The following is a 57,671-nucleotide window of genomic DNA, read 5'->3' on the forward strand; positions in this document are numbered from 1 at the left end:
CCTAAAGAAGAAGTAAAAGTCCAAGAAGTAGCAAAGCCTAAAGAAGAAGTAAAAGTCCAAGAAGTAGCAAAGCCTAAAGAAGAAGTAAAAGTCCAAGAAGTAGCAAAGCCTAAGGAAGAAACGAAAGTCCAAGAGGTAGTAAAGCCTAAGGAAGAAACGAAAGTCCAAGAGGTAGTAAAGCCTAAGGAAGAAACGAAAGTCCAAGAAGTAGTAAAGGCTAAAGAAGAAGAGAAAGCAAGAGAGATAGCAAAGGCTAAAGAAGAAGAGAAAGCAAGAGAGATAGCAAAGGCTAAAGAAGAAGAAAAAGTAAGAGAGATAACGAAGGCTAAGGAAGAGGCCAAAGCAAGAGAAATAGCCAAAGCTAAGGAAGAAGAGAAAGCAAGAGAAATAGCCAAAGCTAAGGAAGAAGAGAAAGCAAGAGAAATAGCAAAGGCTAAGGAAGAAGAGAAAGCAAGAGAAATAGCCAAAGCTAAAGAAGAAGCAAAAGTAAAAGAAGAGTCTAAAAATAACATACAGTCTGCTAAACGTGAATTAACGGTAGTAGCGACAGCATATACTGCTGATCCAAGTGAAAATGGTACTTATGGTGGACGCGTTTTAACTGCGATGGGGCATGATTTAACGGCTAATCCGAATATGAGAATTATCGCAGTAGATCCGAAAGTAATCCCATTAGGATCTAAAGTATGGGTAGAAGGTTATGGAGAAGCTATCGCTGGTGATACGGGAAGTGCTATTAAAGGAAATCGCATTGATGTTTTAATGGGCTCAAAAAGTAAAGCTATGAATTGGGGAAGACAAACAGTTAAAGTTAAAATTCTTTAATAAATATAGTTATCTAGATAGAAGTCAGTTCTCTTTATTGAGGCTGACTTTTATTTTTTTAGTAGAAGTAAAATAGTTTTTTTAAGGGCTTATCACTAAATCTGTAATAAAACATAAAACGTGAATTATGTTTACAAATTAAAACTATTAAGAATGAGGTGAGGAAGCAAGTTTATTGAGAAGTGTAGAAGAATAGTATGTTGACAACGAAGGGTTAACGTATAATGAAATATATAAATTGGATCAAATCATTTACTAAACACTTTCACTCATAATAGTGTAATTAAGTTTAAAGGATTGGTGTATTTCATGAAAGAAGTAAGGGAATATATTGAAACAAAGAAACAAGGTGTATTGGAGTTACATATAAAAGAAACTGAAGAAAAGTTAGGTGCTGCTTTCCCAATGCAATATAGAGACCTTATTAAATTAGTTAATAACGCTGAAGTAGGGGAATGGATACTATATCCGATTAAAGATAGTAGAAATGCAACGAAAACTTGGGATGATATAGTTAGACAAAATGTTGACATGAGAGATGAGTATATGACAGAAAACCTTATTATAATTGGTGACGATGGTTCAGGGGATAAATTGTGCTTTAAAAAAAATAATGGAAAAATGGATGATGAAATATATATTTGGTATCATGCGGATGATGAAATGGAAGAAATATCTCCCAGTTTAAAAGAATTTATTTTAGAAACTATTCACGGAGACGATGCTTTTTAGTATTAATTATTATCATTTTGTGAATCACTCTTATAAAAAGCGAGGATAGAATATGACAATGGGATTATATGGGGAACAGTACAATGACATGAAAGGGTATAGGGTAGTAGAAGGGACAGATTCTTATAATCATTACTTTGGTGGTGAAGATTGCAATTTGCCAGTATGTAAGTTATGCAGTGAGAAGATGCATCAAATTCTCTGTTTTGATTTAAAAGATGAGAGGATTGCTGGACTTAAAAGTAGTGAGCTAGACATTTTACCTTTAGTTTCATGCTTGAATTGCTCGATGGTGTGGGAACCGCAATATTTTCAGTTAAGTGATGGAGGTAAAACGGTTCAAATCATACAGCAGTACAATACAGAAGAATGGATAATGGAAGAGGAATATAAGTTACCCGTTTCATTACCCAAAACAGCGGTAAAGCTTATAAATATGAAAAATGATGATATACCTATAGATGAAGATAGTTACTGGGAAGCTTTTGACTGGTTCGGTTCTGAATATGTATGTAGATTATTAGGGGCACCATTATATGATGATCTTCCAGAGAATTTAGCGTGTCCAACTTGTTTTAAAGAGATGAAGTATGTTGCTACAATTACACAAGATATCGAAGAACGCGGACTTATTTCGGTAGTTGATTTCCAGTTTGGGGAAATGAATTTATATTTTTATATATGTAAAGATTGTTCAATTATAAAAACTGAAATACAAGGTACATAACGAAAATAAGACTGACATATTCTGTCGGTCTTATTTTTGTATCGCAACATCAGTAAGAATCGCATCAAATATATCTTTTTGCGTGAAGTTATCTGTAAAAATAGCTTCTCTGGTAACTTCAATTGTATCGTGCGGATTATACCATTTTTCTAGGGAATCCTCACCAAATTCATGTCGTTTGTCCCTTGTGTTATGTCGTCGAATCGTTTCTTTTAACGATAAATCAAAGTAATATGTATAGACGTTTCCTTCCAAAAAATGTATTAATTCTTTCAGCATATCACCGTATCTACGACTGTTTAAAATGCCTTCTAAAATAACAAATTCACATTTTCCTTTTCCGTACTTTGTAATTTCAAATAGTAAATTATGTGATAAATTCCCCATCGAATCGTGTACTCTAAGCATATCTCTACGTACAACATCCTGTGATACTAAAAGTGTACCTTGTCCGAAATGTTCTTGTAGTTGCTTTGCGATTGTTGTTTTACCACTTGCGGAGTTGCCTCTAAGAATGATTAAAGTTGATTTAAGTATAGGATTAGACATAATGTATTCCCCCAGCGCGAATGAGTATATAGAAAATTTTAACAAATAAAGTGCGGAAAGTGTATAATTAATAGGATTGAAATAAAAAGGTGGGAGTTAGATGGAACATGAATTAAATAAGGCGCAGCCGATTTGGAAACGGACATGGTTTCGCTATCTAGGGGCATTTATAATTGTTCAATTACTATTTATTATTTGTGAGATTACAGGATGGGCACCAAATTTTAAGCCAAGTGGAGAGTTTTTAAATAGAATTTTACATTCTGAATTTTTCACGGAATGGTTCACTCCATATGAAATTCCTCATTTTAATGTGTTTACAGCATTTTTTGCGATTACATTGTTACCATACGCATTAATTGGTGCAATGAAAGATTTCACAACAAGGAAAAATATAAATAATTAAGAAGAGGTATTATATGCTATTTCAAAAAGATTATGTATCGGTACGGTACGTAAAAGAAGAGGATGCACAGGTCATTTCAAAATGGTTAACAGACCCAGAAGTCTTGCAGTATTACGAAGGGCGAGATAATCCGCAATCTGTAGAAATGGTACTGGATCATTTCATACATAATCCCAATAGTCATGAAAAAAGGTGTGTGTAATAGAGTTTGATAATATGCCGATTGGTTATATTCAAATGTATTCAGTTGATTCTGAGTGGAAAGCGTTATATGGCTATGAAGAATCTCAAAATATATGGGGAATGGATCAATTTATCGGTGAGCCGACTTATTGGGAAAAAGGAATTGGAACGAAACTCGTTCAGGCAGCAATTACATATATTATGGAGAACACGGGAGCAGAAGCAATCGCAATGGACCCGAAAGTAAATAATGAACGCGCCATAAACTGTTATGAAAAATGCGGATTTAAAAAGGTGAAGATTTTAAAGGAACATGAGCTGCATGAGGGGGAATTAGAAGATTGTTGGATGATGGAGTATAAAACTATTGGGGGTAGATGATATAAATGAAGGCGCTACTTGTATTAGATATGCAAAAGGCGATTTTAGAGTGTAAAGATTTTTTTGTTGAAAAAGAGTTAATCACAAATCTTTTAAAACGATTTAAAGCAGAAAATGAATCTATTATTTTCTTAAAACACCGAGATAATAATCCAGAAAGTACGTTGTATTTTGAATCAGCCGGCAGCGAATTAGTAGAAGAATATGCCGAGTTTGCGGATTATGTAGTTGAGAAGACAACCCCTAGTGCTTTTAAAGGAACAAGTGTTGAAGAGATATTAACAAAACATAAAGTTGATCATGTTGTAATCGTTGGATTTAATACGGAATTTTGCTGTTTATTTACAAGTATCGCTACTTTTGAAAAAGGCTATAAAGTTACGCTCATTGAAGATGCGACAGGAACTGCTAACGATGAAGAAGTATATGAAATGCCTGGGCTTGATATAAAAGATTTTATCGGATCAGTCTTGAATTAGTCTAATGTAATTGAAGTTTTGTATTAGGATGAATATATAGAGACATATACAAAAAAGGGAGCTGCGCGAAATGAAAAAAGCTTTAATAGTAATTGATGTGCAAGCAGGTATGTATACAGCTGGAATGCCCGTACATAATGGAGTGAAGTTTTTAGAAATATTGCAAGAACTTATTGCGGAATGTCGGTCTAATGATATTCCAGTTATTTATGTACAACATAACGGACCAAAAGATCATCCGTTAGAAAAAGGTACAGAGGGCTGGAAAGTGCATGAGGCGATTACTCCGCAAAAAGGGGATTGTATTGTTGAAAAGACGACGCCAGATTCATTCCATAAGACAAACTTAAACGAAGTGTTAAAAGAAAAAGGGATTGAACACGTTATGATTTCAGGTATGCAAACAGAGTACTGTGTGGATACGACAACGAGAAGAGCGTTTAGTGAAGGCTATAAAGTAACGTTAGTGAGTGATGCACATAGTACGTTTCATACAGAAGTGTTACGTGCGGAAGACATTGTACAGCATCATAATGTAGTGTTTGGAGCGTTTGCTAATGTTATTGCGTTAAAAGATTTGAAAGCGACTGCCTTTAAATAAGAGGCAGTTTTTTTATTATAAGGTATATTTGAAACATTGTTCATATAATTTTACGTACCATATTGAATACATGAAAAAGGAGCACCACATAATTAAAAGGGCGCTCCTGCATCAAAAAGTTACTTCTTCTTATCTTTATCCAATATATTCTGCTCTTCAGCAAATTCCGTACCATATGCAAAGCGGCGATTAATATGAATGTTATCATTGTTGTGCCTTGTCTGTGAGTTAGAAAAGCGATGAACAATTACTTCAGATAATGTAAAGACAGTAGCGGAAAGGAAACTGCCCCATGCAATTTGCATGTAATTGTCTAATAAAATATTACCGAAAATCCATACGCTTAAATACGTTAGTAAAAAATCCGACATAATGGCGCCAGTATTGCCAATTCGGTTTAATATGATTTTATCGACGAACATATAGGATACGATTGTAACAAAGAGACTAAATGAAATAATTTGGACGAATGTTGCAGGGAAAAATAAAGCGAGTCCAATACTAAATGCGATAATGCACGATATAAACTTAATAAGAACTACAGTAAAACCATTCAATATTTACACCTCCGATTTATACATAGTTTTACAATAAATTTAGGAGTTCATACATTGTAACAAATATATTTACATAAAACTTTTTCACGTTCGTTTTTGTCTAAATATTAAAAAAACAAAGAAAAAATGTTATAGTAAAATGAGAGTATATGACATTTTTAGGTAAGGGGGAATCCATGGTGTGGATTACTTCAGAAGTAGAAATTCCAGATGAGTTAATTGATCATCTTGAACAAGGAAAGTTAGTACTATTTGTTGGAGCGGGAGTTTCTATGAAAGGGAAATCAAACTTACCGAATTTTGATGATCTAGTTGATGAAATTGCGAAAACGTTATATGTGGAAACACGTGAAATAACAGAACCACATGATTATTATCTTGGTAAAATTGCGAAAACAAAAGACGTACATCAAGTTGCAAGAGATTTAGTTCATACTGAAAAATCAAAGCCGAATCCGCTTCATTATGCGATTCCGAGGCTGTTTCCTTTAGATACAGAAGTCCGCATTGTAACGACAAATTTTGATCGGCATTTTACAACTGCGATGAAAGAAATGAATAGAGAATTAAACGTATATTACGCACCTGCGTTACCTACAGGTCGAGCGTTTAAAGGACTCGCTTACATACATGGCAATATAGAACAAGAGAAAGAAGCATTAATATTAACAGATGGTGATTTTGGAAGGGCTTACTTGACGGAAGGATGGGCAAGAAGATTTTTAGTTGATTTATTCTCGAATTATACCGTTTTATTCGTTGGATATAGCCATAATGACCCAGTAATGAAATATTTAGCGACGGGTTTACCGCCAAGTACAAGGCGTTATGCATTTGTTGCACAAGGGGAAAATACGTACCACTGGGAGCATTTAGGAATACGGCCGATTGTATATCCGAATAAAGGCAATAATCATCAATCGCTCGTTAAAGCAGTGAAGCGATGGGCGGAATTAATGGGAGATAATTATATTACAAAACGAATGCGGATTCGTGACATAGTAACAGTTCCACCATCAGTAGAGCAGGAACAATTATCATACATAAAGCAATCCATAAAAAAAATTGAAACAGTCCGCTACTTTGTTGAATTTGCTCATGATTATGAATGGGTGGAATGGCTTGAAGCAGAAGGGAAATTACAAAATTTATTTTTAGTTACATCAAATGATAATGAGGTAGATGAACTACTTGCAGAATGGTTAGTGGAACAATTTCTGTTTAGTCATCAAAAAGAATTATTTCAATTAATTTTTAAAAATCATTCTAAACTATCTCCGTTATTATGGAAAACAATTTGTAGCTACTTAAACGAGACGAAAATTGAGATGGACCCGTTGTTGTTTGCAAGATGGACACTTCTTTTATTAGAAACAGCTGAAAAAGATAGTAAATCAATTGAAAAAATTTCTTACTTACTGCAAAAATGTTCTTTTCCTGAGCATAAAGAGATTGCTTTATTGTTATTAACGTTTATTTTGGATGGAAAGCTTAAGTTGAAGCGGGAAAGAAAATGGGGAAATGATACACAAGAATCGATAGAACTTGAGGAATCGAGTCGTTTACCATTGTCTACATTTTCATATGTGGAGCAAATGTGGAATGAGAAGATGAAACCGTATATTTCCTATTATGCCGTACCAATTATGATGATGGGAATAGAAAAGATGCGACTGTTATCACTACGACAAACGGCTTTGAAAAAAAAGGATAAGGAAAATGTTGAAAAAGAGTTTCAGCAAAATGATCTTGCCTTTTTAATTCAAATTGTAAAAGAGTGTTTAGCTTATTTATGTGAAAACAATGAGAAAAAAGCAAATTATTATATTACAGAAATGATAGAAGCAAACAGCGTGCTTCAGACTCGAATTGCAATTGATGCAATGAATAAAAATATATTTGTTAGCGCTGATGACAAAATAAAATGGTTGTTACAGGAAGGACTTCTTTTAGATGTCACGTATAAACACGAAGTTTTTCAGTTTATAAAAAATCATTTCGCATCTTCTCTAGAAAAAACAAAGGAAGAAGTCATTCAAATTGTACTGAAAGACCTTGCAGAGGAGAGAGCATTTGATGTTTGTTTCGTATTAGATTTATTGTTTACTTGTGATTCAAATAGTCCATCTACAGCAAAAGGTTATGAGGTAATGAAGCAAAAACATCCTCACTTTCATTCTGAGCGATACAGTGTACAAAAGAAAGAAATCACAGAACAAAGTATTACTTGTAATGTAACTGCTGATGGATTATTACAGCTGAAAGACGATGAAATTATGAAACAAGTTCAGCAATTTTCTCAAGACGGAGTTTTTGAACAACGTCATTTTTTAGAGATGGTATCGAAAGCATGTAAATTGAATATAGAATGGAGTATTTCATTTGCTTATCAATTAGTTAGTATGCATGAAATAAGTAATGAAGTATGGTTTGTTTGTATTAGAGAGTGGCGAAATAACCGAGGACTGACAAATGAACAAATCCAAAAAGTTATTCCGCTATTGCAGAAATTTGTTAGAAATACTGCTTTTCATTGGTTAATAAGTAGTTTTCTATATGAAATTAGTAATCGATTAGAGGAGCTAGAGGAAAATAGCATACGCAATGTGAAACGGTTTGCTTTTTCGGTATTCCCTCAAGTAATGAAAAGTGATACAGATTTTAAGCTTGGAAAACAAGATTTTTACAATGAATCAATCCAGCATCCTGTTGGGAAAATGACAGCTGTATTATTAAAACTGTTATCATATGATCATTTATACGATCGAAACGTGTATGAATATTTATTTTTATTTGAAGAACAAGTAAGAGTTAGTTCAGAGCGGACAAATTATATGTTAGCTCGGTTAGTAGCAGATATAACATTTCTTTATCATATTGAGAAGCAATGGTGCCGAAAATATTTGTTACCGTACTTAGATTTAAAGAAGGAAAATGAGATTACGAAATATGCATGGGCAGGCTTATGTTACACGCAAATCAATTTGCCTTTATTTACAGAAATGAAGCGATTTATTAAGTATGCGGTAGAACATTTGGAAGTATTGCATCCGCATACGAGGGAAGCTTTCTTGAAATGGCTTAGTTTTGTATTTATTAAATGTGTACTGTATTGGGAGCAAAAAACAGATTGGTTATACCCGTTGCTTATACAAGAAAATGAAGAAAATAAAATTAAATTTATGCAGTTTTTATGCTATTACGTCAAAACGTTAAGTGTAAAAGAACAACAAAAATTTTGGACAGCTTGGCTCAGTATATTTTTGCGAGAGCGACCGAAAATGGGTGAAATCACAGCTAGAGAATATGTAATGCTTTTACGCATTATTTTATTTATGGATGAAATAGTAGAAAGAGGATTATCGATAATATGTAAATCATTTTCGGACATGGGTGGAAAAGGGAATCAAACGGAGATAAAACAGTTATTGAACGAAATACTTGAAAAGACAGAGCGTATAAAAATGTCCAAAGATTTGTATGCAAATGTATTTTTTACTTTACTGCAAACGCTTCAGGAAGCCGATTTACTTGAAACGGAAATCATTCGAATAAAAGAAGTATTAATCCGGTACGGAGTAGAAAAGTATGTATTAAATGCAATAGATAATGAGATAATTCGCATCGGAATTGTTATGGAGAATTTACAAGAAGAAATGTAGGACGAAAGTGGAATTTTAAAAAATATATAAAAAGTTGTTGACAGTGTTTTGAAAAGCGTTCTATAATACGAATCATACTTATTCAATTTCAAAAAACATTTGAATAAACAAAGTGCAATGAAGAGATCACAGTAGTGGTTAGTCTTACTGTAACAGAGAGCTGGTGGTTGGTGTGAACCAGTACAGGGATAATCATGAATTACAGTCTTGGAGCATCTTTTTCGTAGTAAAGATAGTTTTGTCTTTATGAAGAAAAAGCGGTCAATTGATCGTTAACAGTGAAGAGAGGTAGACGGAAATTTAGTCTACAACTAGGGTGGTACCGCGATAAATATCGTCCCTACTGATTTATTCAGTAGGGACTTTTTGTATTTTAGTGGCCCAACTTGAAAATTAAATATACATGCGTTGAAAGGAAAAGCAGTAGTTGTTGTTTCCCTGTAACAGAGAGCTGGTGGTTGGTGTGAACCAGTACAAAAACAAGAGCGAATTACAGTCCTAGAGCATCTTTTTCGTAGTAAAGATAATATTGTCTTTATGAAGGGAAAGACGGTCAGATGATCGTTAACAATGAAGAGAGGTAGACGAAAGAAGTCTACAACTAGGGTGGTACCGCGATAAATATCGTCCCTACTGATTGAATCAGTAGGGATTTTTTGTACAAAAAAGTGGGTTTTTATCTAGTAGATAGTGTCCTTATAGTAAGTATTCGTTTAAAATAAGAAGAGGTATCGATTCCACTTAAAATTTGTATAATTTATCAGTTCAGAAAATAGAGAATTTTTCATTCTCTTACTATACTTTTAAAACATTAGAGGAGGATTTCCAAATGGCAAATCATGAATTAGATCAATTACGTAAACAGGTAGATGAAATTAACTTACAACTATTACACCTTTTAAACAAACGTGGTGAAATCGTTCAAAAAATTGGGGAGCAAAAGCAAGTACAAGGTACGAAACGTTTTGATCCAGTACGTGAGCGTGAAGTGCTTGATATGATTGCAGAGCATAACGAAGGACCGTTCGAAACGTCAACAGTTCAACACATTTTCAAAACAATCTTCAAAGCTAGCTTAGAATTACAGGAAGATGATAACCGTAAAGCATTACTAGTATCACGTAAAAAGAAACAAGAAAACACAATCGTTAATGTAAAAGGTGAATTGATTGGAAACGGAACACAAACATTCATTATGGGACCTTGTGCGGTAGAAAGCTTAGAACAAGTTCGTCAAGTAGGGCAAGCGATGAAAGACCAAGGCCTAAAATTAATGCGCGGTGGTGCTTTCAAACCGAGAACATCTCCATACGATTTCCAAGGTTTAGGAGTAGAAGGATTACAAATTTTACGCCAAGTAGCAGATGAGTTCGACTTAGCGATCATTAGTGAAATTTTAAATCCGAACGATGTTGAAATGGCGCTAGACTACGTTGATGTCATTCAAGTTGGAGCACGTAACATGCAAAACTTCGATTTATTACGAGCTGTAGGTAAAGTTAACAAGCCAGTATTACTAAAACGTGGATTAGCAGCAACAATTGATGAGTTCATTAACGCAGCTGAATACATCATTGCACAAGGTAACGACCAAATTATTCTATGTGAGCGTGGTATCCGCACATACGAAAGAGCGACACGTAACACATTAGACATTTCAGCAGTACCGATTTTAAAGAAAGAAACACATTTACCAGTTATCGTTGACGTAACGCATTCAACTGGACGCAGAGATTTATTATTACCAACAGCGAAAGCAGCACTTGCAATTGGTGCAGATGCAGTTATGGCTGAAGTACATCCAGATCCAGCAGTTGCATTATCAGATTCTGCACAACAAATGGATATTCCAGAATTCCATAGATTCATGGATGAGTTAAAAGGATTCAAAAATAAATTATCTTAATCCCATATCATATATGCGCTGAAGAGGAAACAGTAGTGCTTATCTCCCTGTTAAAGAGAGCTGATGGTCGGTGAGAATCAGTACAAAGGTAAGCATGAATTACAGCCTTGGAGCATCTTTTCCGCCAACTGTTGGAGGGAAAGACGGTCAAATGATCGTTAAAGAAGAAGAGAGGTAGACGAAAGTTGTCTACAACTAGGGTGGTACCGCGATAAACATCGTCCCTACTGAGCGCTCAGTAGGGACTTTTTTGTACAAAAAAATAGTAAAGGGGCAAGAGAAATGAGATACATTACAGCTGGAGAATCACATGGGCCGCAGTTAACAGTTATTTTAGAAGGTGTACCAGCAGGTTTAACATTAACAGCGGAACATATTAATAAAGAATTATTAAGAAGACAAAAAGGGCACGGACGCGGAAGACGTATGCAAATTGAAACTGATACAGTTGAAATTGTAAGTGGTGTTCGTCATGGGATGACACTTGGCTCGCCGATAACGTTAATCGTAAAAAACGATGATTTCAAACATTGGACGAAAGTAATGGGTGCAGAGCCAATTTCGGAAAAAGAAAGTAAAGAAATGAAACGTACAATTACAAAACCACGTCCAGGACATGCGGATTTAAACGGAGCAATTAAATACGGTCACCGTGATATAAGAAATGTGCTAGAGCGCTCATCTGCAAGAGAAACGACAGTTCGTGTAGCTGCTGGTGCAGTTGCGAAACAAATTTTAAAAGAATTAGGCGTAGAAATTGCAGGGCATGTACTTGAAATTGGTGGAGTAAAAGCAAAACATATTTCAAAGTTATCAATTGAAGAGATTCAAACAATTACTGAAAACTCACCAGTTCGATGTTTGGATAAAGAAGTAGAACAAGAGATGATGGGTGCGATAGATAACGCTAAAAGTAGTGGAGATTCAATCGGTGGCATTGTTGAAGTCATTGCAGAAGGCATGCCAATAGGTGTCGGTAGTTACGTTCATTACGATCGTAAATTAGATGCAAAACTTGCTGGTGCAATTATGAGTATTAATGCATTTAAAGGTGCTGAAATTGGCATTGGTTTTGAAGCGGCAAGACAGCCAGGAAGTAAAGTGCATGATGAAATTTTATGGGATGAAGAACAAGGATACACGAGAAATACGAATAATGCCGGCGGTTTAGAAGGTGGTATGACAACAGGCATGCCAATTGTCGTAAGAGGTGTGATGAAGCCAATACCTACATTATACAAACCGTTAGCAAGTGTTGATATTGATACGAAAGAATCATTCCAAGCGAGTATTGAAAGATCTGATAGTTGTGCAGTACCAGCAGCAGGAGTAGTAGCTGAGTCTGTTGTAGCATGGGAACTTGCACATGCACTAGTCGAACAATTCGGAAAAGATCGTATAGAATTAATCCAGCAAAACATTACGCAACATAACAAATACGCAAAAGAATTTTAATAAAAGGTGGTTTTAACATGCAAGTAAAAGATCAACTCTCATCATTACAACCATATAAACCAGGTAAATCACCTGAACAAATGAAAGAAGTGTACGGAGATCATTCATTTGTGAAATTAGCATCGAATGAAAACCCATTCGGCTGCTCACCACGTGTTTTAGATGAGTTGCAAAAATCGTGGTTGGAACATGCTTTATATCCTGACGGAGGTGCTACAACGCTCCGTCAAACAATTGCAAATAAGTTACATGTACAAATGGAACAAGTACTTTGCGGTAGTGGATTAGATGAAGTCATTCAAATCATAAGTCGTGCAGTACTGAAAGCAGGAGATAACATCGTGACGGCTGGTACGACATTCCCGCAGTACCGTCATCATGCAATTATTGAAGGCTGTGAAGTGAAAGAAATTCCTTTAAATAACGGTGTATACGATTTAGACGAAATTTCGTCAGCGGTAAATAATAATACGAAAATCGTATGGATTTGTAATCCAAATAACCCGACAGGCACATATGTGAATGATCAAAAATTGTCTCAATTTATTGAAGGTATTAATGAAAATACGTTAATTGTCATTGATGAAGCGTACTATGAATACGTAACAGCAAAAGATTTCCCAGAGACATTACCGCTATTAGAAAAACATAAAAATATTTTTGTACTTAGAACGTTTTCTAAAGCATACGGATTAGCTTCTTTCCGCGTTGGATATGCGATTGGACATGAAGAGCTAATCGAGAAATTAAATGTCGTACGTTTGCCATTTAACGTATCTTCATTAGCGCAAAAAGCAGCGACGATTGCTTTTGGTGATGACGAGTTTATTGAAGAAATAGTTCGTGTGAATACAGAAGGATTACAACAATACGAAAGCTTTTGTAAGGAAAATGAAATTCCATTTTATCCATCGCAAACAAATTTCATCTTCTTGCCAGTTGAGAATGCTGGGGAGATTTATGAAGCTTGTGCACACGCAGGATTTATTATTCGTCCGTTCCCAAATGGTGTCCGTATTACAGTCGGAACAAGGGAGCAAAATGAAGGAGTGATTTCAGTGTTACAACAACACTTTGAAAATAAAAAAAGAAAGTCTCGAGATGAGGCAAATGCGTAAAAAGGTAGTTTTAATTGGAACTGGTTTAATAGGGGGCTCTCTTGCATTAGCAATTAAGAAAGAGCACGATGTAACGATAACAGGTTATGATATTTTTCAAGAACAAGTAGAGCGTGCAAAAGAATTACACGTAGTAGATGAAGTAGCGGTAGATTTACAGCATGCGTGTGAAGAGGCGCATTTAATTGTTTTTGCTTCTCCAGTTGAAGAAACGAAGAAGTTATTACACAAATTAGCGTCATTTCGATTACGAGAAGATGTTATTGTAACCGATGTTGGTAGTACAAAAGGGACGATTATGAATGAAGCAGAAGCTTTATTTTCAAAGGAAGTTTCTTTCATTGGTGGACATCCAATGGCAGGTTCTCATAAAACGGGCGTTGAAAGTGCAAAAGCACATTTATTTGAAAATGCATTTTACATTTTGACACCGATGAATCATGTGCCAAATGAACATGTAGAAGAACTAAAGCGTTGGTTACAAGGGACAGGATCTCATTTTCTCGTTTTAAATACGGAAGAACATGATTATGTAACAGGAATTGTAAGTCATTTTCCGCATCTTATTGCAGCAGGGTTAGTAAAGCAAGTGGAGAAACATGCAGGAGATAATCCACTTATTCATCAACTAGCTGCTGGAGGTTTTAAAGACATTACACGTATCGCATCTAGTAGCCCAAAAATGTGGAGTGATATTGTTAAGCAAAATCGTGAGCATTTAATGGTATTATTAAAAGAGTGGATCTCTGAAATGGAAGATTTATATGATACAGTTTCTACCGGAGATGCAGGCGAGATTCAAAACTATTTTGCAGGCGCGAAAGAATACCGTGACTCTTTACCAGTACGAAAAAGAGGGGCAATTCCTGCCTATCACGACTTATACGTCGATGTTTTAGATAAAGTAGGAGCATTGGCTCACATTACGAGCATTTTAGCACGCGAAGAAATTAGTATTACGAACTTGCAAATATTAGAAGCGCGTGAAGGATTGCTAGGGGTGTTACGTATTAGCTTCCAAAGAGAAGAAGATCGTATGAAAGCAAAGCTAGCGCTTAGAGAAGAAAAATACCAAACTTATGAAACAATTTAAATGAGAAGGTGAAAACGTGAAGGAAAGAACGATACAACCTGTTAATAACGGATTAAATGGCAACATTACAATTCCAGGAGATAAATCCATTTCACACCGTGCTGTCATGTTCGGTGCGATTGCAGAAGGAAAAACAACAATTAAAGGTTTCTTGCCCGGTGCAGACTGTTTAAGTACGATTTCTTGCTTTAAAGAAATGGGAGTAGACATCGTGCAAAATGGTGATGAAGTCACTGTAGTTGGTAAAGGATTAGAAGGTTTACAAGAACCGAAAGCTGTATTAGATGTTGGTAATTCTGGTACAACAATACGTTTAATGTCAGGGATCTTGGCAAATACACCATTTTTCTCTTGTGTACAAGGTGATGCATCTATCGCAAAAAGACCGATGAAACGTGTTACAAACCCATTAAAACAAATGGGTGCAAACCTTGATGGTCGTGAAGAAGGAACGTTCACACCGTTAACAATACGTGGCGGAGATTTAAAAGCAATTGAATACACTTCACCTGTAGCAAGTGCACAAGTAAAGTCAGCTATTTTACTTGCAGGACTTCGAGCAGAAGGTGTAACAGCTGTTACAGAACCACATATTTCACGCGATCATACGGAAAGAATGCTTGAAGCCTTTGGAGTTAAAGTAACGCGCGAAGGAAAAACAGTGAAACTTGCAGGTGGACAAAAGCTAACAGCAACAGACGTCCAAGTGCCAGGTGACGTATCATCAGCAGCATTTTTCCTAGTAGCGGGCGCAATCATTCCAAATAGTAAACTAGTATTACAAAATGTAGGGATGAATCCAACTCGTACTGGTATTATTGATGTATTAGAGAAAATGGGTGCTACGTTTACTGTAGAGCCAATTAACGAAGGAGCATCAGAACCAGCTGCAAACATTACAATTGAAACATCTTCATTAAAAGGAACTGAAATTGGCGGAGATATTATCCCAAGATTAATTGATGAAATTCCTGTAATTGCTTTAGCAGCAACACAAGCAGAAGGAATTACAGTTATTAAAGATGCACACGAATTAAAAGTTAAAGAAACGAACCGTATTGATACAGTCGTTGCAGAATTAACGAAGCTAGGAGCTCGCATAGAAGCAACTGACGACGGGATGATTATTTACGGGAAATCAGCTCTAAAAGGTAATACAGTAAATAGTTACGGTGACCACCGCATCGGAATGATGCTTGCGATCGCTGGATGTATCGCAGAAGGAAAAACAACAATTGAAGATGCAGAAGCGGTAGGCGTATCATATCCTACATTCTTCGACGAACTTCAAACGTTAGCTAAATAAAGTAATAAGAAGCAGATACAGGATGTATCTGCTTCTTATATTGGATTCGTTTCGTGAAGTTCATATAATTTCATTCACCACACTGTAATATTGAGAATTATGGTACAATTCAAACAAGGAATGGAGGAGAAGTATATGAACGTTATACGATTAAAAGAAGATAAATTTAAAGAAGCATTACGCTTATCAGAATACGCTTTTCAATATAAAGTTGAAGAGGAACGATTGCAGCAACAACTTACAAAGATGAAAGAAAGTCATGAAATATACGGTATTATGGAAGGGGAAGATTTAGCAGCAAAACTGCATCTCATTCCGTTTCATATATACATAGGCAAAGAAAAATTTAAAATGGGTGGCGTTGCAGGGGTAGCGACGTATCCAGAGTATAGAAGAAGCGGGTATGTAAAAGAATTGCTTCGACACTCACTACAAACGATGAAAAAAGAGGGATATACAGTATCGATGCTACATCCATTTGCCGTTTCATTTTACCGTAAATATGGATGGGAACTTTGTGCGAACCTCCTTGTATGTCAAATGACAAAGAGCGATTTCGTGATGAAAAAACAAGTAAACGGTACTGTGAAACGATTCAATAAAGAAAATCACCCTGAAGAGGTCGAGAAACTTTATGAAACATTTGCACAATGTTTTTCCGGTATGCTAGTTCGCGATGAAAAATGGTGGTTACAAGCTGTTTATGATGATTTAACATTAGCGATTTATTACGATAAAAATAAAACGGCAGCAGGCTACATGCTATATAAAATTGAAAACAGCAAAATGACAGTAGAAGAATTTGTTCCACTGCATAATGAGGCGCGAAATGGCCTGTGGAACTTTATTTGTCAGCATGATTCTATGATTAAAGAACTTGAAATGACTATAAGTGAAAACGAACCGCTATTATATACACTACAAGAGCCACGCGTGAAGGCAGAAATAAAGCCGTATTTTATGGGCAGAATTGTAGATGTGGAGCAGTTCCTAAAACAATATGAATTAAACTGGAACAATGTACAGCAAGAAGTGATTTTACAGATTACAGATTCGTTTGCACCGTGGAATAACGTTACAGTGAGGCTTGCAAATCATGAAATAACAATTGTAGAAGAAACAATGGAAAAAGGAATCAAGCTGGATATAAACGCATTATCTACAATAATGTTTGGATACAAACGTCCGTTAGAACTTAATGAACTAGAATTCATTACCGGAAGCGAAGAGGAAATACAAGCATTTGAGAATATAGTTCCAGTACGTAAAGCTTTTATTTATGATTTCTTTTAAGTTTTAAATAGGGAATTGGGCTGTCCCAAACAAAATTTTGGGACGCCTTTCTCTTTGATTGTCGTTTTTTTCGGTAAGTCGATATATTTTAAAAACCGCTGATATAAATTTATTCACAAACACGGGATTAAAATTGCAACTATACGTAGTCACGCACTTGACTTTTAGTCCCTGTAATTTATAATTAAAAACGGAATGAATTTTCATTCCTGAAAATAGAGGTGGAAAAAATGGCTAAAAACAAACAAGAGGATATTTTTGATGCTGCGATGCAACTTTTTGCAGAGCGTGGTTACGATGGTACGACAATTCCAATGATCGCTGAAAAAGCAAATGTCGGTGCGGGTACTATTTATCGCTATTTTGCAAATAAAGAGGCACTTGTTAACTCATTATTTTCAAAAAGTATGTTACAGCTTTCTGAAATGATAAAAACGGATTTTCCTGTTGAAGCAAATATTCGTGAACAGTTTAGTCATACGTATAACCGTTTATTTGAATTTGCGAGAAACAATGTGGATGCTTTTTTATTTACAAATTCTCACTGCGATAGTTATTTTCTTGACGAACAGAGTAAGAAAATATTTGACGATTTTATAGGCTTCTTTATGAATATTATTGAAGATGGAATTGCAAAAGGTTTTCTTCGTCCATTGCCTCCAGTTGCTTTAATTATTATTGTATATCAACCGTTAGAAAAATTAACGAAAGTAATTGCAACAGGGCAATTAGAATACTCAAAAGAGTTAGTAAAAGAATTGGAAGAAAGCTCTTGGAATGCTATTAGAATCATTTGATTCTATAGCTTTATAAGGATAGGAATGAATATTCATTCCTAAATAGATTAAAAAAATGAAAGTAGGAGAGGATATTTGTGTAACTAAGGGAATGAACATTCATTCCGGAAAGAGTAGTTTAATAGAGTTTATAAAATAAATTAATAAAACGATAGGAATGAACGTTCATTCCTGAAAAATAGTTTCGAAATGATAGGAATGAATATTCATTCCTAAACTAACGTGAAACTTTCAAAACGGGAGATGATTAATATGAGTAAGCTGAAAAATTGGAGAAGTTTATCTTTTCTATTATGGATAGTTATTACTATTACAATGATCGTAACGATGCCTAATATGGATAAATTAGTGAAAGAAAAAGGGCATATTACGATTCCTAATACAGAGCAAAGTAGTATCGCTGACAAAATGATAAGAGAGATGGATAAAGACGGGACAGAAAAATATGATGTTATAGCTGTTTTTAATAGTGGAAGTAAAGCAGCTTTAACAACTGAGCAAAAAGATGAAATAATAAAAACAATCAACGCCCTGCAAAATGAAAAAGAGCAATTAGGAATTAAGGAAGTTGTTTCACATTTAGATAATAAAGACTTGGAAAAGCAATTGATATCTAAAGACAATACGACCATTTTAACGCAAATCTCTGTGGATAAAAAACACGGTGAAATATCAAAAATTGCAAATGGGCTTCATAATAAAATTAAACCGAAGGGCGTTAAAACATACTTAACAGGAAGTGATTTAATTGCGGGTGATTTTCTTACATCCTCTCAAGAGGGAGTGAAAAAGACAGAAATTATTTCTATCATTTTCATTTTAGTTGTATTAATCATTGTATTTCGTTCACCAATTGTTCCAATCGTTTCTCTGCTTACAGTTGGTGTATCATACTTAGTTTCAATGGGGATTATTGCCCATCTAGTAGATCAATTTAATTTTCCGTTTTCTAACTTCACACAAGTGTTTGTAGTTGTTGTCCTGTTTGGGGTTGGAACAGACTATAACATTTTATTATATACAAGGTTTAAGGAAGAATTAAGTAAACAAGAAAATGCATTTTTAGCTACGAAAGAAACGTTTAAATTGGCAGGGAAAACCGTTTTATATAGCGGAATAGCAGTACTAATTGGTTTTGCATCTCTTGCTTTAGCGAGTTTTAAATTATATCAATCTACTTCAGCAGTAGCAATTGGTGTCGCAGTATTATTACTCGTATTAACTACGTTAAATCCATTTTTCATGGTGCTATTAGGAAAAGGAATGTTTTATCCAGTAAAAACATTTAAAGGCCATGAGGATAGTCGTTTATGGGGATTTCTTGCGAAAAACTCAGTAGTAAGACCATTCGCAGCTTTAATCATTGTATTTGTGATATCGATTCCTTTCGTAATGAAATACTCTAATACACTAAATTACAATGATTTATTTGAAGTAGATAATAAATATGAGTCGAAAATGGGGATTAACGTAATAGAAGCCCATTTTCCACCTGGTTTTTCTTCACCAAGTACGTTAGTCATTCAATCGGATAACAAGTTAGATGATGCGAGTTCTCTTCAAACTTTAGATGAACTAACTGATAAGATTTTGAAAGTGAAAGGTGTTTCAGAAGTATATTCACCGACGCGTCCAACTGGTGAAAGGATAAAAGAACTATATATAAATAAACAAGCGGGAGAACTAAATACAGGTTTAGGAGATGCCAATGGTGGTATAAAGGAAATTAATGATGGATTAACTACTGCGAAAGATAAAATGGGTAGTAAAGACTCAAATAGTCTTGCAAACGTTCAAAAGTTAATTGATGGAACAAACGAAGCGAAAAACGGTGTAACAGCATTAGGAACAGCTTTACATCAACTATCAACTGGTATAAATGACGGAGCACAAGGTGCGCAGAAAATTGAGAGTGGATTAACTTCAGTAAATGAAAATATAAATGTTTTATCTAATGCAACTTCACAAATTCATGCTGGTTATGCGCAGTTAGAAAAAGGATTAAGTTCATACGATCAATACTTCGGAAGTATTTCTCAAGCCATTGATGGTGCGAAAAAAGGTTATGAACAAATTGAAATGTTAATGACCAATTTCATTCAAACGAAACCAGAATTAGCAAATGATCCGAACATACTGCAAACGATAGGAATTGCTAAAGAGGCTCAAAAGCAATTAGGTGTGCTTTCAAATGAATTAAATCAATTAGCAACGCAGCATAAAGCGGCGATGGGCTCATTTAAAGAAGCGAATCAATCGTTATTGAAAGTGGATAACGGCTTAAAAGAAATGAACAATGGAGTTACTAAATTACGAAAAGGAGCAGCTGATCTTAAAAATGGATTAGATGAAGGTGCTTCAGGTTCTAAACAAATTGCGAACAAGTCATCTGAGTTACAAACCGGATTAACAAAAATAAATGATGGGCAAGGCCAGTTATTAACCGGGCTGAAAGACTTGCAAGAACAGATGGGGCAATTACAATCAGGATTATTTAAAAGTACAGAAGGGCTCGAAAAGGTAAGTAACGGACTAGGGGATGCTCAGAAATATTTAGGAGAATTGAATGAATCCAAAAGCTCTGAGAAATTTTATATTCCAAAAGAAGTTTTAGAGGGAGAAGATTTCCAAAAAGCATTGAATACGTACATGTCACATGATAGAAAGACTGCAAAAATGACAATCATTTTAGACGTAAATCCGTATTCGAAAGAAGCGATGCCAATCATTGAAGAAATTAATAAAACGATAGACGGTACGTTAAATGGTACAGAATTAAAATCAGCCAAAAAAGCGATCGGCGGTACAACAGCAAGAAACGTTGATTTAAAAGAAGTAACAGGCCAAGATTTCTTACGTACAGCTACGATTATGTTAATTGGAATTGCGGTTGTATTACTCGTTATTACACGGTCATTTTTAAATACAATCTTCATTATTGGCTCTTTAATATTAGCTTATTTTGCATCACTTGGTATAAGTGAACAAATTAGTACACACATACTAAACGTAGAGTCATTAAGCTGGAATGTACCATTCTTTAGTTTTATAATGATAGTCGCTTTAGGTGTGGATTATAGCATTTTCGTAATGATGCGATACAATGAGTTAGAAGGGGACCCTGCAACGAAAATTGTAAATGCATCTCGTCACATAGGAGGAGTCGTATTATCAGCTGCGCTTATTTTAGGTGGTACATTTGCTGCATTAATCCCTTCAGGTGTATTGACACTTATACAAGTAGCATCCGTTGTTGGTGTTGCACTGTTACTATTAGCTATCATTGTAATGCCAATATTGTTACCTGCTTTAATAGGGTTAACGAATAAAATGAAGAATTATACGAAAAAATTAAGTAAAAGAAAGTAAAAAAATCCCCTTTTAAAAGGGGATTTTTCTTATTTAATAAATTTGTCCATCACATCTTTATATTTTGCAAATTCCTCATTTATCATATCTCTATTCATTATAAAATTTGCTTCTATATAATATTGTTTCATTAAAAACATACATTTTATTCAAGGTAGAAAAGGGATGAATAGCAATCAACCGTTGCTATTCATCCATCTTCTACTATATAATAGCTATAGTCTACAATAATTGAGTTGTAATATGCGATTTTTTAAGACAATCGGTGAGAAAACGCTGAAATAAGCGGTATTAGTAGGAGGACACAAATGATTACAGTAAGTAACGTTAGTTTGCGTTTTGCGGATCGCAAATTATTTGAAGATGTTAACATAAAATTCACGCCAGGTAACTGCTACGGTTTAATCGGAGCAAACGGTGCTGGTAAATCGACATTTCTAAAGATTTTATCTGGAGAAATCGAACCATCAACAGGTGACATACATATTACGCCAGGTGAGCGTTTAGCAGTATTAAAACAGAACCACTTCGAATATGAAGAGTTCCCAGTATTAGAAACAGTAATTATGGGTCACACGCAACTTTATAAAGTAATGCAAGAGAAAAATGCCATTTACATGAAAGAAGACTTTAGTGATGAAGATGGTATGCGTGCTGCTGAACTTGAAGGTGAGTTCGCTGAGCTTAACGGTTGGGAAGCAGAATCAGAAGCTGCAATCCTTCTTAAAGGTTTAGGTATTGGTGAAGATGTTCATGATAAGAAATTGTCAGAATTAACTGGAGCAGAGAAAGTAAAAGTATTACTTGCTCAAGCTTTATTCGGTAAACCAGACATTCTATTACTAGATGAGCCTACCAACCACTTGGACTTAAAAGCGATTCAATGGTTAGAAAACTTCTTAATGAACTTTGAAAATACAGTAATCGTTGTATCCCATGACCGTCACTTCTTAAATAAAGTTTGTACGCACATGGCTGATCTTGATTTCGGTAAAATTCAACTTTATGTTGGTAACTATGACTTCTGGTATGAGTCAAGCCAATTAGCTTTAAAATTAACACAAGATGCTAATAAGAAAAAAGAAGAGAAAGTAAAAGAGTTACAAAACTTCATTGCACGCTTTAGCTCAAACGCATCTAAAGCGAAACAAGCAACTTCTCGTAAAAAATTATTAGATAAAATTACATTAGATGATATTAGACCATCATCACGTCGTTATCCATTCGTTGGCTTTACACCTGAGCGAGAAATAGGAAATGACTTATTAACTGTTGAAGGTCTTTCTAAAACAATTGATGGCGAAAAAGTGTTAGATAATGTGTACTTCACTTTAAATAAAGGTGATAAAGTTGCATTTATCGGTCGTAACGATATTGCGATGACAACATTATTTAAAATCCTTATGGGTGAAATGGAGCCAGATAGCGGTTCATTCAAATGGGGCGTTACAACATCTCAATCTTACTTCCCAAGAGATAACTCTAAATACTTTGAGAACAGTGACTCTAACTTAGTTGATTGGTTACGCCAATTCTCTCCACAAGATGAGTCAGAAAGCTTCTTACGTGGTTTCTTAGGCCGTATGTTATTCTCAGGTGAAGAAGTTAAGAAGAACGTTTCTGTATTATCTGGGGGCGAAAAAGTTCGTTGTATGCTATCTAAAATGATGTTAAGTGGTGCGAACGTAATCACACTTGACGATCCAACGAACCACTTAGACCTCGAGTCTATCACTGCATTAAACAATGGTTTAATCGCATTTAAAGGTACAATGCTATTCACATCTCATGACCATCAGTTCGTACAAACAATTGCAAACCGCATTATCGAAGTAACGCCAAACGGTGTAATTGATAAAGAGGCTACTTACGATGAGTTCTTAGAAAATGAAGAACTTCAAAAACAAGTAGATGCAATGTACAAAGGTCAATAATAAATGATGAAAAACCTCGCTCTCGTAATGAGAGTGAGGTTTTTTTATAATCATTGATTATATGAACTATGAATAATTATACAAAAATAACTTTGGAGGTTGAAAGATATTTTGATGTTACAAATATAGAAATGGCTGCATCATGAATAAACTTGAAATAAATGAAAGGGGTGTAATATACACCGGATAAAAACAAATGTTTTCTATTGTGAATTTCATTATATTACATGAATGTTCCAGAACTGGAGACATATTTATTTGCGAAGCAGTGAATAAAGGTTTATAGTATGTGGAGTCATAATTAGTGGATGAGACTTGGGAGAAAACAGAAAATGTTACAAAAGTATTTTGTTAAATAGAAACCAAGGTCAAAATATTTAAAAAGAAATAGTTGAATAAATAAAAGCTTCAAATTATAATTACTAATATTCTTCATATAGTTAAACAGATAAAATCTATTTGAAGATGAAAAATTGAATAGATAGACAGACTTATATCAAAATAAGCCTTGGATGATTAAAAGAGGTGGAGAGATGAAACAGTTCTTATTAAAGAGCAAAAGTGTGTTAAGCAATCACTTTGGATTTTTTGTGTTTGCCATTGTTTTATTCTGGTTAAAAACATATGCAGCATATGTGACAGAATTTAATTTAGGGATATCCAACACAATCCAAAAATTTTTACTGTTTTTCAACCCGTTAAGCTCAGCAGTTCTATTTTTAGGGCTCGCATTATTTGCAAAGGGGAAACGTGCTTACATTTGGTTAATTGTTATTAATTTGTTAATGTCTATACTTTTATACGCAAACGTAGTATATTATCGCTTTTTCAGCGACTTTATTACGTTCCCGACATTAACACAAACGAATAACTTTGGAGATTTAGGTGGTAGTATTTTTGCATTACTACACGCATATGATCCACTATATTTCTTAGATACAATCATTTTAATTGTTTTAGTAGCAACAAAATTTGCAAGTCCAAAACCTATCCGTGTTGCGAAGCATAAATTATCACTAGTATTTGTAGCAGGTATTTTATTATTCAGCATTAACTTAGGTCTTGCAGAATCCGATCGTCCTGAATTATTAACAAGAACATTTGACCGTAATTATATTGTGAAATATTTAGGGGCATACAACTATACGATTTATGATGGCATTCAAAGTGCGAAAGCATCAACAGAACGAGCGTTAGCTGATGGAGATAATATGACTGAGGTTAGAAATTATCTTGCATCAACATATGCAAGTCCAAATCCTGAGTACTTTGGTAAAGGTAAAGGAATGAACGTAATTTATATTCATTTAGAGTCATTCCAAAACTTTTTAATCGATTATAAATTAAATGGGCAAGAAGTTACACCGTTCTTAAATTCATTTACAAAAGATGCGAATACGTTATACTTTGATAACTTCTTCCATCAAACAGGACAAGGTAAAACATCTGATGCGGAGTTCATGCTAGAAAACTCAATGTTTGGATTACCACAAGGATCTGTTTTTACAAATAAAGCTCATAACACGTTTCAATCAGCACCAGCTATTTTAGGTCAACAAGGATACACATCAGCAGTGTTCCACGGTAACTATAAAACGTTCTGGAACCGTGACGAGATTTATAAATCATTTGGTTTTAATAAATTCTTTGATGCGTCATACTACGATATGAACGAAAAAGATGTAGTAAACTATGGATTAAAAGATAAACCGTTCTTTAACGAATCTATTCCATTATTACAAACATTGAAACAACCGTTCTATACGAAGTTCATTACGCTATCGAACCATTTCCCTTATCCGATTGATAAAGAAGAAGCGACGATTGAACCAGCTAAAACAGGTGATTCATCAGTAGATACGTATTTCCAAACAGCACGTTATTTAGATGAGTCTGTAAAAGGATTCTTGGATTACTTGAAACAATCTGGTTTATACGATAACTCAATTATCGTTATGTACGGTGATCATTACGGCATTTCCGATAATCATGGTGCAGCAATGTCTCAAATAATGGGTAAAGAAATGAACTCATTCGAAAATGCACAGCTGCAACGTGTACCATTAATCATTCGTGTTCCAGGAATGAAGGGTGGCGTACAGCATCAATACGGCGGAGAAATTGATGTTCTTCCGACACTATTACACTTATTAGGTACAGATACGAAAAATTATGTCCAGTTTGGATCAGATTTATTATCACCAGAGCATAAACAAGTTGTTCCATTCCGTAACGGTAACTTCGTAAGTCCAACAGTTACTGCATTGAATGGAAAATACTATGATACAGCTACTGGTAACTCTGTAGAATTAACAGACGAAATAAAAGAAAATGAACAAATGGTTCAAAAATCACTGAAATACTCTGACCAAGTCGTAAACGGTGACTTATTACGATTCTATACACCGGAAGGATTTACACCGGTAGATCGTTCGAAGTACAACTATAACCATCGTGATAAAAATAAAACGAAGGTAAAGACGACTGAAGACGGGGAAACGAAATAAATATGAAAGAGCGCTACTCATAAGAGTAGCGCTTTTGTTTGTAAATAGAACGTTGTCATTATATAGAGTTATCCTTATTTTTTTGTTTCATCTTTCCAAAGAATACTACACCAGCAATGATAATTATGATAAATGCCCATTTTATGAAAGGGTTACTTTCGAAAAATCCAGCGAACCATTTCTCATCTACAATCATTTTCGCGGCAGTATAAGCTAAAACAGCTGCTCCAATTGTAATGATGACAGGGAACCGGTCCACCCATTTTAAAATTAATGTACTGCCCCATACTACTACTGGAATAGATACTAATAGTCCAATGATGACTAAAGAAAAATTGCCATGGGCAGCTCCTGCAACAGCAAGTACATTGTCAATACCCATTAACGCATCAGCAATAATAATGGTTTTAATAGCAGACCAAAATCCTTCTTCGGCTTTAATATCATGGTCTTTGCCTTCAGCAATTAATTTGTAAGCAATCCATATAAGGAGTACACCACCAATTAGAAGTAGCCCTGGTATTTTTAATAACCAAACAACAACTAAAGTAGCCAGGGCTCTAATCGCGATTGCCCCGATAGTTCCCCATATAATCACTTTCTTTTGCTGATCTTTCGGTAATCGCCGTGCTGCTAATCCAATTACAATGGCATTATCACCGGCTAACACTAAATCAATTACAATGATGGCAAGTAAGGCAGACAAATATTCGGCTGAAAGAAAATCCATATACACATCACTCCTTAAGAGTAATATGTGCTAAAGTGTTGATAATATAAAAAATAGGATTGAATTTGTATATTCAATCCTAAATTTTTTACTGTATTTTGATATATGTTTTAATTTCGTACTAGTCGTTTTTAGAATAACATGTTATGTTTTTAAGTTAAATTAATGTAATTTTTACTTTCTATTGATATAAAGGAAGGAGGGGAATCGAATATAAGAGAAGTAATGCCCAATACGAAAAAAAGACTCAATAACCTACTAGAGGAAATAGAGTCTTTCATATTACATACGATTATCATGCCAGAAGTTTAATGGGAAGTGTTCGTTCTCATTATAGGCTTCTAATTCATATCCTTTTTCTTTCAGTCCTTTTATAATTCCAGGTACTGCTTTAACGGATTGAGGATGAATGTCGTGCATAAGAATAACTTCAGTTGGTTTGTTAGCAATGTTAAGAACGTTTTCTACAATTTTAGCTGATGCAGCGTCAACAGGCATTTTGTTATATTTCCAGTCTAAAGAATCAATTGTCCAATCCCAAACTTTTAAGCCATTTTCGACAACTTTGTTGCGAAGAGCTTCGTTTAATCCTGGCATTGAGCCGTATGATGGACGAGTTAATACAGGCGATTTACCTAGAACGCCGGCGATTAAGCCTTGATCTTCCTTCATTTCATCTACGTAATGACCTTCTGTGTAAAGTTTCTTGTAGTTATGAGTCATACTGTGCATCCCAACATAGTGGCCTTCAGCATCTTCACGTTTTACAAGATCCGGGAATGCTTTTACGTTTGAACCAATTAGGAAGAATGTTGCTTTTGCATTTTCTCTTTTTAACATATCTAAAAGCTCAGCTGTGTATTTTCCAGGACCATCATCAAATGTTAAGTAAGCGACTTTTCTAACTTGCCCGTTATATTGTTTTGGAGCTTCTTTCGGTGCAAGAGATGATTGAATTTCACTTACAAGTTGAACAGATTTTGCTTCATCCTCTGTACTTGCTAGAGCAGTATGTGCTGATCCTAAAGCTGCTTCGTATGTAAATAATACCCCCGCGCAAATCAACATAGCCCTTTTTACTAAAGTTGTCATTCGAATTCCATTGTGCATAATTTTCCTTCTCTCTATAAAAGTTCTACTCTACTATATTAGCAATTATAGGGCGGTAATTGCAAAAAAACTTTTTTACAAGCGCAAAAAAATTTGGTCAAAAGTATGCAAGATTTTGTATCAATTGTAGTCTTGAAAAAATAGGGTGATTTTAAACTTTATTATGAAAATTTTCAAGCATTAAATTTAATTCTTTTAATAATGAAGTATGTGCTTTTTTAGACGAACGGGTATCAAAACGAAAAGGGATTCATCATACTTTCGTATTACTTCATTTTCATTCCAATTATTGATTCGAATATTTTTGTTTTCTATTAAAATATTGGTATAAGAACAATTAAATTTAATAAGGGAGTGGGAATATGGTTAATTATATTTGCACTACATGTGGAGTACAGTATCCTGAAAATGAAGAAGTGCCTTCTAGTTGTAAAATTTGTAATGAGGAAAGGCAATATGTGAATCCAATTGGGCAGTCATGGACAACATTAGAAACTATGCAAAATAGCAATTTATACAAAAATGAAATAATAAAAGAAGAAAGTGGTTTGTATAGCATTAGTACAAAACCTAAATTTGCAATTGGACAAACAGCATTTTTAATACAAAGTAAAACTCTAAATGTTATGTGGGATTGCATTAGTTATTTAGATGATAAGACGATTCAGAGTATATATGATTTAGGTGGTATTCAGGCAATAGCACTTTCTCATCCACATTATTACTCTACACAAGTAAAATGGGCGGAAACATTCAATGTACCTATCTATATTCATGAAGATGATAAAGAGTGGGTGGTTTGCCCGAGTAAACAAATTAAATTTTGGTCTGGGGAACATTTGATATTATCGGAAGAACTTACATTGCATCGCTTAGGAGGCCATTTTAAGGGCGGAACTGTTATGCATTGGAAAGAAGGTAACGAAGGGAAAGGAATTTTGTTATCAGGTGATATTATACAAGTAGTTTCCGATCAAAAATGGGTAAGTTTTATGTATAGTTATCCAAATCTCATTCCATTACCAGCGAATAAAGTTAGAGATATGGCAGAGAAAGTAAAAGATATCCAATTTAGTCGACTATATAATGCATTTCATGGTGTGGTGGAAGATGCGAATAAGGCTGTACAAAGATCTGCTGATCGGTATATAAAGGCCCTACAAGGAGACCTTTTTCATACGTAATAAAATATAAGGAAGAACTATTTATTTCATCTCATTATTTATATAACTATTTTTATATAAATTTAATACTAAAGTCCTACTATTTATAAACTAATAGGTCTTTCAACTTAGGCAGTTCTCACACTAATGAGGGATATGAAAGGGAATATATGTAACCTATAATGATTACTATAAAGCTTTGGAAAATGAAAAGGAGGAGATTTGCATGAAGAATTGGGTTCAATTTAGAATTGCAAGACCAACAGATAAATTTGAAGAAGTTATAAGTTTTTATGAGACGGGGTTAGGATTAAAGCGTATAGGAGAATTTCACAATCATGAAGGATATGATGGGGTTATGTTTGGATTACCGGATGCCGAGTATCATTTGGAGTTTACAACGCACGTTAATGGAAGCCCATGTCCGGCACCGACAAAAGATAATTTACTAGTTTTTTATATGCCTAATAAAGATGAAATTGAAAAAATAGTGAATCGATTAAGTAATATGGGCTATCATGAGGTGGAACCAGAAAATCCGTATTGGATAGAGAAAGGAACCACAATAGAGGATCCAGATGGTTGGAGAATTGTGCTTATGAATGCATTTGAATAAAGAAGCTCTTTTCGTATGTAATGTAGTGTAACAAAATGATTTAGTCATAAATCCCTACAGTATTTGTAGGGATTTTTATATAAAAAGATTTAGTTAAGAGAGTTATGAAAATGTAGAAAGTATTTTAGCTAAAAATAAATATGATTTATGTAGGAGGAATAGAAGTATGACATTAAAGCATTTTAATGAGTTTGCTAAAAATGTTGGGAACACACCTCTCATTAAATTAGAATGCGAAGAAACGAAGGATTTTTCTATTTATGCTAAATGTGAATGGCACAACCCTACAGAATCGATTAAGGATAGAGCTGCACTTGGAATGATTAAAAAATATTTACAAGAAGCGGACAAAAAACAACCTATCTTAGAGTATAGTGGTGGAAGCTTAGCGAGATCAATTGGTTATATTTGTTATTATTTAGAGGTTGAATGCACGTTAGTTTTAAGTTCTGGAACTGGTAAATCATTACTAAATGAACTTGAGTGTTATGGAGCTAACGTGATTTTAGTTGATAAATGTATGGGTTTCTATGCAGTAATTGAAAAGGCAATTGAGATTAGCAAACAAAAACCAGAGTTATACTTTTTATTCCAACATTATAATAATGCAAATCTATTAAGTCATATAGAAGGTACAGGCAGAGAAATTATTACACAAATGAATGGAAAACCAATACACGCATGGGTAGCATCTGCTGGTACTGGTGGAACTCTAATGGGAGTCTATAAAGAAGTAAAGAATTATACCAAAAATGTTGAGCTACATTTAGTAATGCCTGCTGAATTGCCTTATGGTTCCGAACAACCACCGAATGATTTAAAGAAATATGCTGGATCAGGTGGGTTTGGCTTAGGAAGGAAACAACATTTCATAGAACAGGAAGACAATTTGATAGAAAAACAATGGACTTATTCATATGAAGAAACCTTGTATGAAATGGCACGTTTTTATAATGAAACTGGTATGAAAATAGGAACGTCTGCGGCAGCGAATTTATTAGCTGCTAAACAAATTGGAAAAGAAAAAGGTGCGAATTTTAATGTAGTTACAGTTTTTCCGGACGCAGGGTCTATAGAAGAGTGGTCAGATGTAAAGAGCTTACAAAAAATAAAGAGAGAATCAAACAAATAAAAGTTCTTTCAAATTCTATTTCTTACACTTTGGGAAATTGATGAAATGAAAACCTGTATATGTAAAATGTACAGGTTTTTCGTGGTTGTTTTAATTATATATAGCAACTGTAAAATTTCACATACCGTATTTTTAAAATACATATAGGAAAACCAAAAAGTAATGTAGAATATATCGTACATACATATATGAAATCAACATAAAAGAAAAAGAGGTGTGCATATGTTACTGGAAGAAGTAATGCAACAACTAGAGGAATATGGAACAGAACAAAATCGTAAAACGTATAAAAACCACGGAGCGAAAGAGCCACTCTTCGGAGTTAGTTTTGCCAATTTAAAATTGTTAAAAAAGAAGATAAAAAAAGATCATGATTTAGCAATTTTATTATGGGAAACAAAAAATTTGGATGCAATGACTTTAGCGACGATGATTTTAGATCCAAAGAAAGTTACGACAGAACAGCTAAATAAATGGGTACAAGAAGTTGATTATTATTGTTTAATGGACGTTTTGATGACCGCTATTTGTACATCGCCAATCGCGATAGAAAGAATGGAAGAATGGACAAATTCTGATGATGAATGGATTGGAAGAGCAGGTTGGTCATTATTAGCGAATATCGCGATTAAAAATAAAACGTTACATGATGATTTCTTTTCTCCTTATATAGAAGAGATTAAAGTAAATATACATAATGAAAAAAATAGAAAAAAAGAAGCGATGAATAGTGCTTTAATTGCGATAGGAATTCGTAATGAAGACTTAGAGAGAAAAGCGATTGAAATTGCACGTGAAATTGGAAAAGTACAGGTTGATCACGGGGCAACGTCATGCAAAACACCTGATGCAGAGCCATATATAAAAAAAGCGAGAGAAAGAGCTGAAAAAAAGAAAGTGAAATAAGAATAGGAGAACGGTTATGAAACCAATGGAAGCGGCACAAAGCATCATTACATCACAATTTCCGAATTGTGATGTAGCTTTACTGGGAGGAAGCGTTGTACGAGGGGAAGCGACAAAAACATCTGATCTGGACATTGTAATAATAGATTGTAGTTTGTCATTTTGTTATAGAGAATCTTTCTATAGAAATGGATGGCCCGTTGAGGTGTTTGTACATAATTTTGAAACGTATAAAACCTTTTTTAAAAGTGATTGTGATTGCGGAAGACCTTCGTTGCCACAATTAGTTTCAGAGGGAATTGTATTAAAAGGTGAAAATGAAATTGTTGAGGAATTAAAAAGAGAAGCAAATGATTTACTAAATCAAGGACCAGCTAAATGGAACGAAGAAATAATGAAGCAGAAGCGATATTTTATTACGGATACTTTGGATGACTTTATCGGGGCGACAAAAAGAGAAGAAGAATTGTTTATCGCGAATCTATTAGCTGATTTAGTACATGAATATGTATTAAGAGTAAATGGTAAATGGCTGGGAAATTCAAAATGGTTTATAAGGGTACTTAGAAAATATGATGAACAATATGCAGATCAATTTGTAGCGGCGTTTGATCATTTTTATACAACAGGAGAGAAAAGTAAATTAATTACTTTTGTAGAAAAAACGCTAGAACAGTATGGAGGAAGAATGTTCGAAGGATTTTCTATAGGAAAATAAAAAGGGGATAGCACAATGAATGTACCATTCGTTCAATTAAGAGAACTGACACTAGATGATGTAGAAGATCGCTATCAATGGTCATTAGATACAAAAGTAACAAAACATCTAGTTGTACCAGATCAATATCCACCGTTTACTCGTGAAGAAACGAAAAAATGGATTGAAGCATGTATAAATCGGAAAAATGGCTATGAACAAAGAGCTATCACTGCAGAGAATGGCATACATATTGGATGGGTAGATCTTAAAAATTTTGATAAAACAAATAATAATGCGGAACTGGGAATCGCGATTGGTAATAAAGAATACTGGGGTAAAGGGTATGGAATAGCGGCTCTATATAGTATGTTACATCTTGCATTCTATGAATTTGAATTAGAAAAAGTTTGGTTACGTGTAGATGAAGATAATTTTCAAGCTAGAAAGAGTTATGAAAAGGCTGGTTTTGTTTGTGAAGGGCTAATGAGAAATGATCGATTACGTCAAGGGAAGTTCATTCATCGTTATCGTTATAGTATGTTAAGAAAAGAATACGATTCTTTAAATAGTGGTTTATAAAAATATTATGTTAACTTAAGGGGCTGAAGAAATATGATCCGATTACTTATGAAAGAAGATGCGGAAAAATATTGGGACTTACGTTTACAAGCATTACAAGTAAATCCAGAGGCATTTGTAACAACTTATGAAGAGGCAATTCGCCAGGAAAATCCTATTAAACGAGTGGAAAGTAATTTAACAGCTACTACCAGCTGTACATTTGGTGCTTTTAATGAGGATCATCAATTAGTTGGAGTTGTCACTTTACTAACTGAAGAAAAAGAGGCATATAAACATAAAGGTCATATCGTTGCGATGTATGTAGATGCTAGTAATCGAAGAAGTGGTCTTGCACGTGAGTTAATACGTAAGGCAATTGAAAGAGCAGGAGAAATGAACTTGGAACAATTGAACTTAGGTGTTGTATCTACAAACGAACCAGCAAAAAAATTGTATGAATCAATAGGCTTTAAAACGTACGGAATTGAAAAAAGAGCTCTAAAGATGAACGGTGTATATAGTGACGATGAATATATGGTCTTGTTCCTTTAAGAGAGGGAGTTTAGTATGAAAGATCTCCATTTAGACAAAAATATGAACACGCAAGTAGCGATTCTGTATGCGACGGTTATTGATACATTTAAACGACTGCAAAAGTTAGTAGAAGGTATTGATGAGAAAGAACTGTCTTTTGAAGAGGCAGAAAATAATGAAAATAGTATCGGACAACTACTTCAACATTTAGCAGTTGTTGATTTACATTGGGTGTATCGCTTAAAAGGAGAAGTAGTTCCACTGGCACTTGAAAAAATATATGGACCTATGTTAAATGAAGTAGGAGAACTGCCAAGTTTAAGAAAACATACGCTGCAACAATTAATGCAAGATTATGAAGCTGTGCAACATATGTTATATGAGGAATGTATGAAACTAGCAGAAAATGATTTAACACGAGAAGTTTTTTACGAAAAGGGAGAAAGTGCGACTATAAGGTGGGGGATATGGCATATAGCCGATCATAATCGGTACCATCAAGCTCATATTAGTCAGTTAAGAAAACTATATAGAGCTAGAATAGATGCGAGATAAAGATTTCGAATTTTAATTATATTCATTTTGTTGTATAGTATTAAGAAGAAACTAAACAAGGGGTTTTATAATGAAAGCTATTGCAGTAGGGATATTGGCATCATTTTTCTTTGCCTTTACCTTCGTTTTAAACCGGGCAATGGACTTAGAAGGTGGAAGCTGGATTTGGAGTGCTTCATTACGGTACTACTTTATGGTTCCAATGCTTTTATTTATTGTCATGTATAGAGGTAATTTAAAGCAACTCTTTCAATATATGAAAAATAATCCGAAAGAATGGCTAGTGTGGAGTATCGTAGGATTTGGCCTCTTCTATGCACCACTTAGTTTTGCGGGAGCTTTTGGACCTGGTTGGCTTGTTGCATCAACATGGCAAATTACGATCGTCGCAGGAATTTTATTAACACCATTTTTTGCAGTAGATCCATTACATAAAAAACTTCCAATGAAGGAATTAGTTATGTCGGGTATTATTTTAAGCGGTGTTGTACTCATGCAAGTAGAACATGCTTCTTCATTAGGGATTCGTGAAACCGTTTTATGTGTAGTTCCTGTCCTTATTGCAGCGTTTGCGTATCCTCTTGGAAACCGGAAAATGATGCAAGTTTGTAAAGGGGAATTAGATGTATTCCAGCGAGTTCTCGGTATGACATTAGCAAGCTTACCATTTTGGTTTTTACTATCTGGTTATGAAGTATCAACAGGCGGGCTACCGTCAAGTAGTCAAGTTTTCCAATGTTTTATTGTAGCGGTTAGTTCAGGGTTAATTGCGACTGTATTATTCTTCTTTGCGACAGATCTTGTAAAAGATGATCCACAAAAACTAGCAACAGTGGAAGCAACTCAGTCTGGTGAAGTTTTATTTGCGCTAGCAGGAGAGCTCATCTTGCTATCCGCGCCAATTCCGTCATCTTTATCTTGGATCGGGATGAGTTTTGTTATTGTCGGAATGATACTACATAGTTATGTAGCGGTCGTTGTGAAAAAAGAAGCAAAAATAACGGCGTAATGAGATTAGCTCTTTATAGAAAGAGCTAATCTTTTTTCATGGAAAGGGATGTAGAAATGAATTTGCAACGAGTGGAACAAATTGAGAAAGATTCAATTTTAAATGTGTTACAGTATGCAGTCGGGCCAAGTGAAACTAGCTTAAAGAAAGCAGTTTTATATTATGAAAGGAATAAAGGGACTTTGTACAGATATGAAGAAGAGGCTTGTATAGGTATTGAAATAATTGGAGCAAATAAAGCGAGAATATGTCACATAGCAGTCGCTCCACAATATCGTAATAAAGGAATTGCGTTGCAAATGATAAAAGAAGTAGTAAAAATGCTTCAATTAACTTATATAGAAGCAGAGACAGATAAAGAGGCAGTAGAATTTTATAAAAAAATTGGTTTTCAGGTTAAAAGTTTAGGGGGAAAATATCCGGGGATTGAAAGATTTCATTTGTATTTTAAAAATAAAACATATTAAAATCATCTTAGAATATAATATCCGGAATAGAATTTGAAGAAGTAGTTCGTTTTATATGTATCCCGCTATTTGTGGACAGTAAAACTCCAACCTCAAAATTTGGGTGGAGTAAGGAAGCTAGGTGGAAGCCCTGAAGCTCGTAAACGCCAATTGGTACGGGGATAATAATCAGTGGGTGGATGAACAAAACCTTTACGGATTATAGTTTTACTTTATTTGTTCTAATTTTAATAGCAACTAGTTGTTTGTTTTTGATAAAAATGTAAGAAAGGTTGGAATGGTTAGTTGATGCTAAGGAAGGAAGTAAAATATGAGTAAGTCAATAAATAATGGAGCAATTGAGAAGAAGCGTGCAGTCGCATTAGATTTAGCAAGGGGTACTATGTTACTATTAATCGTACTTGCCCATGCACCGCTTTACTTGTATGCTGCAGATCCTGGAATTATGCATAGGGTGGAAAGCGGTAGTTTCTTTGATCAAATTGTAAACCTTTTTGGTATATTCATAATTGATAACCGTGCAAGAGCGATGTTTGCCGTATTATTAAGCTATGGTTTGGTTCTAGCATTTGAAGGACAAATATCAAAAGGGAAAAATGAAAATCATGCCGTAAACATAGTAAGAAGACGCTCTTGGTATTTAATACTGTTTGGGATTGTGTTAGCGGTCTTAATTGGAGGGCAAGATATACTTATGGCCTATGGTGTAGCGGGGCTTCTTGTTAGCCCGCTATTAAAGTGTAAAATGAAAACATTAATTCGAACATTTACGATTATCACTATATTGTATATCATTTTTATTCCAATAATATGGGGATTTAATATGCAAGCAATAGGCCATTACGGTTTTTCACCAGATGTTTCAGCAAAAGACACGTATCTAAGTACTACAATGTTACGATTACTCTTCTTTCCTGTTATACCTGTTCTCATCCATTTTATGTTCCCGATTATTCCTTCTGTAATTCTTGGTTTGTGGATTGCTAGGTATCAGTTATTAATAAAACCAGAGCAACATTTGAAAAAATTATATTTTATAACAATTATAGGATTAGCAATATCCTTAATAGGTGCTTTGCCTCTATCTTTTATAGGGATTATATGGTATCCAAGTGTATTTACAGCTGGAATGGTAAATGGAATTCATATTTTAACTGGAATTGTTGGAGGATTAGCATATGCAACGGGTTTCGGTATAATAGGGAGCAGATTGAAAAATCTAGGGTACTTTAGCCGTTCATTAATTGCACTAGGAAAGCGTTCATTAACATTTTTTGTTTTGAATGAGGCACTGCTTGTTATACTTTTATCACCTGTAGCATTTGATTTAGGAGGGCATGTAAGTAACGCTTTTGCTGCATTAATAGCTGTTAGTATTTGGATATTATCTGTCATATTAGCTACAATAATGGAAAAAAATAATCTGAATGGACCATTAGAGATGTTATTGAGACGTTTAATATATAAAAATAAAAAAAATGAAAGACGACCCGAATATTAGGTCGTCTTTCATTTTATTATAGTCTATACATAAAATTATAATCTAATGATAGTTTGTTTTTATTCATGGAATAAAAAGCATGAAATATGCAAATGTGCATATAGGGTTTAGTTTGAAAAAATTAACATATACATTATATAATAAAGTTATATAGGAAAATATAGATAAAAGAAATTAGGTGTATAACACATGAGAATGGATAAAAGTAAATTTATAAAAATTGCTACTTCAATTGGGGTGTCATCTTTTTTATTAACAGGCTGTGGCGATTATGAAGAAGAAACGGCCCAGAAAGAAAGTACTGCTGTTAAAACAGATGGTGGAAAACAAGGGAATGAACAAGAAACATTAAATTGTGACGATAAAACTCCTACTAATGAAAATGTAGAGAATGATGAGTTATGCAAGGAAAATAATCCGTCATTTTCATCGTATAATGAAAATTCACATTTACCAATACTTCCATTCGTAGCAGGATATTTACTAGCAAGCAGAACTACAAATATGAATTATACAGCAAAACCAAATATAATGAAGAAACCGTATGCAAATAATGTTATTCCATATCGTGAAAAAGACCAAAGTAGAACTGGTGGCAGCGGTGGTGGAGGTTATTACGGCGGAACTAACAGTAACAATAATAACTCTTCCAATAAAGTGGATTTAAATAAACAACAGCCAAATTCCTCAAATAAAGTGACGCCAGATACAAATACGCCGAAATCATCTACGACACAAACGCCGAAAGTGAATTCTGGTTCCAGTGGAATTGGGAATGCAAAAGCACCAGCCGGATCATAACACGAAAGGAAAATGGAGTCATGTATACAGAACAAGAGCAAAAAGAGTATATGAAAGTATGGTTTTCACTTGCGGAAGAGGCTGGTAGGAATGGATTTACGTGGCCGAGCCTTTTAGAGAAGGAAGAATGGAATCAATATATGGCAACGGGTATGTATCGTATGCCTGTAAACACGTATACTGCTATTTCAAAAGCGACAGAAGAAATTATGTACGTGTTATATAGAACGTATCAATATATTGTAAATACGACAGAAGATTTTCAAAAACTAGGATTTCCAGCTGAAACGTGGGAAATTGTGAGAATGAAACATATTGGTTTGTTTTCATATTTTACAAGGTTTGACTTTATCGTAAATGGTGAAGATATAAAATTAATAGAAGTAAATTGTGACACACCAACAGGTTATTTAGAGCCGTCTGTCGCAAATGAAGTGTTGTGCCGTTATCACGATGTGAATCATCCAAATCATATAGAAGAGCATATTGTGCAGGCGTGGGAACAAATTAAACATGACTATAATATAAGTCCTATCGAGACGATATATTTTACTAGTTATGATTGGCACGATGAAGATCATCAAACAGTTCAATTTTTAAGAAGCTATTGCTTAGATCAATCAACGGACTATATAGGCATACAAGATATCGTTGTTGCAGATGATGGTATATATACGCAAAATGGTGAACGAATCCATTATTTATATAGACTATATCCAATTGAATATTTAGTTTCAGATACTGATAAAAATGGGAAAAGAATTGGACTTCAGTTTTTAGATCATATAGCGCAAGGAAGAGTGAAAATCATTAATCCACCTGCAGCTTTTCTTATGCAAAATAAAAGTGTACTCGCATTAATTTGGCAACTGTTCGAAAAGGGAGTTTTCTTTGAGAAAGAAGAGAGAGAAATCATTCAGAACTACTTCATACCAACATATTTTACAAATAAGCCGTTTTTAGAAAGAAATGAACCATATGTTTCTAAGCCTTTATACGGACGTGAAGGTGGAGGGGTATCTATATACGATAATGATGAACTATTAGCTGAAGATAAAACGGAGTATTACTTTGAACAGCGAAAAATATACCAGCAATACATAGAAATGCCTGACTATACAATTGACACATGGGATGGTCCGTATACTGGTAAACTATTAATTGGTTCACACTGTATTAGCGGGAGAGCCGCAGGATTATTTTTACGTGTAGGTGAGAAAATAACAGGCAACTTATCGATGTTTACAGGGGTTACGATTGAAGGGTAAGAAATATATGAAAAAAAGCATTAATGGTAGAGCACTTTGAAATTAAAAGTGCTCTTTTTATTTTGAAAAAAATATTATTAAAGAGCGTATTAATTAAAGTGGGACAAATCATATAAATATTAGTATAATTCGATAGTGGTATATTTAATGGGAGATGCTATGATATTTAATTTTTTGAAATGGAGAGAAGCATATGAAGAGTGATAATATTTCAAAAACTATTTCACTTAGTACACAAGTATTAAATCAAGGGGAGGTACTTGCTGCATTAGAACGTTCACTAGCTATGATTGAGTTTGATCCCTATGGAAAAGTAATATGGGCAAATCATAATTTTGCATATGCAATGGGCTATGAAGTGGATGAACTATTAAACAGTCATCATCGTCAGTTTTGTACTTCACAGTTTGCTCAAAGTCCAGAATATGATATCTTTTGGAGAAATTTTCGGAATGGAGTCTCATTTCAAAGGAAAATACAGAGAATCACTAAACAAGGGAAAATTATATGGCTAGAAGCGACATATACCCCTGTTGTAGATAAGAATGGAAAAATTCAAGCGGTTATTAAAGTCGCTACAGATATTACTGCGCGTGAGAATGGAACGGCAAAGGTAACACTTGAATTGCAAGAGATGGCGGAAAATCTAAAGGAACGTGCGCAAGAAGGGATTAAGCGTAGTCATATGGTTTCCGCGGCCATTAAACAAATAGTCGAACAAACTAATGACAATATGAAGTTATTACAAGAGCTTAACGTACAAACTAATATGATACGCGACATGGTAAAAACGATTAATGAAATTGCCACACAAACTAATTTATTGGCCTTAAATGCTGGAATTCAGGCTGCCCATGCTGGTACCTATGGTAGTGGTTTTAATGTTGTTGCAAATGAAGTTCGTAATTTAGCAAATAAAGTTAAAACTGTAACTACAGATGTACACTTTAATGTGGAGAATATAACCAAACAGGTACAAAAGATTAGTGCAGGGACCCTTCAATCAGAAAAGAGAGTTACTGAAAGTTACTCATGTATAGAACAAGCAGTTCATGAATTCAATGGTATTGGTAAAGCGGCTCAGAGACTTGATACACAGGCGAAAACTATAGTAGAGCAACTACAAGGGCAAAAATAACTTCAAATGTTCCTGAAGTTCGAGGCTTAAATACATAAATTGAAAAATATTTATAAGAAACACATTTTAAAATTAAATATGCCATTTTTTTGTTGAAATGGTGCATCGTTATCTTATAGAAAAAGAATCACTAACATAATATGTGATTCTTTTTTTTGGTGTTATATTTGTAATTGATTTGAAAAATATTTTGTTAATTGATAAAAACTAAACGTTTTTAAGAGGTATTAAACGTTCTTTCTGTATATGTTAAAAATCAATTTGTTTTTATAGTTCGCTATTTTATAAGTATGAAAAATGATTAAGTTAAAAATTAAGAAAAATATGATAATATATGTATGTAGTAGTTTTAAAAAAATGGGGGAACAATCGTGAAAATGAATGATATAGTGGCAAGTACACCATTGCCAAATACAATCAAAACAATTTCAAATGATTTAAGAAAATTAGGGCTAGAAAAAGGAATGACGGTAATTGTACATTCTTCGCTAAGTTCGATTGGCTGGGTATCTGGCGGAGCGGTTGCGGTAGTAGAGGCGTTAATGAAAGTGATTACGGAAGAGGGAACAATTATTATGCCGACGCAATCTTCAGATTTATCTGATCCAAAACATTGGTCAAGACCACCTGTACCTGAAGAATGGTGGCAGATTATCAGGGATAATGTACCAGCATTTGAGCCACATATAACACCAACAAGAGCAATGGGAAAAGTAGTGGAATGTTTTCGTACATATCCGAATGTAGTACGTAGTAACCATCCGTTAGGAAGTTTTGCTGGATGGGGAAAGCATGCAGAAGAAATAACGATGAATCAGTCGCTATCAATGAGTTTAGGAGAGGAATCTCCATTAAGAAAAATATACGATTTAGACGGATACATATTATTAATTGGTGTTGGATATGATTCCAATACGTCTGTTCATTTATCTGAAGTACGTACTGGTGCATGTGAGTTAATAAAAGTAGGGGCACCAATTATAGAGAATGGGGAAAGAGTTTGTTGATATGGATTACGATTCTGATAAGTTTGTAGAAATCGGTGTAGAGTTTGAGCGAAAAGGAACTGTAACAAATGGAAAAATAGGAAATGCAACGTGCCGTCTTATGAAGCAACGAGATATCGTTGACTTTGGAACAGAATGGTTTCGTAAGAAAAATCAGTAAGGGATGGTTACAATGAAGGGGAAAAAGGTATTAATTACGAGTGGTGGTTGTTTAGAAAAATGGGACCAAGTACGTGGGCATACGAATATGGCAAAAGGTACAATTGGGAGAATAATCGCCGAAGAGCTTATAAATAAAGGGGCATATGTTATTTATTTACACGGTTATTTCGCTGAAAAACCTAACGATATAAATAATCAATTGGAATTACATCCATTTGAAGGAATTGTTGATTTACAAGATAAAATGAAAAGTATAATTACGCATGAAAAAGTAGATGCGGTTATTATGGCAGCCGCTGGATCAGATTGGATTGTAGGCAAAATTTGTGATCAAGAAGGTAATGTTCTTGATATGAATGGGAAAATTCCAAGTGATATAGCACCAATTATTCATTTTCAAAAGGCTCCAAAAGTATTAAAACAAATAAAAGAGTGGGATTCAGAAACGGTACTCGTTGGCTTTAAACTTGAAAGTGATATAAATGAAGAAGAACTGTTTAAAAGAGCAAAGAAAAGAATGGAAGAAGCGAAGGCAAGTGTAATGATTGCGAATTCACCACATTCTTTATATTCGCGCGGAGCAGTACACCACGTAATTGGACAAGACGGTAAAGGGAAGTTATGTAACGGCAAAGATGAAACAGCCAAAGAAATTGTCAAAAGGTTAGAAGTACTATGTAATCACATTACTGTTTTATAATTTTAAGTATTTGGATAAGAATGAATCTGCATAATATATATAGGTAAGCGAAACTTTAATTTATGGGAATTTTACTTTTACACAAACGTTAACCATTTAAGATGGATACATAGCATAATTGGTGAGGAGTGGATTCTATGGAACATTTATTAAAGCAAGCTATAAAACTAAGAAATGAAAAGAAATATGCACAATCGAGAGAGATACTTATTGGGTTAACAAACTTTACGCGGGATGCCGAAGTGCTGTTTCAATGCGCCTGGATACATGATGTAATGGGACTTGAAACGGAGGCTTTGCCGTATTATGAACAGGCAATTGCAAATGGTCTTGATGGTGAGTCACTTTGCGGCGCATATATCGGTCTTGGCAGTACATATCGTTGTATAGGTGAGTATGATAAAGCAATTACAGTTTTAGAAACAGCTTTGCAGCAGTTTCCGGATAATGATGTGATAAAAGTATTTTTGTCATTAGCAAAATATAACGTAAACGATCATGAATCCGCAATGAAATTATTACTTGAAACAGTTTTGAAAGTAGAGGAAGTAAAAGAATATGAACGTGCCATTTCATTTTATAAAGACCATTTAGACGAGGTTTTTAAATAGAGGGTGAATGTATGAATGTCGAACTATCACGAAGGCGAAAAGGTATTTGGTTTGGATTAATATCTTTCATCTTGTTATCAAACTATTTATTGTATGCTCTTCCAATTGTACCAGGTGCTCCGAAAGAAGTAGTGCTTGGCTCTTTGCTAGATTGTATGTTTGTAGTTCCAGTCGTTACGTATTTCTTTATTATTCGAAAAAGATATTCGTTAACGTATATAATACCTGTCGTAATAGCCGGGTATATATTTGCAAGGTTTATTATTCCAAATGACTATTTTCAAGCTTTTTCGTACGTTTCCTATATTATAGTTGCAGGAGAAATTGCGTTTGTATGCTTAGAGTTATTCCTTCTTTATAAAATCGTTAGAATGCTGCCTAACATAATAAAAAAATATAAAGAATATAAAAGAGAGTGTTCTCCATTTTCTTATGCGATTGATGCAGCGTTTGATGCTACTATGGAAAGAAATAAATTAGTAGATATCATTGTAACAGAGTGTAAGTTAATCTATTATGCATTTTTATCGTGGCGTGCAACAGTACCGGAAGGTGAATCTGTATACACCTATCACAAAAAGACTGGTGCAATAGGTGTATATATCATGATCATTCATGCTACCTTAATAGAAAGTATCGGTTTTCATTATTTGCTTCATCAATGGAATCCAGTAGTAGCATGGATTTTACTTGTCTTAAACGTATACGGAATGGTTTATTGTTTAGCTGAAATACAAGCAATGCGTAAAAATCCGATTATCATTACAGAAGAACAAATAATCATTCAAATCGGATTAGGAAAGAAAATTGTTATACCATTTACACAAATTGATAAAATTTCGTTTTATAAAGGAGAATCTTTAAAGAAAGAGAAAGAGGTCCTTGACGCAACTGTGATGGAATTTATAAAGGAACCTCCAACATTTGAAATAACACTAAAAGAGCCAGTGAAGGCGCGATTGTTATATGGATTTTCTAAAACTGTAAGTCGTGTTCACTTAAATGTTGATGAGGAACGGAAATTTTATGATATGGTTACGGAGAAGTTGAAACATGAATAATGCTATTGGAGTTCCTTCTAACTTAGAAGGAGCTTTTTTGTGAAGTAGAAAATGAAATCATATAAATTCTAACTTAAAAAACAATGAATGAATTGACTAAACGCTTTCTTAGTGGAAATATAAAGGGATATAATGAAAGAACTAAAATAAAAGAACTAAAATAAAAGGGGCATTTAAAACATGAGTTGCTTACGTCCGTCAGGGATTGAAATTATTGAAAGAAAAATTCGCTATGATGCTACAACTGTAGATCATGCTTGTTTATTAATAGAAACGCAGCCAGATAAAATTGTTTTATACCATGAAGTACAGTACTCTTTTACAATGGCAGCAAACGATACGAAGTTAACGATCCCGAAAGGAAGTTATACAGTTGCATATTACTGGAGGAATCGTCCATATAATTTATACGTTTGGAGAGATCAGGATGGGAGTTATCTAGGTTCTTATTTTAATATTGTAAAGAATACTGATATAACGGATGAAGTGGTATCCTTTGAAGATCTAATCCTTGATATTATGGTACTTCCAAGTGGAGAATTATTTATATTGGATGAGGATGAATTACCTGAGCCGTTAGAACATTTTGAAGATGGATATGTAGAAAAAGCTCTTCATACGGTGAAAAATACAATTCAAGAATCGCTTCCGAATATTATTTCAGAAACTGCTAACATTTTTATAAATAAATACCGGTTATTAAAACCTAGTTGACTTATCGGAAAAATTTGTATAATATGTAGTTAATTCTATAACGTATAGCTGATTGGAGAAACTAAAGGCATTTCATTACAAGATGAAATGCCTTTGGTTTTTTTATTATACAAATGTTGTATCTATTCATTTGAATGAATCATTTCAAGGAGGGAAAGAAGTGACTGTTTCAATTAATGGAGTATCAAAATATTTTTCGAAACAAACTGGTACGGTCCAAGTATTAGAAGATATTAATTTTCAATTAGAGAGAGGGGACCTTGTCACTGTAATCGGACCGAGTGGTTGCGGAAAAAGTACGCTTTTGAAAATTGTTGCTGGATTAGATGACGAATTTGAAGGTAAAGTTGTTATCGATGGGGAGCAAATCGTAAAACCGAGTAAGAAACAAGGATTTATTTTTCAAGAACACCGCTTGTTTCCATGGCTAACAGTTGAAGAAAATATTGCTGCAGATTTGTCGTTAAAGGATAAGTATGTAAAAGATAAAGTAAAAGAATGGGTTGAAATCGTTCGATTAGACGGTTTTGAAAAATCTTATCCGAAAGAAATTTCAGGCGGGATGTCACAACGTGTTGCGATTGCGAGAGCTTTATTAAGAGATCCGAATGTATTATTACTTGATGAGCCATTCGGGGCACTTGATGCTTTTACTAGAAGTCATTTGCAAGAAGTATTGTTGAATATTTGGGAGCAGAAGAAAATAACAATGATATTTGTTACTCATGATATAGACGAAGCGATATATCTTTCAAACCGAATAATCATCATGAGTGCAAAGCCTGGAAAAATACATAAAGTGATTGAAAATAATTTACCTTATCCACGTAGTAAAACTTCGGAATTATTCCAAGAAATTCGTACGAAAATATTGCAGCAGTTTGAACACGGGGGACTGATTCAAACGAGTATATAGGAAAGGATGGATTATATATGAATAAAAAAGGCAAAGTTCTTTCTTTTGCATTAGCTATATCTTTATTTTTATTAGGGTGTGAAAAAAGTACAGCAAGTAGTAAGAAAGAAGATGTAACCATTCAAATAGGTATACAACAAGGGTTAAGCCCGCTCTTACTGGCACAGAAAAAGGGATGGTTTGAAGAGGAGTTTAAAAAAGAAGGAGTTAAGGTGAAATGGACAGAGTTCCAAAGCGGACCTCCTTATTTTGAGGCAATCGCATCAAATCGATTAGACTTTGGCGAAGTTGGCAACTCTCCAGTTATTTCCGCGCAAGCAGCAGGTATTGAATTTACTGAAATTGCTAATACAAGTTATGCGAGAAAAGGAACAGGTATTCTTGTACAAAAAGATAGCAAGATTACGAGTGTAAAAGATTTAAAAGGTAAAAAAATCGCAGTAGCAAAAGGAAGTAGCGCATTTAATTTATTATATCGAGCATTAGATAAAGAAGGTATCAATACGAAAGATGTAAATGTCATTCAGTTGCAGCCAGATGAAGCACAGCCGGCATTTGAATCCGGATCAGTAGATGCATGGGCAATTTGGGATCCATTCATTTCGCTACATACATTAAATAAAGGTGCCAAGGTTATTACAGATGGTGAACAATTAAATGTTTCTTCTCCAGAATTCTTAATTGCGAGAACAAAATTTGCGAAAGAACATCCAGAATTAGTTGAGAAATTCCTTAAAGTTTATGAAAAGGCACGTGTATGGCAAGAGTCAAACTTAGATGAAGCGATAAAAATATATACTTCTGCAAAGAAAATAGATGCTGAAATTGTAAAAGAAGTATTTGATCACGACAAGCCAATTTTAGTTCCAGTAACGAAAGAAATAATAACTGAACAGCAAAAGACAGCGGATTTTCAATATAAGCTCGGTTCTATAAAGAAAGAAATAAAGACAGATAAAGTTGTAGACAATTCTTACGTAGAAAAAGCGTTAAAGGCAAAATGAAAAGAGGTTTTGTAAATTGGAGAATACGAAAGCTGTTATGAAACCAGCGGGTATAACGATTGCCAAAAAGAATGTAAAGAAAGTGCGAAAGACGAATATAAAAGTGCTAGTAAGAGCAATTACTATACCAATTATCGTATTAATTATTTGGCAGTTAGCCGGCGTATTCGATTTCGTTTCTAAAACAGTTTTACCGACGCCATTAGATATATTTCTAGCTTTTCAAGAACTTATAAAAACAGGAGAGTTATTCGGTCATTTAAGTATTAGTGTATTTAGGGCTGCGGCTGGTTTCTTTATCGGCGGGAGTTTAGGAATTATTTTAGGAACGATTGTTGGATTTTCAACGAGAAGTGAGCAATATTTAGATCCGTCTGTACAGATGTTAAGAACTGTGCCCCATTTAGCAGTGGCACCGCTTTTCGTACTATGGTTCGGTTTTGGAGAAACATCGAAAGTATTATTAATTGCGGACGGCGCATTTTTTCCTTTATACGTAAACGCGTTTTTAGGGATACGAGGTGTAGATTCAAAATTATTTGATGTTGCGAGAGTGTTAGAGTTTAGTAAAAGAAAATTAATTACGAAATTGATTTTACCTGCCGCATTGCCAAACCTATTACTTGGAGCAAGATTATCTTTAGGGGTTGCATGGGTGAGTTTAGTGGTAGCAGAACTTATGGGCTCTACAGAAGGTATTGGTTATATGATTATGGATGCAAGGCAATTTTCAAATACAGATATCGTATTTGTCGGTATTATTATCTTTGCATTTGTCGGGAAGTTTTCTGATTCACTCGTACGTTTACTAGAAGTAAAGTTTTTGAGATGGCGAGATAATTTTAAAGGGGAGACAGGGAATTAACATATAAATTATTAGGGGTAATTTATATAGATTATTTCAGTATACGTATTAATAAAAATAAGGGATGTGTAAAGATATGGATTTGTTATGGTTTATTCCAGCCTATGGAGATGGTCGATATTTAGGGACGACAAAACGAGGAAGGACAGCTGAATATGGTTATTATAAGCAAGTTGCACAGGCAGCTGATTATTTAGGATATACAGGTGTGTTGCTTCCAACTGGTCAAGGGTGTGAAGATCCATGGGTATTAGCATCGGCACTTGCAGCCGAAACAGAGAAATTAAAATTTTTAGTAGCAGTTAGACCAGGACTTATGTCACCGACAGTTGCAGCGAGGATGGCATCGACATTTGATAGAATTTCAGATGGGAGGTTACTTATTAATGTAGTAGCTGGAGGAGATCCTGTTGAATTGCATGGCGATGGATTATATCTTGAACATGATGAAAGGTATGAAGCAGCGGATGAATTTTTAAAAGTTTGGAAATCGACCTTACAAGGTGAAACGATCTCTTTAGAAGGGAAACATATTAAAGTTACGGATAGTAAAGTTGTATTTCCTCCTGTTCAAACACCGTATCCACCAATTTATTTTGGCGGATCGTCTGCTGCAGGTAAAGAAGTTGCAGCTGAACATAGTGATGTATATTTAACGTGGGGAGAGCCGCCAGAGCAAGTGAAAGAGAAAATAAAAGAAGTAAGAAGGCTTGCAGAAGAGAAGGAGCGTACGGTACGATTCGGCATCAGATTACATGTAATTGTAAGAGAAACAGAGGTAGAAGCATGGGAAGAGGCTGAAAAGTTAATTCGATATGTAGATAATGAAACAATTGAGCTTGCTCAAAAAACATTTGCCAGATATGATTCAGTCGGACAAAAACGAATGACTCATTTAAATAAAGGTACGAGAGAGTCGTTAGAGATAAGTCCTAACTTATGGGCTGGCATAGGGCTTGTAAGGGGTGGTGCAGGTACTGCTCTTGTAGGAGATCCGCATACAGTAGCAAATAGAATAAAAGAATATGAAGCTTTAGGAATTGATACGTTTGTTTTATCGGGATATCCGCATTTAGAAGAAGCGTATGAAGTAGCAGAATTATTATTCCCATTATTGAAAGACGAGAATAAACAAGAAAATAAAATTGTTGGTGAAATGATTGCGGATGCATATGCATTAAAAAAATAGTGAGGATTAAAGTTTCACCTATGTTTTGCTTTATTTTGTTTACTGCCTGTTAATACGGGATAATAAACCCGCAAGTATTTCACTTGCGGGTTTTCATCGTAAACTATTAGAAAATATGGTAAAATTAAATAGTAACTTAAGGTACGGTTGGTTGTTCAATTATCACTTCTCCAAAGTAGGAGGGGGGTGATAATACGTGAGTGAAATAGCGTTGCTACTGCAGGGTGGACTGTTTCTCGTTGCATTGTTAACGTTCGTCGTCGTTTTAATAGACAAGCTCAAAAAATAACAACCCACCTATGCCAATAGAATGTGGGTTGTTTTGTTTGTAAGAAACAAATAGGATAAATGAACAATCCAATCTGCTAAGTTACGTGGACTAGTGTGTAGCCGCACACTAGTCTTTTTTATTTATATACAATTAATAATTGGTTTATGTGATTGTATTGTTCTTTTCATACTTATTATAACACAGTGTCTTTTCATCAAGAAAGGAGACCGTATGTTCTGATTCTGATTAAATAGAAGGAGTTTTTTCTTTAAATAGCCCATCCATATACTGTTTTAAAGTTTGGACATAAAATTCCTGCTTACTTACATTATTTACGCCGACAATAGGCGATGAAAGTTCATATCTCTTTTCTGATAAATGAACGACAACGTCAAAAATATCAAATAGACGAATGAAACAGAACAGGCCATCTTTATCACTTAATAAAATAAAGTAATGGTTTTCGCTATTTGTATTTAATGTATTCCATAAAGAACTTTTGCTTAAATCGCGGACAATGCTCTTTTCTTTTAATTCGATGAAATCCGCATTTGCTAGAATGTTAGAAATATCAATCGCGTCTGGATCTTCAAAATAGCCATCAACAGCTTGGACAGCGAAAGTATAAGCCATTTTTAATACACTCATTTTGTATTTACGGTTATCTAAAAGTAATTCACGTTGGATAGAGCTAGCTACTTTCGTGACACGTTCTTCTTTCCAAATTTCATTATGTAGTGAAATATCGTGCTTTTTACATAGTTTCATAATTAATGCATTGGAATAAAGTATTTCATCACTTACTTCAACAACATCTGTCTCAGCAGCCGCAAGTTCCTCACCGTGTTTATTCGTATAGAGAGGAGAATCAATTTGTTTTTTCATTTGCTCAATCTTAAATTGACTTAATTTATGTCGAATTAAGGGACGGTCAATATTTGTTGTCATTTGTTCATGGCAAGTATCACAAATAGAGTTTGTGAAATAATATCCACATAATATTTCTGGGATGACATATTGTTCACTAAGTTCTTTCGTATCTTTTCTGCAAATGATGCATTGTGTCATTTTTATCACCTTTACCTGCAAATTTGTATGTAATCTCATTGTAGTGTATTTATTGGTATTTTGGAATATTGTAAAGGAAAATATTATGTGAAATTCTTGCTTATTTTGGTACAATGAAGAGAAGTGCTAGTTTAAAGGAGGACGTTTTTTTGAAATCGAAAGTGCACTTTTGGACATTAGAAGTGCTAATGGTTGTAGCGATCATATTTATTTGCACAAAAATATCGTTTTTATTTCAACCGATTGGTATCTTCATATCGACGTTGTTTTTCCCAATCTTAATCGCGTTATTTTTATACTTCATATTTAACCCATTGTTAGTCTTTTTGGAGAATAAAAAAGTACCTAGAAATTTAGCGATTTTACTGTTATATCTTTTTATCATAACATTAACTGCGGTTGGAGTTGGAGTTGTTGTTCCAACAATCTCACAACAGCTAATGGACTTAGTAAAAAATATGCCAGGTTATATTAAAGAGGGAAAACTATACATACAAGATTTATCCCATCACAGATTATTTGAATGGTTATCTACACAAAATTATGTTTCCATTGAAACAATTGAGAAAAATGCGATTGAATACTTAAAGGATATACCAAACACAATTACGTCGAGTGCAACGGCTTTATTTGGTATTATCACGAACGTTGCATTAGTTATCTTCACAGTACCATTCATTTTATTTTATATGTTTAAAGATGGACATGCCTTTCCAGGTAAAGCAGTAAGTCTATTACCAGAATCTTACCGTGAAGAAGGACTTCGCATCATTAAGGAAACGAATGAAACATTATCTGCATATATTCAAGGGCAAGCGCTCGTTTGTATATTTGTAGGTGCTTTTACTTTTATCGGTTATTTAATTATCGATTTACCGTACGCTTTTGTATTAGGAATTATAGCAGCATTTACAAATATCATTCCTAACTTAGGTCCATTTATCGGTGCAGCACCAGCTGTAATTGTGGGTCTGTTCGTATCTCCGATGCAAGCGTTGTACGTAATTATTATCGTAACAATTGTACAACAGTTTGAAAGTAACATCATTTCACCGCGTATTATGAGTTCAAAATTAAATATCCATCCGTTAACAATTATTATTTTAATTTTAGGGGTAGGTAATTTTGCGGGAATTATCGGAATGATTTTAGCAGTACCAGTTTATGCAGTAACGAAAACAGTTGTATCGAACTTAGTGAGACTGTTTAAGACGAAACGAAGTAATCGAAAATAGTATATGTTGAGAAAGATACACCGCTTTTTAAGTGGTGTATCTTTTGTTTGATTACTCGAAATTAAAAGTGCAAGGGTCTAATTTTATTATATATTTATTACACATCAAATATAACGATATACTTGTGTGATATTATGTCTATAAAACTATGTGGAATCCCTCTGAACTATCCAAATCATTTCTTTAGAACGTGCTATCAACATCATAATCGACTCCTTTCAATTTTTATATTTTAAAGGTTTATAGGTGAGAGTAGTATTTGCTTCTACGATCTCGAATTTCGTCTATAACCTGTTTGTATTGTTGTTCTTGTTTTAATTCAGCTTCAGAATAGTTTTTTTTCTGAATTGTAATTGTTAAAAAGAAAAGGTGAAACTTCATAATACATTCCTCCTTTCGAAAGGAATTATAGATGGCTACAGTAGTGACTTTGACGTTCTTTTACATCTTCCATAGCTTTATTGATTTGATGATCATGCAATATTTCACTGTCGGAGAACTTAGTTTTTTGAATCGTAATGGTTAAAAAGAATACTTTAAATTTCATTAGTTTTTTGCCCCTTTATAAATGATTTAGAAAAGACGATTGTAATAAGAAACTTGGCGCTCTTTTACTTCGTTCATAATCGATTGAATGTGTTGTTCACGCAAAATTTCTTTCTGTGAAAGCTTACGTTTTTGAATGGTGATAGTTAAAAAGAATGCTTTAAATTTCATGAAGGTATTGCTCCTCTAAAATATATTTTTAATACATATGCGTATAGTATGAACTTTTAATGTCAGTCATTTTATCAGTCAGTTGTTTTAATTGTTGTTTACAAATGATTTCATCTTCAGATAAAGTATTTTTCTGAAGTACAGTTGTAAAAAAGAAAATATGAAAAGTCATAAATGAATTCCTCCTTTCGAAAAGGAATTACAGGTGATCACAATAAAGCGCTTGGCGCTCCTTAACATCATTCATAGCTTTTTCAATTTGCTCATTATGAAACATTTCATCTTTGGAAATTGTATTTCTTTGAATCGTAATACTTAAAAACAATACGCTAATAGTCATCGAATGTTGCTCCTTTCTTAAAAAAATGATGTAAGAGGCTAAAAAATCGCACAAAAAAGCCACAGGAAGATATAGTTCTCCTATGGCAGGGCGTGAAAAAGCCACAGGAAAGTATACGACCTCCTGTGGCGAATTTATGAATTAATCGAAATAATGTACGATTTTCAATTCTCCATTAGGGTGGTCGAATTCATATTTAATTGTCCGAAAAACAAAGGTGCAGTTAACGCTAAAGTTAAAGCATGTAATTGTAATTTCATCATTTCCTTCGACCTCCTTTTAGAATATTTTTCTTACGTTAGTAAGTATATACAATTAATGGATAATTGTAAACAGAAAAATTGAAAATTTTTAATTTTGATTAAAATGCGTATGTTTTAAAGGATTTTGAGAAGATGTATTGTAATGAACGAAATATCGATAAAAATGGGGGATGTTAAATGAAATATATGCATCGTAATGTGGTTGTTATGCTAACAATTTTTTTATTTATTACTGCTTGTTCTAGCGGAGAAAGAATAAAAGAAATATCTGATGTTGAACCTGGTCCTTTTAAGAAATATGCTGGGACATATGTTGGTAATAATTCAGATGTAGTAGCAATTGTGAATCATTTACCCGGTGATGAAACATTTTAAAGTATTAGTTTGGAGAATGAAAGCATAAAAGTGAACTATGGTGCAAAGGGGAATGGCCCCTTTACTGAAGATATGGTTGCGACGTATTGGTTTGATAGTAAGGATACGATGAAGAAGAATTTTCTCTTTAACGTTATTTATTTAGCGATTTTAGTACCAAATGCGAAAAGCTACCAGTTTCAAGTAGAAAATAAAAATTTTAAGATAAAAAGAGAAGAAATACTATCAATCCTGTATGAAAAATTTGATGATTTTCCAAAAGAAAATGATATATGGGATAAAAAGAAAGTAGTAAAGTTCCTTAACGATAATAACGAAAAAATTACAATGCTTATAAATGATAAAGATTTCCGGAAATCTTTATTTGTTAAATATCCAGTGCAGTAGTTGAAATAAAATGAAAAGAATTTGAGAACGAGAGTTGAAACTTCGAAATTTTAAAAAGAGAGTCATTCGTATAAGAATGGCTCTCTTTTTTTGTAAAAGAAATTTATGGAAATAAATATTTTTATGTGATATGGTTAGTTACATAAGTAACGAACCTATGAACCTAAGGTGGTGAAGTTGTGAAACCTACTCTGGAGCAAAATAAATTAATATACTTGCAAATTGCAGAAACGATTGAATCTGATATTTTAAAAGACATATTACTTGAAGAAGAACAAGTTCCATCAACAAATCAATTTGCGAAGATGTTACAAATAAATCCAGCTACTGCAGCTAAAGGGGTAAATGTATTAGTGGACGAAGGGATTCTATATAAAAAGAGAGGGATCGGGATGTTTGTTGCAAAGGGAGCGAAAGAAGTTGTACTTAAAAAAAGACAAAATACTTTTATGACCGAATATTTACCTAAAGTATGGGAAGAAGCAAAAGTATTAGAAATATCTAAAGACGAATTGATGGATATGATTCAAAAAATTACGAAGGAGGGCAAAGAGGGATGATTGCACTTGAAACGACAGATGTAACGAAAAAATATAAAAAGAAAGTAGCAGTAAATGAAGTAACGATTTCATTGGAAGAGCATAAAATTTATGGTTTACTCGGTAGAAACGGAGCAGGAAAAACGACACTATTAAATTTACTTGCAGGCCAAATTACTTCAAGTAGTGGTAGCGTATCAATATTTGGTGAAAATGTTTTTGAAAATAGTAAAGCGATGCAAAATATTTGTTTTGTTAGAGTGAAAGAAGAAGCACATTTAAGTTTTAAAGTAAAAGAAATCTTTAAGATGTGCAGCATGTTTTATAAAAACTGGGATGGAAAGTACGCTGAAGAACTCGCTGATAAATTTCAGCTTAATATGACAGTGAAATATCATAAACTATCACACGGCATGCAAACAGTCGTCGGAATTATTCAAAGATTAGCAAGTAGGGCACCTATAACAATTTTTGATGAACCGACTACAGGTTTAGATGTAGCACATCGAGAGTTGTTTTATAGTTTACTACTAGAAGATTACGGTGAGTTTCCACGAACAATTATATTATCAACACATTTAGTAGAAGAAGTAACTCATGTGATTGAAGATGTAATCATTATAAAAGAAGGAAAACTATTTGTTCAATCATCCGTAGAAGATTTATTGCAACAAGCTCATATTATTTCAGGGAAAAAAGATAAAGTAGATGAATTTTCGATAAATAAGAAAGTAATAGGTCGAGAAGTCTATGGGAATAAAGGCATTACTGTTATATGGGCAGAACTTTCTAATGAAGATTATTACTCTTTTGAAATAGAAGGTTTAGTAATTGATAGAATTACATTACAAAAACTATTTATACACATAACTGGTGGTGAAGTGAAATGACGATGTTAATGAAGCAGTTGAAGTTACATATAAATTTTCATTATAAAGCAATTATAATGTTTTGGATTGTAGCTTTATTAATAAAAGGGGCTTTACATGCTGCTCATTTAAATGGAGCGAACATTGGTTATTTACCCGAAATTATAAATAACCCTTCAATAGCAATTATGCTATTTATAGTAGGGAGTGTTTTCATTATACAAGATGAGCTATTTCGTTTAGCAGTTTCATTCGGTGTAACGAGATTCCAATATTTTATCGGAGCCATTTGTTATATCGTATTGCAATCCGCCATGTTTTCGTTTCCTCAAGTAATGCTTTTGCAAGATATCAAATATAATTTAGTAAATGTTAGTTTTGGGGAGCAATTGGTACAACAATTTATTTTGCACTTTTTATTTTATGTTACAACAGCATGTTTCTTCCAAGTGGTAGTAGTTTTTAAACAACGATTTCAGTGGATTGGTCTTATGATTGGTGGATCCCTTTTTATATCAACAAATAGTGTGCTTTATGGGGAAGCAGGGATAACTGGTTTATTATTTACGAGTGATGGATCTTTAGTAGATATTCCATATTTTACTGTTATTTCAATTGGATTAACTGTTCTTTATATTGTAACGAGTGGTATATTTATTCGAAAAGTATCATTCGAAAAAACGATTTGAAATATTATTAGATTACTAAAGAGAGAAGGATAGCGAATGAGAGACATATCATCACTCATTACCGTCTTTTTATGCATTGCACTACTAATATTTTGGCGTCGTTATCGCTCAATGCATAAGCCAATAAAGGGATCAGGAAAACGTATTTTATGGCCATTATTATTTTTAACACCAGGTGCTTTATGGTTTTTTGGTCCTATGCATCCAGCTATTTTACAAGTTATTATAGCAGCATTCATTGGAGTTCTTTTCGCCGTACCACTTATAGTTTTAACAAATTATGAACGGAGAGATGATGGGAATATTCATACGAAAAAAAGTGCAGCCTTTTTAATTACTTTTATTGCACTTGTCGTTTTGAGATATGGTTCAAGACAATATATTGTTGACTTAGATCAGCAAACAATAGGTTTATTATTTTATGTTGTTGCAATATCGTATATTATTCCTTGGAGAATTGCCTGTTATATAAAGTTTAGGAAAGTTTGGCGGGAAAATAGTAATTATACAGTGTAAAAACAAAGACTTCTCAATTGAGAAGTCTTTGTTTTTATGAAATCATTATATGGTATGTAGCTAATATTTTCACTCAAAATCACCAATATATAGTAAAATTTTATAATGAAAGAAAGAAAGAAAGAAAGAAATGGGTGGTGATGGGAGTAAATCAAATACATGAAGTGAAAATAGTTCTTTTTGAGATGAGGTGATAAGTCGATATGAGCTACTTTATTTCGTTAGTACTTGCTGTTTTATTAGCTTTTTCATATAAAATTGTTGATATTACAGTTAGCGTTGTTATTGGAAAAAAGTTGTATCGTAAGATTGAAAATGAGATTATTTATATATGGGGAACATTACTGACGATAATTAGTTATTTTTATGAAGATAATTATGTATTCCGTTTACCGACTCACTATGAATCAATTGTTGTATTAATCTTGATTGCCGTGATAACGAATATTTTCATTTCACGATACTCAGGATATAATCCAAGTGGGAAAAAGAATATTTTAAACTTTGTAATTATGTATCCAATTTTTGAAGAAGTAATCTTTAGAGGGATGATTATACCAATACTTAACAACTCATTCTCAATACACCCTTATTTTGAAATAGCTTACATACCAGTTACGCTACCAATTCTAATATCTGCCTTTCTATTTGCTGTGTCTCACTTACAATATTACAGCTTTAATCAGACTAGTATAAAATTTATGCTGTTCGCATTTTTAGGGGGAATCATACATGGTATGATTACGGATTCCTCACTATCAATTATTTTTCCAATATTATTGCATGTAGAATTTAACTTACTTTCAGTATATTACTCAAAAAAACTGCAGTAAATTGATAACTAAGTTAGTGTATTTATAAATGAATTATTGAAATTTTATTAAAAAAAGCTAAGAAATGAGCTTTTTTACTACAGTTAACAAAATTTAAGTCAACAAGTACTTCTAACGGGGGAACTAGTTGTTTTTTACGGTAGCAAAGATATGATCCCATATTTAGAGACTGTTTTAGCGTATAAAATCCGCATTTTAAAAAGCTGACAAGTGTCAGCTTTTTTTATTCGTAACATGAAGTAGAGCACCAATCGCACCGCTATTACCACCATCCTGTAAAAAGATTGGTGTTTTATTTTGATATGTTGTGTAGTTACTAATAATATTTTGAAGGTGTACGTTATTACATAGAGTGGAACCAATATAAATAATATTGTCAATGTTTTTTGTTTCGGCGAATTGAAGGCTTAATGCAGTAACGACTTCACCAACAAGTCCTTGCACAGTAGCAAGTATGTCTGAGCTATTATATTTTGATTCTGAAATAGCGGCTTTCCCAAAATTGCTAGCAGTTAAGCTATTATCAATAGGAGAGAGAATGCCATCATAAATATCTCCAACCGTAATATCTAGTGCTTTTCTAGAACCTACTTTTGTTAAAGGAATCACATCTTCAAAATGATCTATATTTGTTAATAATTTTGAAAGCCCCATAATAGTACCACCGCCAACACCAGTTCCGCCAGCGCGAATATATTGGTCATTATAAACGTAATGAATGGAAGTACCTGTACCGATATTTGTTAATATAAAGTTATTTATATCATATTTTTCTTCTTTTAATATGTATTGGACACCTAATAGAGTAGCTTCAAATTCATTTCGTTCTACTATTTTATATGAGTCTGAAAGTAGTAGCTGTAATTGTTTCGCTTTACCACCTGTAATACATATTTGTTTTATACGAGTGTTTTTCTTAAGCCAATCTATTATTTTATCTTGTTCATTTGAATAAAATTTTTCAAAAGTTAATTGCTTTTGTTCGTTCAAATAAGCAATTTTCGTTAATGTTCCTCCAGCATCGATACCGATAGTACTTTCCATTTTCCTGCTCCTAACCAAGTAATTTGTTTACTCTGCTCATGTTGGTGAGACAAATTTGTAGGAATTAGATACCCCACGGATTAAATCGTCTCTAATCTGCTTGATATATTAATAGCTTTTCCACAGTTACAATCGGCTGATTATTAACAGTTGCAGTACCTTTACCGAGAATAAAACCTCGACGATTGCGAGTTAGCTCATAATGTAAATCAAGTTTATCACCGG

57 protein-coding genes, 4 pseudogenes and 3 other annotated features (1 of these 64 running past the window's edge) are annotated in these 57,671 nt (G+C 34.0%); of the genes and pseudogenes, 49 read left to right on the top strand and 12 right to left on the bottom strand.

Features of this window, described 5'->3' with window-relative positions; translation table 11 throughout:
• The 3 genes from PDL00_RS17150 to PDL00_RS17160 form a co-directional block, all read left to right on the top strand.
• The coding region (locus PDL00_RS17150) for a 3D domain-containing protein (RefSeq protein WP_270730369.1) at window positions 1-825 on the top strand (825 nt) is incomplete at its 5' end.
• A 309-nt stretch (window positions 826-1,134) separates the two neighbouring features.
• The gene (locus tag PDL00_RS17155) at window positions 1,135-1,557 is read left to right on the top strand and encodes an SMI1/KNR4 family protein (RefSeq protein ID WP_242257319.1); all 423 of its coding nucleotides are present in this window, start codon (window positions 1,135-1,137) and stop codon (window positions 1,555-1,557) included.
• Window positions 1,558-1,609: 52 nt separating this feature from the next.
• Entirely contained in the window at window positions 1,610-2,284 is a 675-nt protein-coding gene (locus PDL00_RS17160) for a hypothetical protein (RefSeq protein WP_242257318.1), read from the top strand.
• A gap of 30 nt (window positions 2,285-2,314) precedes the next feature.
• On the opposite strand, the gene PDL00_RS17165 is transcribed toward PDL00_RS17160, so the two are convergent.
• Window positions 2,315-2,833: a kinase gene (locus tag PDL00_RS17165; protein ID WP_270730370.1), complete on the bottom strand. Its 519-nt coding sequence runs from the start codon at window positions 2,831-2,833 to the stop codon at window positions 2,315-2,317.
• A 100-nt stretch (window positions 2,834-2,933) separates the two neighbouring features.
• Here PDL00_RS17165 and PDL00_RS17170 point away from each other — a divergent pair, with 100 nt between their 5' ends.
• From PDL00_RS17170 to PDL00_RS17185, 4 genes and pseudogenes are all read left to right on the top strand, one after another.
• A complete protein-coding gene (locus PDL00_RS17170) occupies window positions 2,934-3,239 on the top strand; it encodes a YfzA family protein (protein WP_063260555.1) in 306 nt (101 codons plus the stop codon).
• 13 nt (window positions 3,240-3,252) lie between these two features.
• Window positions 3,253-3,803 (top strand): annotated as a pseudogene (locus tag PDL00_RS17175) (GNAT family N-acetyltransferase).
• Window positions 3,804-3,808: 5 nt separating this feature from the next.
• Window positions 3,809-4,309, top strand: a pseudogene (locus tag PDL00_RS17180) (isochorismatase family protein).
• Window positions 4,310-4,352: 43 nt separating this feature from the next.
• Window positions 4,353-4,883, top strand: a complete 531-nt coding sequence (locus tag PDL00_RS17185) for a cysteine hydrolase family protein (protein WP_270730373.1) — start codon at window positions 4,353-4,355, stop codon at window positions 4,881-4,883.
• A 119-nt stretch (window positions 4,884-5,002) separates the two neighbouring features.
• Here PDL00_RS17185 and PDL00_RS17190 read toward each other — a convergent pair whose 3' ends face one another.
• A complete protein-coding gene (locus tag PDL00_RS17190; RefSeq protein WP_242257314.1) occupies window positions 5,003-5,440 on the bottom strand; it encodes a YndM family protein in 438 nt (145 codons plus the stop codon).
• A gap of 149 nt (window positions 5,441-5,589) precedes the next feature.
• Between PDL00_RS17190 and PDL00_RS17195 the strand changes: the two genes are divergently transcribed.
• The 11 genes from PDL00_RS17195 to PDL00_RS17245 all read left to right on the top strand — a co-directional run bounded on the left by PDL00_RS17195 (window position 5,590) and on the right by PDL00_RS17245 (window position 25,880).
• The gene (locus tag PDL00_RS17195) at window positions 5,590-9,102 is read left to right on the top strand and encodes a DUF4020 domain-containing protein (protein ID WP_270730375.1); all 3,513 of its coding nucleotides are present in this window, start codon (window positions 5,590-5,592) and stop codon (window positions 9,100-9,102) included.
• A 108-nt stretch (window positions 9,103-9,210) separates the two neighbouring features.
• Window positions 9,211-9,447: a binding site (T-box leader), on the top strand.
• A gap of 54 nt (window positions 9,448-9,501) precedes the next feature.
• Window positions 9,502-9,737, top strand: a binding site (T-box leader).
• A gap of 194 nt (window positions 9,738-9,931) precedes the next feature.
• Window positions 9,932-11,008 (top strand): bifunctional 3-deoxy-7-phosphoheptulonate synthase/chorismate mutase, encoded by a 1,077-nt coding sequence (locus PDL00_RS17200; protein ID WP_001273578.1) that lies wholly within the window; start codon window positions 9,932-9,934, stop codon window positions 11,006-11,008.
• A 9-nt stretch (window positions 11,009-11,017) separates the two neighbouring features.
• Window positions 11,018-11,237: a binding site (T-box leader), on the top strand.
• Between the two features lie 53 nt (window positions 11,238-11,290).
• On the top strand, window positions 11,291-12,463 hold the full coding sequence (gene aroC / locus PDL00_RS17205; RefSeq protein ID WP_270730378.1) for a chorismate synthase: 1,173 nt from the start codon (window positions 11,291-11,293) through the stop codon (window positions 12,461-12,463).
• A 17-nt stretch (window positions 12,464-12,480) separates the two neighbouring features.
• The gene (gene hisC, locus PDL00_RS17210) at window positions 12,481-13,581 is read left to right on the top strand and encodes a histidinol-phosphate transaminase (protein WP_270730380.1); all 1,101 of its coding nucleotides are present in this window, start codon (window positions 12,481-12,483) and stop codon (window positions 13,579-13,581) included.
• Complete coding sequence (gene tyrA, locus PDL00_RS17215) at window positions 13,574-14,674, top strand: prephenate dehydrogenase (protein ID WP_270730382.1); 1,101 nt, start codon at window positions 13,574-13,576, stop codon at window positions 14,672-14,674. The genes hisC and tyrA overlap by 8 nt, the downstream gene beginning before the upstream one ends.
• A 16-nt stretch (window positions 14,675-14,690) precedes the next feature.
• Window positions 14,691-15,980: a 3-phosphoshikimate 1-carboxyvinyltransferase gene (aroA, locus tag PDL00_RS17220; protein WP_270730384.1), complete on the top strand. Its 1,290-nt coding sequence runs from the start codon at window positions 14,691-14,693 to the stop codon at window positions 15,978-15,980.
• Between the two features lie 135 nt (window positions 15,981-16,115).
• Window positions 16,116-17,273, top strand: a complete 1,158-nt coding sequence (locus PDL00_RS17225) for a GNAT family N-acetyltransferase (protein ID WP_270730386.1) — start codon at window positions 16,116-16,118, stop codon at window positions 17,271-17,273.
• A gap of 230 nt (window positions 17,274-17,503) precedes the next feature.
• Window positions 17,504-18,070 (top strand): TetR/AcrR family transcriptional regulator, encoded by a 567-nt coding sequence (locus PDL00_RS17230; RefSeq protein ID WP_001107306.1) that lies wholly within the window; start codon window positions 17,504-17,506, stop codon window positions 18,068-18,070.
• Window positions 18,071-18,322: 252 nt separating this feature from the next.
• Window positions 18,323-21,439 carry an MMPL family transporter gene (locus PDL00_RS17235; RefSeq protein ID WP_242255776.1) on the top strand — a complete coding sequence of 1,039 codons (3,117 nt, stop codon included), beginning with the start codon at window positions 18,323-18,325 and terminating at the stop codon, window positions 21,437-21,439.
• Window positions 21,440-21,747: 308 nt separating this feature from the next.
• A complete protein-coding gene (locus PDL00_RS17240; protein ID WP_242255775.1) occupies window positions 21,748-23,373 on the top strand; it encodes an ABC-F family ATP-binding cassette domain-containing protein in 1,626 nt (541 codons plus the stop codon).
• Window positions 23,374-23,906: 533 nt separating this feature from the next.
• Complete coding sequence (locus PDL00_RS17245) at window positions 23,907-25,880, top strand: LTA synthase family protein (RefSeq protein ID WP_242255773.1); 1,974 nt, start codon at window positions 23,907-23,909, stop codon at window positions 25,878-25,880.
• A gap of 58 nt (window positions 25,881-25,938) precedes the next feature.
• Here PDL00_RS17245 and PDL00_RS17250 read toward each other — a convergent pair whose 3' ends face one another.
• Both PDL00_RS17250 and PDL00_RS17255 read right to left on the bottom strand, forming a co-directional pair.
• Window positions 25,939-26,610 carry a TerC family protein gene (locus PDL00_RS17250; protein ID WP_242255771.1) on the bottom strand — a complete coding sequence of 224 codons (672 nt, stop codon included), beginning with the start codon at window positions 26,608-26,610 and terminating at the stop codon, window positions 25,939-25,941.
• A 282-nt stretch (window positions 26,611-26,892) separates the two neighbouring features.
• A complete protein-coding gene (locus PDL00_RS17255; protein ID WP_242255769.1) occupies window positions 26,893-27,720 on the bottom strand; it encodes a peptidoglycan-N-acetylglucosamine deacetylase in 828 nt (275 codons plus the stop codon).
• A 362-nt stretch (window positions 27,721-28,082) separates the two neighbouring features.
• Between PDL00_RS17255 and PDL00_RS17260 the strand changes: the two genes are divergently transcribed.
• The 24 genes and pseudogenes from PDL00_RS17260 (at window position 28,083) to PDL00_RS17375 (ending at window position 48,589) form a co-directional block, all read left to right on the top strand.
• Entirely contained in the window at window positions 28,083-28,904 is an 822-nt protein-coding gene (locus tag PDL00_RS17260) for a hypothetical protein (RefSeq protein WP_242255767.1), read from the top strand.
• Window positions 28,905-29,109: 205 nt separating this feature from the next.
• Entirely contained in the window at window positions 29,110-29,499 is a 390-nt protein-coding gene (locus tag PDL00_RS17265) for a VOC family protein (protein ID WP_172553261.1), read from the top strand.
• Window positions 29,500-29,665: 166 nt separating this feature from the next.
• Window positions 29,666-30,631 (top strand): pyridoxal-phosphate dependent enzyme, encoded by a 966-nt coding sequence (locus PDL00_RS17270; protein WP_242255765.1) that lies wholly within the window; start codon window positions 29,666-29,668, stop codon window positions 30,629-30,631.
• A 222-nt stretch (window positions 30,632-30,853) separates the two neighbouring features.
• Complete coding sequence (locus PDL00_RS17275) at window positions 30,854-31,537, top strand: DNA alkylation repair protein (protein ID WP_242255763.1); 684 nt, start codon at window positions 30,854-30,856, stop codon at window positions 31,535-31,537.
• Between the two features lie 16 nt (window positions 31,538-31,553).
• Window positions 31,554-32,255, top strand: coding sequence for a nucleotidyltransferase domain-containing protein (locus tag PDL00_RS17280; protein WP_270730393.1), 702 nt, complete (start codon window positions 31,554-31,556; stop codon window positions 32,253-32,255).
• 15 nt (window positions 32,256-32,270) lie between these two features.
• Window positions 32,271-32,816 carry a GNAT family N-acetyltransferase gene (locus PDL00_RS17285; protein WP_242255760.1) on the top strand — a complete coding sequence of 182 codons (546 nt, stop codon included), beginning with the start codon at window positions 32,271-32,273 and terminating at the stop codon, window positions 32,814-32,816.
• A 33-nt stretch (window positions 32,817-32,849) separates the two neighbouring features.
• Window positions 32,850-33,350, top strand: a complete 501-nt coding sequence (locus PDL00_RS17290; protein ID WP_270730397.1) for a GNAT family N-acetyltransferase — start codon at window positions 32,850-32,852, stop codon at window positions 33,348-33,350.
• A gap of 15 nt (window positions 33,351-33,365) precedes the next feature.
• Window positions 33,366-33,887: a DinB family protein gene (locus tag PDL00_RS17295; RefSeq protein WP_270730399.1), complete on the top strand. Its 522-nt coding sequence runs from the start codon at window positions 33,366-33,368 to the stop codon at window positions 33,885-33,887.
• Between the two features lie 70 nt (window positions 33,888-33,957).
• Window positions 33,958-34,896: a DMT family transporter gene (locus PDL00_RS17300; RefSeq protein ID WP_270730401.1), complete on the top strand. Its 939-nt coding sequence runs from the start codon at window positions 33,958-33,960 to the stop codon at window positions 34,894-34,896.
• Between the two features lie 56 nt (window positions 34,897-34,952).
• Window positions 34,953-35,363 carry a GNAT family N-acetyltransferase gene (locus tag PDL00_RS17305; protein WP_270730403.1) on the top strand — a complete coding sequence of 137 codons (411 nt, stop codon included), beginning with the start codon at window positions 34,953-34,955 and terminating at the stop codon, window positions 35,361-35,363.
• 310 nt (window positions 35,364-35,673) lie between these two features.
• Entirely contained in the window at window positions 35,674-36,864 is a 1,191-nt protein-coding gene (locus PDL00_RS17310; RefSeq protein WP_270730405.1) for a DUF418 domain-containing protein, read from the top strand.
• Window positions 36,865-37,053: 189 nt separating this feature from the next.
• Window positions 37,054-37,665 carry a hypothetical protein gene (locus PDL00_RS17315; protein ID WP_242255757.1) on the top strand — a complete coding sequence of 204 codons (612 nt, stop codon included), beginning with the start codon at window positions 37,054-37,056 and terminating at the stop codon, window positions 37,663-37,665.
• Between the two features lie 20 nt (window positions 37,666-37,685).
• Complete coding sequence (locus PDL00_RS17320; RefSeq protein WP_242255756.1) at window positions 37,686-38,933, top strand: glutathionylspermidine synthase family protein; 1,248 nt, start codon at window positions 37,686-37,688, stop codon at window positions 38,931-38,933.
• 193 nt (window positions 38,934-39,126) lie between these two features.
• A complete protein-coding gene (locus tag PDL00_RS17325; RefSeq protein WP_242255755.1) occupies window positions 39,127-40,071 on the top strand; it encodes a methyl-accepting chemotaxis protein in 945 nt (314 codons plus the stop codon).
• 377 nt (window positions 40,072-40,448) lie between these two features.
• Window positions 40,449-41,238 (top strand): annotated as a pseudogene (locus PDL00_RS17330) (aminoglycoside N(3)-acetyltransferase).
• Window positions 41,239-41,250: 12 nt separating this feature from the next.
• Window positions 41,251-41,940, top strand: coding sequence for a phosphopantothenoylcysteine decarboxylase domain-containing protein (locus PDL00_RS17335; RefSeq protein ID WP_270730407.1), 690 nt, complete (start codon window positions 41,251-41,253; stop codon window positions 41,938-41,940).
• 137 nt (window positions 41,941-42,077) lie between these two features.
• Window positions 42,078-42,551 (top strand): tetratricopeptide repeat protein, encoded by a 474-nt coding sequence (locus PDL00_RS17340; protein ID WP_132132568.1) that lies wholly within the window; start codon window positions 42,078-42,080, stop codon window positions 42,549-42,551.
• A gap of 11 nt (window positions 42,552-42,562) precedes the next feature.
• Entirely contained in the window at window positions 42,563-43,612 is a 1,050-nt protein-coding gene (locus PDL00_RS17345) for a hypothetical protein (protein WP_242255752.1), read from the top strand.
• 180 nt (window positions 43,613-43,792) lie between these two features.
• Window positions 43,793-44,326, top strand: a complete 534-nt coding sequence (locus tag PDL00_RS17350; protein WP_242255751.1) for a DUF402 domain-containing protein — start codon at window positions 43,793-43,795, stop codon at window positions 44,324-44,326.
• A gap of 160 nt (window positions 44,327-44,486) precedes the next feature.
• The gene (locus PDL00_RS17355) at window positions 44,487-45,242 is read left to right on the top strand and encodes an ABC transporter ATP-binding protein (RefSeq protein WP_242255749.1); all 756 of its coding nucleotides are present in this window, start codon (window positions 44,487-44,489) and stop codon (window positions 45,240-45,242) included.
• A gap of 17 nt (window positions 45,243-45,259) precedes the next feature.
• Complete coding sequence (locus PDL00_RS17360; protein ID WP_270730410.1) at window positions 45,260-46,246, top strand: aliphatic sulfonate ABC transporter substrate-binding protein; 987 nt, start codon at window positions 45,260-45,262, stop codon at window positions 46,244-46,246.
• A 16-nt stretch (window positions 46,247-46,262) separates the two neighbouring features.
• Window positions 46,263-47,111 (top strand): ABC transporter permease, encoded by an 849-nt coding sequence (locus PDL00_RS17365; protein WP_242255746.1) that lies wholly within the window; start codon window positions 46,263-46,265, stop codon window positions 47,109-47,111.
• Window positions 47,112-47,187: 76 nt separating this feature from the next.
• Window positions 47,188-48,300, top strand: coding sequence for an FMNH2-dependent alkanesulfonate monooxygenase (ssuD, locus tag PDL00_RS17370; RefSeq protein ID WP_270730412.1), 1,113 nt, complete (start codon window positions 47,188-47,190; stop codon window positions 48,298-48,300).
• 196 nt (window positions 48,301-48,496) lie between these two features.
• Window positions 48,497-48,589, top strand: coding sequence for a putative holin-like toxin (locus PDL00_RS17375; RefSeq protein WP_001289320.1), 93 nt, complete (start codon window positions 48,497-48,499; stop codon window positions 48,587-48,589).
• A gap of 228 nt (window positions 48,590-48,817) precedes the next feature.
• Here the strand turns inward: PDL00_RS17375 and PDL00_RS17380 are convergent, their stop codons facing one another.
• Window positions 48,818-49,639, bottom strand: a complete 822-nt coding sequence (locus PDL00_RS17380) for an HNH endonuclease (RefSeq protein WP_270730414.1) — start codon at window positions 49,637-49,639, stop codon at window positions 48,818-48,820.
• Window positions 49,640-49,788: 149 nt separating this feature from the next.
• Between PDL00_RS17380 and PDL00_RS17385 the strand changes: the two genes are divergently transcribed.
• On the top strand, window positions 49,789-50,874 hold the full coding sequence (locus PDL00_RS17385; protein ID WP_000837880.1) for an AI-2E family transporter: 1,086 nt from the start codon (window positions 49,789-49,791) through the stop codon (window positions 50,872-50,874).
• A 240-nt stretch (window positions 50,875-51,114) separates the two neighbouring features.
• On the opposite strand, the gene PDL00_RS17390 is transcribed toward PDL00_RS17385, so the two are convergent.
• From PDL00_RS17390 to PDL00_RS17410, 5 genes are read right to left on the bottom strand one after another with little or no spacing between them, the layout of a single operon-like run.
• Window positions 51,115-51,255, bottom strand: a complete 141-nt coding sequence (locus PDL00_RS17390) for a YrzI family small protein (protein ID WP_088321443.1) — start codon at window positions 51,253-51,255, stop codon at window positions 51,115-51,117.
• Window positions 51,256-51,280: 25 nt separating this feature from the next.
• On the bottom strand, window positions 51,281-51,421 hold the full coding sequence (locus tag PDL00_RS17395; protein ID WP_000669812.1) for a YrzI family small protein: 141 nt from the start codon (window positions 51,419-51,421) through the stop codon (window positions 51,281-51,283).
• Between the two features lie 26 nt (window positions 51,422-51,447).
• Complete coding sequence (locus PDL00_RS17400) at window positions 51,448-51,591, bottom strand: YrzI family small protein (protein WP_270730418.1); 144 nt, start codon at window positions 51,589-51,591, stop codon at window positions 51,448-51,450.
• Window positions 51,592-51,619: 28 nt separating this feature from the next.
• Window positions 51,620-51,763: a YrzI family small protein gene (locus PDL00_RS17405; RefSeq protein WP_242256867.1), complete on the bottom strand. Its 144-nt coding sequence runs from the start codon at window positions 51,761-51,763 to the stop codon at window positions 51,620-51,622.
• 27 nt (window positions 51,764-51,790) lie between these two features.
• Window positions 51,791-51,931 carry a YrzI family small protein gene (locus tag PDL00_RS17410; protein ID WP_098577103.1) on the bottom strand — a complete coding sequence of 47 codons (141 nt, stop codon included), beginning with the start codon at window positions 51,929-51,931 and terminating at the stop codon, window positions 51,791-51,793.
• A gap of 440 nt (window positions 51,932-52,371) precedes the next feature.
• On the opposite strand from PDL00_RS17410, the pseudogene PDL00_RS17415 reads away from it, so the two are divergent.
• From PDL00_RS17415 to PDL00_RS17440, 6 genes and pseudogenes are all read left to right on the top strand, one after another.
• Window positions 52,372-52,956 (top strand): annotated as a pseudogene (locus tag PDL00_RS17415) (DUF4825 domain-containing protein).
• Between the two features lie 179 nt (window positions 52,957-53,135).
• Window positions 53,136-53,516 carry a GntR family transcriptional regulator gene (locus PDL00_RS17420; protein ID WP_000805194.1) on the top strand — a complete coding sequence of 127 codons (381 nt, stop codon included), beginning with the start codon at window positions 53,136-53,138 and terminating at the stop codon, window positions 53,514-53,516.
• Window positions 53,513-54,385: an ABC transporter ATP-binding protein gene (locus PDL00_RS17425; protein WP_270730422.1), complete on the top strand. Its 873-nt coding sequence runs from the start codon at window positions 53,513-53,515 to the stop codon at window positions 54,383-54,385. The genes PDL00_RS17420 and PDL00_RS17425 overlap by 4 nt, the downstream gene beginning before the upstream one ends.
• A complete protein-coding gene (locus PDL00_RS17430) occupies window positions 54,382-55,053 on the top strand; it encodes a DUF4052 family protein (protein WP_270730424.1) in 672 nt (223 codons plus the stop codon). The genes PDL00_RS17425 and PDL00_RS17430 overlap by 4 nt, the downstream gene beginning before the upstream one ends.
• A gap of 36 nt (window positions 55,054-55,089) precedes the next feature.
• Window positions 55,090-55,569, top strand: coding sequence for a CcdC family protein (locus tag PDL00_RS17435; protein WP_270730426.1), 480 nt, complete (start codon window positions 55,090-55,092; stop codon window positions 55,567-55,569).
• 203 nt (window positions 55,570-55,772) lie between these two features.
• Window positions 55,773-56,402, top strand: a complete 630-nt coding sequence (locus tag PDL00_RS17440; RefSeq protein ID WP_270730430.1) for a CPBP family intramembrane glutamic endopeptidase — start codon at window positions 55,773-55,775, stop codon at window positions 56,400-56,402.
• 213 nt (window positions 56,403-56,615) lie between these two features.
• On the opposite strand, the gene coaW is transcribed toward PDL00_RS17440, so the two are convergent.
• Window positions 56,616-57,446 carry a type II pantothenate kinase gene (gene coaW / locus PDL00_RS17445; protein ID WP_270730434.1) on the bottom strand — a complete coding sequence of 277 codons (831 nt, stop codon included), beginning with the start codon at window positions 57,444-57,446 and terminating at the stop codon, window positions 56,616-56,618.
• A gap of 91 nt (window positions 57,447-57,537) precedes the next feature.
• On the bottom strand, window positions 57,538-57,671 hold the end of the coding sequence (locus PDL00_RS17450; protein ID WP_242256860.1) for a 3-hydroxyacyl-ACP dehydratase FabZ family protein. Its footprint extends 265 nt past the window's final position; the window shows 134 of its 399 coding nt (coding positions 266-399); its start codon lies off the right edge, out of view; the stop codon is at window positions 57,538-57,540.

It is taken from the genome of Bacillus cereus group sp. TH152-1LC (genome assembly GCF_027710505.1).
Lineage (GTDB): Bacteria > Bacillota > Bacilli > Bacillales > Bacillaceae_G > Bacillus_A > Bacillus_A mobilis.

Bases quoted from the DNA above. Each gene is read 5' to 3' on its own strand.
- PDL00_RS17195 (WP_270730375.1), top strand. From the start codon at position 5,590: ATGACATTTTTAGGTAAGGGGGAATCCATGGTGTGGATTACTTCAGAA.
- PDL00_RS17295 (WP_270730399.1), top strand. From the start codon at position 33,366: ATGAAAGATCTCCATTTAGACAAAAATATGAACACGCAAGTAGCGATT.
- PDL00_RS17400 (WP_270730418.1), bottom strand. From the start codon at position 51,591: ATGAAATTTAAAGCATTCTTTTTAACTATCACCATTCAAAAACGTAAG.
- PDL00_RS17170 (WP_063260555.1), top strand. From the start codon at position 2,934: ATGGAACATGAATTAAATAAGGCGCAGCCGATTTGGAAACGGACATGG.
- PDL00_RS17235 (WP_242255776.1), top strand. From the start codon at position 18,323: ATGAGTAAGCTGAAAAATTGGAGAAGTTTATCTTTTCTATTATGGATA.
- PDL00_RS17300 (WP_270730401.1), top strand. From the start codon at position 33,958: ATGAAAGCTATTGCAGTAGGGATATTGGCATCATTTTTCTTTGCCTTT.
- aroC (WP_270730378.1), top strand. From the start codon at position 11,291: ATGAGATACATTACAGCTGGAGAATCACATGGGCCGCAGTTAACAGTT.
- PDL00_RS17435 (WP_270730426.1), top strand. From the start codon at position 55,090: ATGAGAGACATATCATCACTCATTACCGTCTTTTTATGCATTGCACTA.
- PDL00_RS17405 (WP_242256867.1), bottom strand. From the start codon at position 51,763: ATGACTTTTCATATTTTCTTTTTTACAACTGTACTTCAGAAAAATACT.
- PDL00_RS17250 (WP_242255771.1), bottom strand. From the start codon at position 26,610: ATGGATTTTCTTTCAGCCGAATATTTGTCTGCCTTACTTGCCATCATT.
- PDL00_RS17290 (WP_270730397.1), top strand. From the start codon at position 32,850: ATGATCCGATTACTTATGAAAGAAGATGCGGAAAAATATTGGGACTTA.
- PDL00_RS17325 (WP_242255755.1), top strand. From the start codon at position 39,127: ATGAAGAGTGATAATATTTCAAAAACTATTTCACTTAGTACACAAGTA.
- PDL00_RS17230 (WP_001107306.1), top strand. From the start codon at position 17,504: ATGGCTAAAAACAAACAAGAGGATATTTTTGATGCTGCGATGCAACTT.
- PDL00_RS17200 (WP_001273578.1), top strand. From the start codon at position 9,932: ATGGCAAATCATGAATTAGATCAATTACGTAAACAGGTAGATGAAATT.
- tyrA (WP_270730382.1), top strand. From the start codon at position 13,574: ATGCGTAAAAAGGTAGTTTTAATTGGAACTGGTTTAATAGGGGGCTCT.
- PDL00_RS17255 (WP_242255769.1), bottom strand. From the start codon at position 27,720: ATGCACAATGGAATTCGAATGACAACTTTAGTAAAAAGGGCTATGTTG.
- PDL00_RS17240 (WP_242255775.1), top strand. From the start codon at position 21,748: ATGATTACAGTAAGTAACGTTAGTTTGCGTTTTGCGGATCGCAAATTA.
- PDL00_RS17440 (WP_270730430.1), top strand. From the start codon at position 55,773: ATGAGCTACTTTATTTCGTTAGTACTTGCTGTTTTATTAGCTTTTTCA.
- PDL00_RS17310 (WP_270730405.1), top strand. From the start codon at position 35,674: ATGAGTAAGTCAATAAATAATGGAGCAATTGAGAAGAAGCGTGCAGTC.
- PDL00_RS17280 (WP_270730393.1), top strand. From the start codon at position 31,554: ATGAAACCAATGGAAGCGGCACAAAGCATCATTACATCACAATTTCCG.
- PDL00_RS17320 (WP_242255756.1), top strand. From the start codon at position 37,686: ATGTATACAGAACAAGAGCAAAAAGAGTATATGAAAGTATGGTTTTCA.
- PDL00_RS17270 (WP_242255765.1), top strand. From the start codon at position 29,666: ATGACATTAAAGCATTTTAATGAGTTTGCTAAAAATGTTGGGAACACA.
- PDL00_RS17265 (WP_172553261.1), top strand. From the start codon at position 29,110: ATGAAGAATTGGGTTCAATTTAGAATTGCAAGACCAACAGATAAATTT.
- PDL00_RS17350 (WP_242255751.1), top strand. From the start codon at position 43,793: ATGAGTTGCTTACGTCCGTCAGGGATTGAAATTATTGAAAGAAAAATT.
- PDL00_RS17340 (WP_132132568.1), top strand. From the start codon at position 42,078: ATGGAACATTTATTAAAGCAAGCTATAAAACTAAGAAATGAAAAGAAA.
- PDL00_RS17225 (WP_270730386.1), top strand. From the start codon at position 16,116: ATGAACGTTATACGATTAAAAGAAGATAAATTTAAAGAAGCATTACGC.
- PDL00_RS17380 (WP_270730414.1), bottom strand. From the start codon at position 49,639: ATGACACAATGCATCATTTGCAGAAAAGATACGAAAGAACTTAGTGAA.
- hisC (WP_270730380.1), top strand. From the start codon at position 12,481: ATGCAAGTAAAAGATCAACTCTCATCATTACAACCATATAAACCAGGT.
- PDL00_RS17260 (WP_242255767.1), top strand. From the start codon at position 28,083: ATGGTTAATTATATTTGCACTACATGTGGAGTACAGTATCCTGAAAAT.
- PDL00_RS17390 (WP_088321443.1), bottom strand. From the start codon at position 51,255: ATGAAGTTTCACCTTTTCTTTTTAACAATTACAATTCAGAAAAAAAAC.
- PDL00_RS17160 (WP_242257318.1), top strand. From the start codon at position 1,610: ATGACAATGGGATTATATGGGGAACAGTACAATGACATGAAAGGGTAT.
- ssuD (WP_270730412.1), top strand. From the start codon at position 47,188: ATGGATTTGTTATGGTTTATTCCAGCCTATGGAGATGGTCGATATTTA.
- PDL00_RS17165 (WP_270730370.1), bottom strand. From the start codon at position 2,833: ATGTCTAATCCTATACTTAAATCAACTTTAATCATTCTTAGAGGCAAC.
- PDL00_RS17155 (WP_242257319.1), top strand. From the start codon at position 1,135: ATGAAAGAAGTAAGGGAATATATTGAAACAAAGAAACAAGGTGTATTG.
- PDL00_RS17305 (WP_270730403.1), top strand. From the start codon at position 34,953: ATGAATTTGCAACGAGTGGAACAAATTGAGAAAGATTCAATTTTAAAT.
- PDL00_RS17315 (WP_242255757.1), top strand. From the start codon at position 37,054: ATGAGAATGGATAAAAGTAAATTTATAAAAATTGCTACTTCAATTGGG.
- PDL00_RS17430 (WP_270730424.1), top strand. From the start codon at position 54,382: ATGACGATGTTAATGAAGCAGTTGAAGTTACATATAAATTTTCATTAT.
- PDL00_RS17395 (WP_000669812.1), bottom strand. From the start codon at position 51,421: ATGAAATTTAAAGTATTCTTTTTAACCATTACGATTCAAAAAACTAAG.
- coaW (WP_270730434.1), bottom strand. From the start codon at position 57,446: ATGGAAAGTACTATCGGTATCGATGCTGGAGGAACATTAACGAAAATT.
- PDL00_RS17410 (WP_098577103.1), bottom strand. From the start codon at position 51,931: ATGACTATTAGCGTATTGTTTTTAAGTATTACGATTCAAAGAAATACA.
- PDL00_RS17360 (WP_270730410.1), top strand. From the start codon at position 45,260: ATGAATAAAAAAGGCAAAGTTCTTTCTTTTGCATTAGCTATATCTTTA.
- PDL00_RS17335 (WP_270730407.1), top strand. From the start codon at position 41,251: ATGAAGGGGAAAAAGGTATTAATTACGAGTGGTGGTTGTTTAGAAAAA.
- PDL00_RS17345 (WP_242255752.1), top strand. From the start codon at position 42,563: ATGAATGTCGAACTATCACGAAGGCGAAAAGGTATTTGGTTTGGATTA.
- PDL00_RS17245 (WP_242255773.1), top strand. From the start codon at position 23,907: ATGAAACAGTTCTTATTAAAGAGCAAAAGTGTGTTAAGCAATCACTTT.
- PDL00_RS17285 (WP_242255760.1), top strand. From the start codon at position 32,271: ATGAATGTACCATTCGTTCAATTAAGAGAACTGACACTAGATGATGTA.
- PDL00_RS17275 (WP_242255763.1), top strand. From the start codon at position 30,854: ATGTTACTGGAAGAAGTAATGCAACAACTAGAGGAATATGGAACAGAA.
- PDL00_RS17185 (WP_270730373.1), top strand. From the start codon at position 4,353: ATGAAAAAAGCTTTAATAGTAATTGATGTGCAAGCAGGTATGTATACA.
- PDL00_RS17425 (WP_270730422.1), top strand. From the start codon at position 53,513: ATGATTGCACTTGAAACGACAGATGTAACGAAAAAATATAAAAAGAAA.